52 protein-coding genes and 3 pseudogenes (1 of these 55 running past the window's edge) are annotated in these 56,501 nt (G+C 73.5%); 24 read left to right on the plus strand and 31 right to left on the minus strand.

Annotation, left to right across the window (positions count from 1 at the left end):
• Positions 1–130: 130 nt before the first annotated feature.
• The 4 genes and pseudogenes from WDV06_RS10560 to WDV06_RS10575 form a co-directional block, all read right to left on the minus strand.
• A pseudogene (locus WDV06_RS10560) lies at positions 131–997 on the minus strand (AraC family transcriptional regulator); the annotation flags it as partial.
• A gap of 85 nt (positions 998–1,082) precedes the next feature.
• Entirely contained in the window at positions 1,083–1,745 is a 663-nt protein-coding gene (locus tag WDV06_RS10565) for a hypothetical protein (protein ID WP_395509389.1), read from the minus strand.
• Between the two features lie 133 nt (positions 1,746–1,878).
• Positions 1,879–3,288, minus strand: coding sequence for a ParB/RepB/Spo0J family partition protein (locus WDV06_RS10570; RefSeq protein WP_395509390.1), 1,410 nt, complete (start codon positions 3,286–3,288; stop codon positions 1,879–1,881).
• Positions 3,285–4,445: a ParA family protein gene (locus WDV06_RS10575; protein ID WP_395509391.1), complete on the minus strand. Its 1,161-nt coding sequence runs from the start codon at positions 4,443–4,445 to the stop codon at positions 3,285–3,287. Before WDV06_RS10575 ends, WDV06_RS10570 begins: the two co-directional genes overlap by 4 nt.
• A 257-nt stretch (positions 4,446–4,702) precedes the next feature.
• Here WDV06_RS10575 and WDV06_RS10580 point away from each other — a divergent pair, with 257 nt between their 5' ends.
• The 3 genes from WDV06_RS10580 (at position 4,703) to WDV06_RS10590 (ending at position 7,612) form a co-directional block, all read left to right on the plus strand.
• A complete protein-coding gene (locus tag WDV06_RS10580) occupies positions 4,703–5,518 on the plus strand; it encodes an ASCH domain-containing protein (protein ID WP_395509392.1) in 816 nt (271 codons plus the stop codon).
• 900 nt (positions 5,519–6,418) lie between these two features.
• The gene (locus tag WDV06_RS10585) at positions 6,419–7,129 is read left to right on the plus strand and encodes a hypothetical protein (RefSeq protein ID WP_395509393.1); all 711 of its coding nucleotides are present in this window, start codon (positions 6,419–6,421) and stop codon (positions 7,127–7,129) included.
• Between the two features lie 63 nt (positions 7,130–7,192).
• Positions 7,193–7,612, plus strand: a complete 420-nt coding sequence (locus WDV06_RS10590; protein WP_395509394.1) for a hypothetical protein — start codon at positions 7,193–7,195, stop codon at positions 7,610–7,612.
• 134 nt (positions 7,613–7,746) lie between these two features.
• On the opposite strand, the gene WDV06_RS10595 is transcribed toward WDV06_RS10590, so the two are convergent.
• The gene (locus WDV06_RS10595; RefSeq protein WP_395509395.1) at positions 7,747–8,484 is read right to left on the minus strand and encodes a VOC family protein; all 738 of its coding nucleotides are present in this window, start codon (positions 8,482–8,484) and stop codon (positions 7,747–7,749) included.
• 874 nt (positions 8,485–9,358) lie between these two features.
• On the opposite strand from WDV06_RS10595, the gene WDV06_RS10600 reads away from it, so the two are divergent.
• The 3 genes from WDV06_RS10600 (at position 9,359) to WDV06_RS10610 (ending at position 12,685) form a co-directional block, all read left to right on the plus strand.
• Positions 9,359–10,450 carry a bifunctional DNA primase/polymerase gene (locus WDV06_RS10600; protein ID WP_395509466.1) on the plus strand — a complete coding sequence of 364 codons (1,092 nt, stop codon included), beginning with the start codon at positions 9,359–9,361 and terminating at the stop codon, positions 10,448–10,450.
• Positions 10,447–12,078 carry a DNA primase family protein gene (locus WDV06_RS10605; protein ID WP_395509396.1) on the plus strand — a complete coding sequence of 544 codons (1,632 nt, stop codon included), beginning with the start codon at positions 10,447–10,449 and terminating at the stop codon, positions 12,076–12,078. Before WDV06_RS10600 ends, WDV06_RS10605 begins: the two co-directional genes overlap by 4 nt.
• Positions 12,079–12,298: 220 nt before the next feature.
• Positions 12,299–12,685, plus strand: a complete 387-nt coding sequence (locus WDV06_RS10610; protein WP_395509397.1) for a DUF6009 family protein — start codon at positions 12,299–12,301, stop codon at positions 12,683–12,685.
• A gap of 101 nt (positions 12,686–12,786) precedes the next feature.
• Here the strand turns inward: WDV06_RS10610 and WDV06_RS10615 are convergent, their stop codons facing one another.
• Positions 12,787–13,188, minus strand: a complete 402-nt coding sequence (locus WDV06_RS10615; RefSeq protein ID WP_395509398.1) for a hypothetical protein — start codon at positions 13,186–13,188, stop codon at positions 12,787–12,789.
• Between the two features lie 92 nt (positions 13,189–13,280).
• Complete coding sequence (locus WDV06_RS10620) at positions 13,281–13,784, minus strand: hypothetical protein (protein ID WP_395509399.1); 504 nt, start codon at positions 13,782–13,784, stop codon at positions 13,281–13,283.
• A gap of 167 nt (positions 13,785–13,951) precedes the next feature.
• On the opposite strand from WDV06_RS10620, the gene WDV06_RS10625 reads away from it, so the two are divergent.
• Positions 13,952–14,662: a DUF4839 domain-containing protein gene (locus WDV06_RS10625; protein ID WP_395509400.1), complete on the plus strand. Its 711-nt coding sequence runs from the start codon at positions 13,952–13,954 to the stop codon at positions 14,660–14,662.
• 81 nt (positions 14,663–14,743) lie between these two features.
• On the opposite strand, the gene WDV06_RS10630 is transcribed toward WDV06_RS10625, so the two are convergent.
• From WDV06_RS10630 to WDV06_RS10645, 4 genes and pseudogenes are all read right to left on the minus strand, one after another.
• The gene (locus WDV06_RS10630; protein WP_395509467.1) at positions 14,744–15,379 is read right to left on the minus strand and encodes a nucleotidyltransferase domain-containing protein; all 636 of its coding nucleotides are present in this window, start codon (positions 15,377–15,379) and stop codon (positions 14,744–14,746) included.
• A gap of 165 nt (positions 15,380–15,544) precedes the next feature.
• A pseudogene (locus WDV06_RS10635) lies at positions 15,545–15,835 on the minus strand (AAA family ATPase); the annotation flags it as partial.
• A 57-nt stretch (positions 15,836–15,892) separates the two neighbouring features.
• A complete protein-coding gene (locus tag WDV06_RS10640; protein WP_395509401.1) occupies positions 15,893–17,320 on the minus strand; it encodes an MFS transporter in 1,428 nt (475 codons plus the stop codon).
• The gene (locus WDV06_RS10645; protein ID WP_395509402.1) at positions 17,317–17,973 is read right to left on the minus strand and encodes a TetR/AcrR family transcriptional regulator; all 657 of its coding nucleotides are present in this window, start codon (positions 17,971–17,973) and stop codon (positions 17,317–17,319) included. The genes WDV06_RS10640 and WDV06_RS10645 overlap by 4 nt, the downstream gene beginning before the upstream one ends.
• Positions 17,974–18,209: 236 nt before the next feature.
• On the opposite strand from WDV06_RS10645, the gene WDV06_RS10650 reads away from it, so the two are divergent.
• The gene (locus WDV06_RS10650) at positions 18,210–18,758 is read left to right on the plus strand and encodes a GNAT family N-acetyltransferase (protein WP_395509403.1); all 549 of its coding nucleotides are present in this window, start codon (positions 18,210–18,212) and stop codon (positions 18,756–18,758) included.
• Positions 18,759–18,766: 8 nt separating this feature from the next.
• Here WDV06_RS10650 and WDV06_RS10655 read toward each other — a convergent pair whose 3' ends face one another.
• The 5 genes from WDV06_RS10655 to WDV06_RS10675 form a co-directional block, all read right to left on the minus strand.
• Positions 18,767–19,057: a hypothetical protein gene (locus WDV06_RS10655; protein ID WP_395509404.1), complete on the minus strand. Its 291-nt coding sequence runs from the start codon at positions 19,055–19,057 to the stop codon at positions 18,767–18,769.
• Between the two features lie 128 nt (positions 19,058–19,185).
• On the minus strand, positions 19,186–20,613 hold the full coding sequence (locus tag WDV06_RS10660; protein WP_395509405.1) for an NAD(P)/FAD-dependent oxidoreductase: 1,428 nt from the start codon (positions 20,611–20,613) through the stop codon (positions 19,186–19,188).
• Positions 20,610–21,872 carry an MAB_1171c family putative transporter gene (locus WDV06_RS10665; RefSeq protein WP_395509406.1) on the minus strand — a complete coding sequence of 421 codons (1,263 nt, stop codon included), beginning with the start codon at positions 21,870–21,872 and terminating at the stop codon, positions 20,610–20,612. The genes WDV06_RS10660 and WDV06_RS10665 overlap by 4 nt, the downstream gene beginning before the upstream one ends.
• Positions 21,873–22,137: 265 nt before the next feature.
• Positions 22,138–22,854, minus strand: coding sequence for a helix-turn-helix domain-containing protein (locus WDV06_RS10670; protein WP_395509407.1), 717 nt, complete (start codon positions 22,852–22,854; stop codon positions 22,138–22,140).
• Between the two features lie 134 nt (positions 22,855–22,988).
• Positions 22,989–23,249: a DUF6225 family protein gene (locus WDV06_RS10675; protein WP_395509408.1), complete on the minus strand. Its 261-nt coding sequence runs from the start codon at positions 23,247–23,249 to the stop codon at positions 22,989–22,991.
• A gap of 134 nt (positions 23,250–23,383) precedes the next feature.
• On the opposite strand from WDV06_RS10675, the gene WDV06_RS10680 reads away from it, so the two are divergent.
• The 3 genes and pseudogenes from WDV06_RS10680 to WDV06_RS10690 all read left to right on the plus strand — a co-directional run bounded on the left by WDV06_RS10680 (position 23,384) and on the right by WDV06_RS10690 (position 25,472).
• On the plus strand, positions 23,384–24,067 hold the full coding sequence (locus tag WDV06_RS10680; protein ID WP_395509409.1) for a class I SAM-dependent methyltransferase: 684 nt from the start codon (positions 23,384–23,386) through the stop codon (positions 24,065–24,067).
• 85 nt (positions 24,068–24,152) lie between these two features.
• Positions 24,153–24,605, plus strand: a pseudogene (locus tag WDV06_RS10685) (phosphotransferase); the annotation flags it as partial.
• A 336-nt stretch (positions 24,606–24,941) separates the two neighbouring features.
• Entirely contained in the window at positions 24,942–25,472 is a 531-nt protein-coding gene (locus tag WDV06_RS10690) for a GNAT family N-acetyltransferase (protein ID WP_395509468.1), read from the plus strand.
• 244 nt (positions 25,473–25,716) lie between these two features.
• Here WDV06_RS10690 and WDV06_RS10695 read toward each other — a convergent pair whose 3' ends face one another.
• The 8 genes from WDV06_RS10695 to WDV06_RS10730 form a co-directional block, all read right to left on the minus strand.
• The gene (locus tag WDV06_RS10695) at positions 25,717–26,721 is read right to left on the minus strand and encodes a glutathione S-transferase family protein (RefSeq protein WP_395509410.1); all 1,005 of its coding nucleotides are present in this window, start codon (positions 26,719–26,721) and stop codon (positions 25,717–25,719) included.
• A 224-nt stretch (positions 26,722–26,945) separates the two neighbouring features.
• Positions 26,946–27,119 (minus strand): CsbD family protein, encoded by a 174-nt coding sequence (locus WDV06_RS10700; protein ID WP_395509411.1) that lies wholly within the window; start codon positions 27,117–27,119, stop codon positions 26,946–26,948.
• Between the two features lie 134 nt (positions 27,120–27,253).
• Positions 27,254–28,591, minus strand: a complete 1,338-nt coding sequence (locus tag WDV06_RS10705) for a tetratricopeptide repeat protein (RefSeq protein ID WP_395509412.1) — start codon at positions 28,589–28,591, stop codon at positions 27,254–27,256.
• A gap of 126 nt (positions 28,592–28,717) precedes the next feature.
• Positions 28,718–29,629, minus strand: a complete 912-nt coding sequence (locus tag WDV06_RS10710; protein ID WP_395509413.1) for an ADP-ribosylglycohydrolase family protein — start codon at positions 29,627–29,629, stop codon at positions 28,718–28,720.
• 93 nt (positions 29,630–29,722) lie between these two features.
• Positions 29,723–31,006: a vWA domain-containing protein gene (locus WDV06_RS10715; RefSeq protein ID WP_395509414.1), complete on the minus strand. Its 1,284-nt coding sequence runs from the start codon at positions 31,004–31,006 to the stop codon at positions 29,723–29,725.
• Between the two features lie 41 nt (positions 31,007–31,047).
• Positions 31,048–32,316, minus strand: coding sequence for an AAA family ATPase (locus WDV06_RS10720; protein WP_395509415.1), 1,269 nt, complete (start codon positions 32,314–32,316; stop codon positions 31,048–31,050).
• Between the two features lie 140 nt (positions 32,317–32,456).
• Entirely contained in the window at positions 32,457–33,875 is a 1,419-nt protein-coding gene (locus tag WDV06_RS10725) for a hypothetical protein (protein WP_395509416.1), read from the minus strand.
• A 184-nt stretch (positions 33,876–34,059) separates the two neighbouring features.
• Positions 34,060–34,962: a class I SAM-dependent methyltransferase gene (locus tag WDV06_RS10730; RefSeq protein ID WP_395509417.1), complete on the minus strand. Its 903-nt coding sequence runs from the start codon at positions 34,960–34,962 to the stop codon at positions 34,060–34,062.
• A gap of 112 nt (positions 34,963–35,074) precedes the next feature.
• On the opposite strand from WDV06_RS10730, the gene WDV06_RS10735 reads away from it, so the two are divergent.
• Entirely contained in the window at positions 35,075–35,680 is a 606-nt protein-coding gene (locus WDV06_RS10735; RefSeq protein WP_395509418.1) for a TetR/AcrR family transcriptional regulator, read from the plus strand.
• A 208-nt stretch (positions 35,681–35,888) separates the two neighbouring features.
• Positions 35,889–37,421, plus strand: coding sequence for an NCS1 family nucleobase:cation symporter-1 (locus WDV06_RS10740; protein WP_395509419.1), 1,533 nt, complete (start codon positions 35,889–35,891; stop codon positions 37,419–37,421).
• 26 nt (positions 37,422–37,447) lie between these two features.
• Here the strand turns inward: WDV06_RS10740 and WDV06_RS10745 are convergent, their stop codons facing one another.
• On the minus strand, positions 37,448–38,137 hold the full coding sequence (locus WDV06_RS10745) for an HD domain-containing protein (protein WP_395509420.1): 690 nt from the start codon (positions 38,135–38,137) through the stop codon (positions 37,448–37,450).
• Positions 38,138–38,263: 126 nt separating this feature from the next.
• On the opposite strand from WDV06_RS10745, the gene WDV06_RS10750 reads away from it, so the two are divergent.
• Positions 38,264–39,262 (plus strand): GlxA family transcriptional regulator, encoded by a 999-nt coding sequence (locus WDV06_RS10750; protein WP_395509421.1) that lies wholly within the window; start codon positions 38,264–38,266, stop codon positions 39,260–39,262.
• A 94-nt stretch (positions 39,263–39,356) separates the two neighbouring features.
• Here the strand turns inward: WDV06_RS10750 and WDV06_RS10755 are convergent, their stop codons facing one another.
• Entirely contained in the window at positions 39,357–39,971 is a 615-nt protein-coding gene (locus WDV06_RS10755) for a CGNR zinc finger domain-containing protein (RefSeq protein WP_395509422.1), read from the minus strand.
• Between the two features lie 103 nt (positions 39,972–40,074).
• On the opposite strand from WDV06_RS10755, the gene WDV06_RS10760 reads away from it, so the two are divergent.
• The 3 genes from WDV06_RS10760 to WDV06_RS10770 all read left to right on the plus strand — a co-directional run bounded on the left by WDV06_RS10760 (position 40,075) and on the right by WDV06_RS10770 (position 42,942).
• The gene (locus tag WDV06_RS10760) at positions 40,075–40,929 is read left to right on the plus strand and encodes an SDR family NAD(P)-dependent oxidoreductase (protein WP_395509423.1); all 855 of its coding nucleotides are present in this window, start codon (positions 40,075–40,077) and stop codon (positions 40,927–40,929) included.
• Between the two features lie 124 nt (positions 40,930–41,053).
• Positions 41,054–42,103, plus strand: coding sequence for a permease (locus tag WDV06_RS10765; protein WP_395509424.1), 1,050 nt, complete (start codon positions 41,054–41,056; stop codon positions 42,101–42,103).
• Positions 42,100–42,942, plus strand: a complete 843-nt coding sequence (locus WDV06_RS10770) for a TIGR03943 family putative permease subunit (RefSeq protein WP_395509425.1) — start codon at positions 42,100–42,102, stop codon at positions 42,940–42,942. The genes WDV06_RS10765 and WDV06_RS10770 overlap by 4 nt, the downstream gene beginning before the upstream one ends.
• A 24-nt stretch (positions 42,943–42,966) precedes the next feature.
• On the opposite strand, the gene WDV06_RS10775 is transcribed toward WDV06_RS10770, so the two are convergent.
• On the minus strand, positions 42,967–43,722 hold the full coding sequence (locus WDV06_RS10775; protein WP_395509426.1) for an ATP nucleotide 3'-pyrophosphokinase: 756 nt from the start codon (positions 43,720–43,722) through the stop codon (positions 42,967–42,969).
• A 232-nt stretch (positions 43,723–43,954) separates the two neighbouring features.
• On the opposite strand from WDV06_RS10775, the gene WDV06_RS10780 reads away from it, so the two are divergent.
• Positions 43,955–44,803: a PLL family lectin gene (locus tag WDV06_RS10780; protein ID WP_395509427.1), complete on the plus strand. Its 849-nt coding sequence runs from the start codon at positions 43,955–43,957 to the stop codon at positions 44,801–44,803.
• A gap of 75 nt (positions 44,804–44,878) precedes the next feature.
• On the opposite strand, the gene WDV06_RS10785 is transcribed toward WDV06_RS10780, so the two are convergent.
• Entirely contained in the window at positions 44,879–45,667 is a 789-nt protein-coding gene (locus WDV06_RS10785; RefSeq protein WP_395509428.1) for an amidohydrolase family protein, read from the minus strand.
• A gap of 95 nt (positions 45,668–45,762) precedes the next feature.
• On the opposite strand from WDV06_RS10785, the gene WDV06_RS10790 reads away from it, so the two are divergent.
• The 3 genes from WDV06_RS10790 (at position 45,763) to WDV06_RS10800 (ending at position 47,569) form a co-directional block, all read left to right on the plus strand.
• Positions 45,763–46,167 (plus strand): MerR family transcriptional regulator, encoded by a 405-nt coding sequence (locus WDV06_RS10790; RefSeq protein ID WP_395509429.1) that lies wholly within the window; start codon positions 45,763–45,765, stop codon positions 46,165–46,167.
• 147 nt (positions 46,168–46,314) lie between these two features.
• Positions 46,315–46,851 (plus strand): EF-hand domain-containing protein, encoded by a 537-nt coding sequence (locus WDV06_RS10795; protein ID WP_395509430.1) that lies wholly within the window; start codon positions 46,315–46,317, stop codon positions 46,849–46,851.
• 97 nt (positions 46,852–46,948) lie between these two features.
• Positions 46,949–47,569: a nucleoside/nucleotide kinase family protein gene (locus WDV06_RS10800; protein WP_395509431.1), complete on the plus strand. Its 621-nt coding sequence runs from the start codon at positions 46,949–46,951 to the stop codon at positions 47,567–47,569.
• 26 nt (positions 47,570–47,595) lie between these two features.
• On the opposite strand, the gene WDV06_RS10805 is transcribed toward WDV06_RS10800, so the two are convergent.
• Together WDV06_RS10805 and WDV06_RS10810 are read right to left on the minus strand one after the other, a co-directional pair.
• Positions 47,596–48,303, minus strand: a complete 708-nt coding sequence (locus WDV06_RS10805) for an alpha/beta hydrolase (RefSeq protein WP_395509432.1) — start codon at positions 48,301–48,303, stop codon at positions 47,596–47,598.
• 127 nt (positions 48,304–48,430) lie between these two features.
• On the minus strand, positions 48,431–48,967 hold the full coding sequence (locus tag WDV06_RS10810) for a hypothetical protein (RefSeq protein ID WP_395509433.1): 537 nt from the start codon (positions 48,965–48,967) through the stop codon (positions 48,431–48,433).
• A 206-nt stretch (positions 48,968–49,173) separates the two neighbouring features.
• Between WDV06_RS10810 and lanKC the strand changes: the two genes are divergently transcribed.
• The 3 genes from lanKC to WDV06_RS10825 all read left to right on the plus strand — a co-directional run bounded on the left by lanKC (position 49,174) and on the right by WDV06_RS10825 (position 55,318).
• Positions 49,174–51,756, plus strand: a complete 2,583-nt coding sequence (lanKC, locus tag WDV06_RS10815) for a class III lanthionine synthetase LanKC (protein WP_395509434.1) — start codon at positions 49,174–49,176, stop codon at positions 51,754–51,756.
• Between the two features lie 460 nt (positions 51,757–52,216).
• Complete coding sequence (locus WDV06_RS10820; RefSeq protein ID WP_395509435.1) at positions 52,217–54,442, plus strand: helix-turn-helix domain-containing protein; 2,226 nt, start codon at positions 52,217–52,219, stop codon at positions 54,440–54,442.
• A gap of 33 nt (positions 54,443–54,475) precedes the next feature.
• Complete coding sequence (locus WDV06_RS10825) at positions 54,476–55,318, plus strand: hypothetical protein (RefSeq protein WP_395509436.1); 843 nt, start codon at positions 54,476–54,478, stop codon at positions 55,316–55,318.
• Between the two features lie 98 nt (positions 55,319–55,416).
• On the opposite strand, the gene WDV06_RS10830 is transcribed toward WDV06_RS10825, so the two are convergent.
• Positions 55,417–56,501 carry the 3' portion of an ATP-binding cassette domain-containing protein gene (locus tag WDV06_RS10830; RefSeq protein WP_395509437.1) on the minus strand. 859 nt of this gene lie beyond the right edge of the window, so only the last 1,085 of its 1,944 coding nucleotides appear in the window; its start codon lies off the right edge, out of view — the gene reads right to left on this strand; its stop codon occupies positions 55,417–55,419.

A 56,501-nucleotide genomic window follows, 5' to 3' on the forward strand; every position in this document is an offset into this window, starting at 1 on the left:
CCCCCCCCCCCCCCCGCCCCCCCCCCCCCCCCCCCCCCCCCCCCCCCCCCCCCCCCCCCCCCCCCCCCCCCCCCCCGCGCCGGGCCCCCCCCCCCCCCCCGCCCCCCCCCCCCCCCCCCCCCCCGCCGCCGGTGCGGCTCACCGGGATCCACAGCTGGGCCTCGGAGTGGGCCGGGTCGTCCTGGGACGGGCGGGTGCGGAGGATCTCCGGGCCCGGACGGTACTCGTACGGGTTGGAGGGGATCCACTGGGCCGCCACGTCGCCCCACATCCGCTGGAGCGCCTCCGGGAACGGCCCGGTGTTCTCGAACACGGCCCAGGTGCCTGCCGGGCAGTCCAGTACGTCGAGGTCGTCGGGGAGTTCGACTCCGGCGGTGGTGACCACCGCGTGGTAGTAGTCGAGTTCGCTCCCCTCCTCGAAGCCGTCCGACAGGCGCACCGTCGCCGACACCACGCCCTCCGGGTCCTGGTCCGAGAGGCCGACGATCCGCAGCATCGTTTCCGCGGGAATGCTCCGGATGTGCTCGGCGATGCGGGGGTTGACCCCCTGGTAGATCAGCGGGACGCGGGCCTTCTTGCCCACGACCCGGAATGCTTCCTTCTCCACGATGCGGTACCGCATGGTGCTGTTCCCTTCGACGGTGAGGCGAAAGGAAAGCCGGGGCTGTGCGTGCAGAGCGGCACCGGTACGCCTGGCCTCGCCGGGACCGACCCCGTGCACGGCGCGGAAGGCGCGGGCGAAGGCCTCCCCGGAGGTGTAGCGGTAGCGGACCGCGATCTCCAGCAGGGTCGGCTCCCCGGCCAGCACGTCGGCGGCGGCGACGGTGAGCCGCCTGCGTCGGACGTACTCCGACAGCGGCATCCCCGCCAGCGACGAGAACAGCCGCCGGAAGTGGTACTCCGACGTGACCGTGATCCGGGCGAGCTCCGACACCTCGATGTGGTCTTCGAGATGTCCCTCGATGTAGTCCATGGCCTGGTTCAGCCGATCCAGCAACCCCGGCCTCCTTCCCTTTCGATCACCACGTTAGGAAGGAGCAAGCCTGCACCACCCGACATCCTGTGCCCGCTCCGGTCGGGTGTCAGCTGGTCCCGGGGCCGGGGGTGTGGCCGACGCGGTAGATCCGTTCGCGGAGTTCCGTCTCGGCCCAGTCCAGGTCGGCCCGCAGGTCGAGCCAGACCCTGTCCTTGCGGTGGCCGGGCTGGTCGAGCCCGACGGCGACCCGGGTGAACACGCCCTGGAGAGTCTCCCGGGGGTGCCCGGGGCTGGTCACGGAGAGCGCGAAGGAGACCGCGAGGCCGGCTCGTGTGACGGTCATGCGGTCCGGATCGGCCGGGTGCGGGCGGCCTCCGGTGAGGTAGCGCGGATCGTCAAGGATCTTGATCCACTCCACGACCGCGCCCGCGACCTGCTCGTCCAGGATTCCCGCGATGGAGTCGCGTACGGCGGCGGCGGGCTGGTCGGCGAGCCAGCCCAGCCAGTGCCCGGATCCCGTGAGCTTGGCGAAGTCGTCCTTGGGCGGTCCGTAGTTCGGGTTCTCGACGAACTCGCCGGTCAGCTTTCCGTCCTCGCCGACCACCCAGACCCCCTGCACGGCTTCCCCCGGAACGTAGCCGTTCGGGTCCCCGATGAAGGCCGGGTCGATGACCGCGACGGACCCTCCCGGGTTCGCCGCCGCCTCGGCGACGAGCTCGGGCGGAGGCGACTGCAGGATGCGTCGCCGCTCGGCTGATATGTCCCCCATGTGAGCAACCCTTCTGCGGATCTTCGTCGTTCCGATGGGTGCATCGTTCCATGAACGCCGCCTACGGGAACGGCCCGACTTTTGTCCGCGGACAAAAGTCGGGCCGTCGTGGGGAGGGGGGATCGATGGGCGGTCAGCGGTTGCCGGTGGTCCTGCCGTTGCTGTCGATCAGGAGCATGGTCAGTTCCGCGCGCTGCTTGGGCGGCATGTTCTGGCGGATCGCCTCGAAGACCGCCTGGGGGTCGTCCCATGACACCGCACCCGTCTCCGGGCTCGTCGCCTGTTCCGGGATGACCGTCTCCGGCTCCGGGGCGGGGGCCGCTCCGGCCCCGGTCGGCGCGGGTTCCGCTGCGTCGGAGGCCGGGGATGTGGCCGTGGCCGCGGACGGCTCGGCGGGCGGGAGGGTGGGGTCCGGGACGGCCGTCGCAGGGGCTGCCGGGGGAACGGCTGGGGGTGCCGCAGGGGCCGGACTTTTGTCCGCGGACAAAAGTCGGGGCTCCCCGCCCGCCGGTTCCGGGCCGGCTGCGGCCGGGATCGGCTCCGCCGCAACCGGCACGGGGGACGGTTCCGCACCCGGGTCCGGCGCCCGCACCGGCACCGGCGCCGTCGCCGGTTCCTGCACCGTGACCGGCGCCGCGACAGGGGCCGCGACAGGGGCCGCGACAGGGGCCGCGACTGGCGCCGCGACAGGGGCCGCGACAGGGGCCGCGACAGGGGCGGCAACCGGGGCCGGCGTCGTGACCGGCTCGCGGGCCTCGCGCAGGATCTCCCGCTGCGCCGCCTTCGCCCGCGCCTCCTGCGCCTTGTTCTCCTGGAGGAGGTCCAGCAGCGCGGCCGCGTCCACGCCCGGCCGCTCCTTCGCCGCCCGGGCGAGGAGGCGTCCGTCGCGCTCCGGCATGTCACCGGAGCTCAGCATCCTCTGGATCTCCTCCGGGAGTTCCAGCAGCACCAGCTGGTTCGTCACCCAGGACGGCGACTTGCCCAGCCGTTCCGCAGCCCGGGACTTCGCCCCGTGTTCCCGTCCCTGCTCCGCGCAGGAGTCGACCAGCTGCTGCACGCCCCGGGCGCGCTCGATGACGTCGAAGTCCTCGCGTTCGAGGTTCTCCGCCAGCAGGTGGTCGATGAAGTCGGTACGGGAGGCCGCCAGGTCGTCACGTACGACGAAGTCCAGCGCCTCCAGCCCCACGTGCACCGCGCTGCGGAAACGCCGCTCGCCGTTGATGAGGACGTACGCGGCCGCGCCGATCCGGCCCTCGTGGTCCGGATAGAGCGACAGGTACGCGCCCCGGCTGACCGCGACGCACGCCGAGAGCTGGGCCTGGCGGAGCTCCTCGCCGAAGCGGGTCTTCTCCTCGTCCGTGCCGAAGTTCCGGCGGGGGTTGAGGGGAGTGGGGGAGACCTGGTCGAGGGGGACGCGGATCAGCTCGTACGCCGGTACGTCGCCCTGCGCGAGGGCCTTGGCACGGCCCCGCTCGCTGCGGCCGGCGGTGCGGCGCGCGTTGCTGAAGGCGGCGCCGGTACCGAGGAGGTCGCTCTTGCTCATGCCGCGATCCTCCGGGCGATCTCGCGCATCGCCTCGGACTGCTCGCAGTCGGGCGCGTAGTGCAGCAGCGGCAGCTTCACGCGGACCGCCTCGCGCTGCTCCTTCAGATCCGCGATGACGGTGATGACCGGCGGGTCGCCGAACTCCTTCCAGCTGTTGAGGGAGGAAGTGACCACGTAGCCCTTGCGGCTGTCGTAGAGGTTGACCACGAAACCGAGCTGGGTGATCTCGATGCCGAGGTCGTCGACGAGGTCCTCAAGCTGCTCGCTGAGCATGTCGTACGCGTCGGCCGAGGTGTCCTCCGCCTGCACGGGGATGATCACGCCCGAGGTCTTGGGCGACTCGCCCTCGCGGGTGCGGGCGTAGTAGAGCGCGGTGTCCATGGTGTAGCCGAGGCTGGGCGGGCAGTCGACGACGATGTAGTCGAACTCCTTCTCCAGCTCTTCGAGCGCCTTCTCCAGCGCCGTCTCCTTGGTGCGGACGTGGCGGGTGGTGGCCAGCCGGGCGTCGAGGAGGAACGCGTCCTTGCAGGAGGGGAGGAGGAAGAGGCGGCCGGCGAACACACCGTGCTCGATGGGCACGAGGAGGTCGCGGACGCGGCCGTCGATCTCGCCGAGCATGTACTTGGCGAGGCTGGGCTCCTTGATGCTGAGCATCTCGGCCCCGAGGTGGCGGGTGAGGTGGCCCTGGGGATCGAAGTCGATGACGCAGACGCGGGCACCGGTCTCGGCCAGGGCCTGGGAGACGCCGTTGCTGATGGCGCTCTTGCCGACGCCCCCCTTCTGGTTGCAGACCACGATCCTGCGCGCACCCTCGTTCGCGGGGCGACGGCGGCCGGTGGGGGAGGGGTGGGTGTCGAGCCAGAGCCGGATCGACTGGGCGAGGCCCTGGTTGTACGGGACTTCCCGTACCCGGCAGTCCTCCTTGAACTCCCCGTACAGGCCGGTGGGGAGGTACGTCGAGAAGGAGGAGGCCCCCGAGGTGTCGACGGCCGTCGCCGCGGACGCGTCGGCACGCCAGGCGTGGACGCCTTCGGTGACGGCGTCCTGGATGTCCACGCCCAACTGGGCTGCGCGGACCTTGAGTTCCTGCCGCAGGGAGGCAGGCAGCTTCGCGACTACCTTTTCCCTGACTTCCGGATCGTATGGAGCGGTCATGCGGGTACCTTACTAACCTTCCGGCTGGAAGGCGAAGAGGCACACCGAAGTATGTTGCCCTGGTAACGGGCGGGTTGACCGGAATGATCACCGGTTACCTTGGCCCGGGAGCCGCCATCAGCGGAACCGGACGCTCCGGCCGTCGGCATCGACGGGCCCCACGGGGTCCGGTCGAGGCGAGCCGAAATGCCGTGGAGCCCTCATGCGCGGCCTGGAATGCTTCGGTGACCGCTGACCGAAGAGAAGGCTGAAACAACGTGTACGTACCGCCGTCCGCACGGGCTCTCGATGACGACGAGCGTGAGCTCGTGGAGCTGGCCCGCCGCACCATCGACGCGCATACCGACGCCGGGCCCGACGAAGACGGGATCCACACCATGGGCGCCGCGGTCATGGCCGCCGACTACCGGATGTTCGCCGGCGTGAACCTGTACCACTTCACCGGCGGCCCCTGCGCCGAACTCGTTGCTCTGGGAGCCGCGCGAGCCCAGGGCGCCCGCCAGATGCGCTGCATAGTCGCCGTGGGAAACCACGGACGGGGAATCATCGGCCCGTGCGGACGCGACCGGCAGGTCTTCGTGGACTACTACCCCACCATGCGCGTCATCGTTCCCACGCCCGACGGGCCCAGATCCGTCCTCGCCGCCGACCTGATGCCGCTGACCCAGCGATGGACACCGGAGGGCATGAACGGTCTCGACCCGTCGCTCTACCAGGACCCCGAGACGGCCGGCCCCCCGATCATCCGGTTCAACCCCCGCTACCTCGAAGCCGTCCGCTCCGGAGCCAAGACCAAGACCACCCGCTTCCGGGACCCTGCCCGGCTCGGACCGGCACGGCTGGTCTTCGAGTGTGACCCCGAAGTCGTCCTGCCGGCAGACGTGACCGGGATCAGGCAGTGCCGGGTCGGCGACCTCACCGACCAGGACGCCCAGGCGGAGGGGCTGGCGACCGCGACCGAACTCCGTGACGTTCTCAGGCGCCACTACCCGGATCTGGTGGAAGCCGACGAGGTCGACGTCATCAGCTTCCGGATCGACGACAAGACGGGCCCCGTTGCTCCGTCAAGGTGACGGTTCGGAGCTCCAGGGCGTCTTCACCCTCCACAAAAGGCGCTGTACGCCCCGCTGACGGCCTGCGACCACCCGGAAGGTCGCGGCATACCGGGGCGCTGGAGTTCGGCGCTCTGAGGGCCCGTTCTGGCGGTCACTTTTCGCCCCTTGCGCCGGAAATCCAGCCGGCCGCCCCGCTCCACCGGTGGTAGCGCGCCGCACTCGGCGGACGCCCGGGGTCGGTAGCTCCTCAGCCCTGGCGGGCTTGCGGTGCCCCGCCGGGGCGGCTGGGCACCGCGGGCGGCCGCGCGCCCGAGGGGGGTGGGAAGACGGGAACGTGGCTGGGGCCGGGGGTGGTGCGGGTGACCACTGGCCGTGCCCGTTCGACGCACCCCGCGTCGGGGCTCGCGTGCGGTGGTGCGGGTTCGGGCGGGTCGGCAGCGGTACGGGTGTCGTGTAAGAGGCGTACCGGGGTTGCTCTTTTAGTAAGAGGGCGCCGCGTTCACAGGGCTCTGACCTGCGGTTTTGTCCGACCCTATGTGTCGCCCAGGACACATTCGCGGCGCTGGAGTGTATACCTGGCGGACACATATCCCGGAAAACTCAAGCAGGCGTGGACTTTTGGCCGACACCGAGCCGCGTTGCCGCGCCGCAGGTCAGCGCGGTGCGGGGGAGCGGCCGGAGCGCCGCCGAGAACGCGTGGCCGCTACACGAACGTGTCGTCATTGCGACAACCCAAATCAAGCAGGCGTGGAGTTTCGGCGCTCTCCGGCGTCAGAAGTACATGCTGCGTGTACTTTTGGCGCCGCGTTCGAACGGGGCACTGCGCGGAAGGCACCCTCGGCGCGTCGCCGCGTCAAAAGACAAGCTGTGGTTGATTTTTTGGATAGCCTCGGACCGCCTGAGTAACAAGGAGGTCTCGTGACATCTGATCCGCCCGCCCGTCGTCGGCGCGGGCCCCGACCCGTGCCCGCCCCCACCTCCGGGGGCAGCGAAGCCGAGTACGGGGACATCCTGGCGGTCCTCGGCCAGCAGCTCGGGGAGAAGGTCGCCGAAGTCGCCGAAGCCGCGGACCCCGCAGGCCGTCGCCGGCTCAAGGGCGTCCACTTCGAGTACGCCGCCGACCCGAAGGCCGTCCACGACATGGCCGGGGGCTCCGGCTACAGCCTGGCCAGCAACTGGTTCACGCAGCTGCTCGCCCAACTGGCCGTCGCGAACAGCATCACCAAGTCACAGCTGTGCGTCTTCCTCTTCGTGGCCGGCGGACAGGTGCCGGGGACCGGCGTCACCCCGTACACGCAGCAGGAGATCACCGATGGGCTGAACAAGATCGCCGCTCAGAAGGGCGGCAAGATGATCACGCGTTCCACGGTCAACCGTGCGGTGCAGGCGCTGTGCGGCTACAACTGGGTGGAGAAGGCGGGCAGGGGCCGGATCCAGCTCAACGTACGCCTGTGGTTCCACGGAAACAGCAGCGCCCAGCACGACGTACTCGCCGAGATCGCCGACCGGCACGAGCACGACGTCGCGGCCTTCCCCTACGCTGTGGGCCCGCAGGGTGCCCATCAGGAGGAACTCGACCTCGATTTCGGGGCGGCGGCCGACTATCGCGGAAGGAAACGTACCGGGTGATAGTGCTGCCAGGCCCGTCCTCCATCACGGACCACCGCCACCGCTCACGAGGAAGGCCGTCCCATGGCTAACGTCATGTCTCCGATCGTCGCGGAGCGCATCTGGGCCCTGCCCCTGTCCGGGTCCGCCGTCAAGTTCCTCCAGTACCTGGTCGCCCGGAGCGACTTCGGAGGGGCGCTGACGGTCCGGCAGAAGGACATGGCGGTGGAGTACGGGGTCACGCCGCAGGCCGTCAGCGGGCTGATGGCGCCGCTGTGCGAGCTGAACATCGTGCTCAGGCCGCGCAGCGAGGAGCGTACGGGCAACTCCTACCGGCTCCACCCGCTCGCGGCGAAGTACGAGAGCCCCGAGAGCATGGAGGCGGCGTTCCGGGCGGCCCTCGTCCGCATCCAGGCCGGCGACCTGCCCAACCTGAAACTGCCGACCTACCACCAGGCGCCGCCCACGCCGACGACGGGCCGGCCGAAGCTCCAGGTGGCCTGAGCGGAAGCGGGCAAGACGAAGGGCCCTCCACTGGGTGGAGGGCCCTTCGCGCCTGAGTAACTTTCGGCCCACTATATCCGCCGCACCCGGGTTGGGACAGCTGAACCCATGAGGCTCGTCGGGGTCAGGCGGGATCAGCGGGGGGAGAGGAGGCAGAACTCGTTGCCTTCGGGGTCGGCCAGGATCGTCCAGGAGATGGCGGCCCGGTCGAAATCGGGGTCGGTGGCTCCCAGGGCCCGCAGTCGGGCCGCTTCTGCTGCCGGGTCGTCACCCCGGTAGGGGCCGACGTCGAGGTGGACGCGGTTCCAGCCGGTCTTGGGGTCGGGGTTGCGGACGAATTCCAGGTAGGGGCCGACGCCCTTGGCGGAGCGCAGGGTCGCCTGGTCGTCGGTGACCTCGTGGAGCGTCCAGTCCATGGCACCGCTCCAGAACCGGGCCATCTCCCTCGGGTCCGCGCAGTCGACGACCACCGCGGCGATCGGTCCGGTGTCCCGGTAGCGGGGACGGGGCTCCAGGACGCAGAACTCGTTGCCCTCGGGGTCGGCGAGGACCGTCCAGGGGACGTCTCCCTGGCCCACGTCGGCCGGGGTCGCGCCGAGGTCCTTCAGGCGTGCGACGAGTTCCGCCTGGTGGGCGGTCGAGGTGGTGGCCAGGTCGACGTGGACCCGGTTCTTGACCGTCTTGGGTTCCGGGCGGGCGATGATGTCGATGCAGACGGCTTCGGGGCCGGGGTAGCTGAAGCCCACGGGTTCGAGGTTGGTCACCCCGGGTCCCTCGCTGTCGATGCCCCAGCCGAGGGCCTCCGCCCAGAACCTGCCGAGCGCGGAGTCGTCATGGGCCTTCATGTTGATCTGCACGAGTCGCGTTGCCATACCGGAGATCCTAAAGGCGCCTCCGGCCCAAGAACACCCTGATCGGAGGCGGTTGGACGGCTCCGGTCCGGCCTCACGGGCTGCCTCCCTTCCTCCCTTCTGCAGTCCTCGGTCCCTCGCGGTGGTGCCAGGGACTGAAAGCCGTCTCCTCTCCTGGGGTCGTCGCGGGCGCCCTTGTGCAGCGACCTGGTCGCTTCGCATTCGGTCCCTTGGTCCCTCAGTCCCTCAGTCCCTGAGCGTTTCCGCAGGTCAGAGCGGGTTCAAGGGAAAGAGCAGGGACTGAAGGGACTGAGAATCCACTCTTCCAGCCTTTACGTGCGTGCGTGTATGCGCGGGCGTAAGGAGTACTGGTGTCATATTGGCGTCATAACTAGAAAACTCAGTCCCTTCAGTCCCTTCGATTCGGGCAGCAACCGGCTGACCTGCAGGTTTGTCAGTGACCGAAGGGACCAGGGACTGAACAGGGTCTGACGGGGGTTCCGTCCCTGTTCCAGGGGGGACGGGGACCCGGGGGAGGGGGCCTTGAGAGCCGCCGACGCCTTCAGTCCCTGGCCCGAACCCGGGACAACCCGGCATTCGGGACGGATCCCCTCGCCGGGCGCTCCGTCGGGGGCCACCATCCGGAGGGACTCAAGGGACTGAAGAATCAAAACAGTCGCAGCAGCCTGCATCGCCTCGGCGTGTCGCTGCGCTAGGCTCCGGCATTGTGAAAGTTTGGTCCCTTCAGTCCCTGCCCGGGACGGGGCCAACACCCCCACCAGCCCACACAGCCGAACCCAGCCCCGCCGCACCGCCGAGGAAGACACACGTGCCAGCCCCCAGCGCAACGCCGCCACCAGCGGCAGCAGTCGGCACCGGGCACGGCGGCTTGGACGTGGCGCTCTGGCTGGCCTCCAAGGGCATGCCCGTCCACCCCCTCGCCCCAGGGACCAAAACACCCCCCGCGAACTGCGCCCGCTGCCGGGAGCAGCACCACGCCCCGCCCAGCTGCCCCTGCCCGGCGGAGGGACGCTGGTGCCACGGCTTCCACGCCGCCACCACGGCCGCCGACGTCATCAGGGACTGGTGGTGCCAGGAGCCGCGGTTCGGCGTGGGTGTCTCGTGCGGCCCGGCCGGGCTCGTCGTCATCGACGTCGACACCCACCCGGCCCCGCTGCCGGACCGTCAGCGCCTGCTGCCCGGCATCCGCATCGACGACCGGGTGGACCTGACCGGGCTCAGCTCCGGCTACGACACCCTCGCGCTCCTGGCCGCCCTCCGCCGACAGCCCGATCCCGCCCGGGACGAAGGCACCCTGCGCGTCCGCACCCCCAGCGGTGGCCTGCACATCTGGTACCGCGCGCCCCTGGGGAGCCCGGCCATCCGCTCCTCCAGCGGCAGCGGCACCCGTACCGCCCTCGCCTGGCAGGTCGACGTACGGGCCACCGGCGGCTACATCGTCGCGCCCGGCACGCGTACGGCGCAGGGAGCGTACGAGGCCCTGCCAGGCTCCCGTACGCCCGCACCCCTGCCGCTGTGGCTGCACGCCGAACTCGCCCGCACCGGCCACCACCCCGCCCCCCAGGGGCCGGAGGGCGCTGCCGCGCCCGCGGGCGGCAGCACCGGCCCGGCGCGCCCGGCACCGGCAACGGCAACGGCACGGAAGGCGACGGCGAGGGCGAAGGCCGCGGCGACCGCGACCGGGAACGACGACGCCCACCGCATCCTCGCCCCCCTCCTCGCCGAAGTCCGGGACTGCGCCCAGGCCCCCTCCGGCACCGCGTTCAGCGAGAAGCTCAACCGTGCGGCCTTCACCGCCGGAGGCCTCGCGGCCGCCGGCCACATCCCGCTGCCCGAATGCGCCGGTCTCCTCACCGATGCCGCGAACGCGGCCCGCCCGGACCAGCAGCGCCGCAACCGACTCGTCATCGACTCCGCGCTCCGTGCCGGCAGCCACCGCCCTATCCACCCCAAGGGACGCTCATGAGCAGCGCAGGAAGCACCGGCTTCGACGCGCACGCCGCCGCGGAGCAGCTCGCGGTGTTCTCCGCCGAAACCGCCCCCACCGCCGACACCGCGGGAACCGCCGGACCCACCGGCAGGACCGGTGCCGCCGGTACCGCCGCAGCCGCCGACGGCCCCGCCTCGACCGCCCAGCTGCCCGCCCAGCAGGTGGCCACCCTCGTGACGGCGTCCCGCCCCGGTGACTTCGTCCAGTCCGGCCTGCTCGTCAACCTCACCGACCGCGGCAACGCCAAACTCTTCGCCCACCTCCACAACCACCGCTTCCGCCACGTCGAGGGCCTCGGCTGGTACGTGTGGGACGAGTACCGGTGGAAGCGCACCGGCGGCGAGAAGGCGGCCATCTGGGCCGCCGGCGACATGGCCGAGGAGATGCCCCTGCACGACCCCCGGGGCCACTTCACCGACCGCGAGCTCGCCCAGCACCGCAAGCGCGCCATGTCGACCTCCGGCGTCAAGGCCATGCTGTCCCAGGCCAAGGCGTCTCCCGAGCTCGCCCTCGACCCCGACACCCTCGACGGCGACAAGTTCGCCCTGTGCACCCCTGCCGGCGTCGTCGACCTGCGCACCGGCGAGCTCCGCAAGCCCGACCCGCTGCGGGACCTGCACTCGCGCGCGACCTTCCTGGCCCCCGAGGCCAGCCCCACCCCGCGCTTCGCCCGCTTCCTGACGGAGACGTTCGGCGACGACGACAAGGGCAGGGAGATGATCACCTTCGTCCATCTCCTGCTCGGCTACTCCATCACCGGCGACGTCGGCGGCCAGGTCCTGCCGTTCCTCTACGGCATCGGCGCCAACGGCAAGTCCGCCCTCATGGACATCGTCATCAAGATCCTCGGCGACTACGCGGACGTGGCACCGCCCGGCTTCCTGATGGAGCGCGGCAAGTTCAACGAGCACTCCACCGAGCTCACCGAACTGCACGGCCGTCGCCTGTTCGTGTGCAGTGAGCTCAAGCCCCACGACAAGTTCGACGAGGCCCGCGTCAAGCTCCTCACCGGCGGCGACCGGCTCAAGGCCCGCCGCATGCGGCAGGACTACTTCAGCTTCGAGCCCACCCACAAGCTGTGGCTGCTCGGCAACCACCGCCCCGAGGTCGGCACCGGCGGCCACGCCTTCTGGCGCCGCATCCGCCTCATCCCGTTCGACAAGGTCGTCCCCGACCACCGCAAGATCGACAACCTGGCGGAGGAACTCGTCAACCACGAGGGCCCCGGCATCCTCCACTGGATGATCCAGGGCGCCATGGCCTACCTGAAGACCAAGCCGTCCCTCACCGGCCCCACCGTCGTGCGCACCGCCACCCAGGCGTACGCCACCACCGAGGACCACATCGGCCGCTTCCTCGCCGAATGCTGCACCACCGGGGACGGGTCCGACGAGCCGCGGGACTTCAAGGTCGAGCAGGGCGCCCTGTACCGGGCGTACAGCACCTGGTGCCAGGAGGGCGAGGGCCTGCGCCCCGCCACCACCCGCGCGTTCGCCACCCGTATCCGCGCCGAGGTCGGCATCTCCTCACCCGGCGAGATGCTCCGCTCCAACGGCCAGAAGTTCTACCCGGGCCTCGCCCTGCTCGCCGACGAGGCGGGGTGAGGGCGCACCGGGCCGACCGTCGAACGGGGCGGCGCCGGGGCGAACCGCCCGGGCCTACTGTCCGCCACCGCATCCAGCCGCCTACCATGGACACGCAACGAATGAACCAGCCACAGGCCGCCGCCGTCCGGGACACCGGCATAGCCCATGCCCGGCGCCCGGTAGCGTGGCCAGTCCAGCCCGTGCAGCAGCTACGTCAGACCGAGAAGGGACCACGGCCATGAGCTCGCTACTCCAAGCAAGCGATCTCACCCACGAGGACAAGGTGGTGTGGCTGGAAGACCCCGCACAGCTCGACTACGTACGCCAGGCCCTCGACAAGACCCCGCGCCGGCGCGGCAAGCCCCGTTACTACCGGGACGGCCGCATGGTCGGCTTCGCCGAGCTCTGCGACAGCGCGGAGGCCGACCCGGACAGCGGGCTGCAGAAGCGCCGCGTCTTCTACCTCCTCCCGCACGACCGCGATGCGGAACCGGACGGCCTCTACCGCGCCGGAGCCCCCGGCGAGGCGGTGGACCCGCGCACGGTGGAGCCCCGGCGCGTGGGCATGAAGACGGAACGCTCCCAGCGGGGCGTCGCGGGAACGGGCACGCGCACGGTCGCCTGAGGTCGCGCACCCATTCCGGAAACCCGGTCCCTTCAGTCCCTGAGCCGTCCCTGCCGGCGCTGTGACCTGCGATGACCATCAGGGGCCGAGGGTCCGGCCGGTCACGCACCCGGGGACCGGCCTCGCAGACCGCCGGGTTCAGGCCACGGGGGCGCGGCCGTCGCCAGCTCGGGGAACGCTTCCTCCCAGACCTGCCGGACGTGCCGGCTGACCAGCGTGCGCAGCACGGGCCACTGGGCCAGGAGCAGGTCCCGGTTGAGGAGCGTGACGAGTTCCTCGTGCCGCCCCTCGGCCAGGACGACGCGGTACAGGCCCATGCGCAGGCGCGGCCGGTCCAGGTCATAGGAACGCAGCCCGGACCAGGCGACGTGCAGGGGCAGCTCGACGACGCCGCGCGCGGGCCCGGCGAGCGCGTCGAGCGTCCCGGGCAGCCGCCCCGCGTACCGCTCACGCAGCACCTCACCCGCCGACGGTCCGGGCGCGGGGAAGCAGGGCGTGTCCATACCCCGAAGTATCCCCTGCCCCGCCCCGGGGCGTGGTGACCGTCCAGAGCGGCGAAGACCGGCAAGCCCATGGACCAGCGAAGCGGAGCTGCCTACGTGCCTCCCACGCCGAGGTCTCGACGCATGGCCTCCCTCATGGTCATCAGTGGCGGCCACAAGTCCTTCAACAAGTACTTGGCCCGTTCAACCGTGTCGTCCGGCTGGGGAACGCCGCAATCGATACGCCGCAGTAGCCCGTAGAGGACGCTGAGCAGGCCGTTCACGCGACGGACCTCGTCAAGTACTGCGTCCGAGACGAGCATCTGCGCTTCGTCGTACTGGACCCGGTGGGCACTCATTGCCGTGGCGGCAGCCTGGCGAATCTCGTCGGTCAAGGTAGTGGTCGCCATGGCCTGGACATAGTCGGCAAGCGCGTAGCGGCAGGTGCGGGCGACGCTGTTGACCCCGATGTAGCAATTGCGGAGGTCGTCGAGGCGCTGGCGCTCGTTCTCCCGCCTCAGCGTTCGAAGGGATGCGCGTTGAGCCAGATAGCCTGACGTCAGGGTGCCGGCGACACCTGCGATACCGACCAGCAAAGTCGCCAGAGCTGCGTCCACCGGGTCAGTACAGCACTCCAGGCTCACGTTCCGGATCCCCGGCGCGCGACCCTCCCCACGATTCACACGGTGTGCGTGGTGGTGAGCTCTTCAACCCTGCGGGACGTGGAGTCCCCTATGCTCCCGGAGCAGTTGGGGTGAACGGATCGTTCAGGGGGCGGAGCCGCATGGCCGACGGGATCAAGTACGAGTACAAGACCGTGCAGACACTTCGCGGCACCGACGGCTTGGTGATCTCGAAGATGCAGAAGGACGGCTGGGAGCTCGTGGGACAGGGCCAGGGCAGGCTGCGCTCCACGCTCGACTTCCGCCGCCCGAAGAAGCCGCTGCCGCGGCTGTTGATCGGCGCCGCGGTCGGCGGCCTCGTGATCCTGGCCGCCGTCATCGGCGTAGGCGCGGCACTGGAGGGCGGAGGCGGCAAGAAGGACGAGTCGAACAAGTCGACGGCGGCCACTGCGAGCGCAGGGCCCTCCGCCGCGTCGCCTGTGGCCGCTGCCGTGATCACGCCTCAGAACAACCCGGAGTTCGCGGCGCTGCTGAAGCGGGATTCGTGCGACGACGCGAACCGCGACTTCGCGACCAAGCACCCGGGCAAGACGGTGGCGTTCGACGGCTCGATCGTGCACATGGCGCCCCACGGGAACGACGACACCCGTTACGACTTCCTCCTGGGCCCGGGCGACGAGGGGCCGAAGACGGGGATCGGCCCGGCCTTCAAGTACCAGGACGCCAACATCCCCGACCTGAAGCTGACCGGCCGGAACACCCCCGCCACCGTCCGCGCGGGCGACAGGTTCCGCTTCGTTGCCGAGGTGGGCGAATACGACGCGAAGCAGTGCGTCTTCTTCCTCCACCCGGTCTCGACGGACATCCGGTAGTCAGGACGGGCACCCGGCCGCGCCGGCCCTCCCTCGGCCGAGCCGGTTCCACGGCGGTCCGACGGCGGGACCGCGGCCCGGTCAGCGCAGGCGGCCGGGCCAGGGGTGGGGGCCGAGGGTGCGGGTGATCGCGTCCGCGAGCCAGGCGCGCCGGCCCGGGTCGAGGAGCGGGAGGACGGCGTCGAAGTCCTGTTCGTCCTTCGGGCGGGGCTCCTTTGCCTTGTAGTACAGCTGGACCTCGGGCCTCAGGTAGGGGATGCCGTCCGGGCTGACGGCTCCGATCTCGGCCACCGGCAGGCGCACCCCGTCATCGCGCCGCGACACCCACTGCCCGTCCCGCCCTTCGTCCAGCATCACCTGGATCCGCCAGGACCCGCCCGGCGCGGGCCGGCACCAGACGTCGTGGACGCCCGGACGCAGATACTCTCCCGCGCGCCACGGACGCAGGCTGCCGGGCGGGTCCGCGGCCCACCACTCCCATCCGGCGAGGACCTCCTGCACGACGTGCTGGTCGTCCCGCAGGAGCAGGACGTCGATGTCGTCGTGGGGCCGCCATGCGCGGCCGGCGGCCAGCTCGACGGCATGGCCCCCGGCGATCCACCACGGGCACCCGGCACGGCCGAACAGGCCGACGACCTCGCGCAGGGGTGCGGGATCCCAGCGGGCGACGGGCCCGGAGCGCGCCCCGGCCGCCGCGAGGAGGCGGGGGACGGACACCGGGTCGCCGTCGTACGGGACGGGGTCCTCGTCGGGGCCGGGCGGCTCGTACCGGTCGCGGAAGCGGCGCAGGTCGTGCGACCCGTGGACGTGGCGGTGCCGGTGCCCGGCGTCGAGCACCACCAGGACCGGGACCCCGCCCGCCGCGGTGACGGTCCGCCGCCAGTCGTCGCGTTCGGCCCGTGTCCACAGGCCGGGATCGAGGAAGACGGACCGTCCGTCCGCGAGGAGTTGACGGAGCCGGACCTCCAGGTCGGCAAGGAACGGGCGCTCGCGCGCGCCGGACGTACCGCGCGGGGAGTCGGCGCCGCACGCGCCGTACCGCCGGTACAGCCGGGTCACACCGTGCGCTTCCAGGGCGTCGGCCAGGCGGGACTTCCCGGCCCCTGGCGGACCGACCAGCAGTAGGCAGCGCGGCCCGTCGGGCCCTTCGGGCGCAGGGAGGTTCTCGGGCACCCGGCCACGCTACCGCCGCGCGCCCCCACCGCGGCGGCGGGATTCCGGCAAGACCAGTCAACTGGTGGTGTGTCGGGCGGGTGCTGCCTGCGTTCCTGGCGCTTGCGCCAGCCGGGAGGCGGTCGTGTCGTCTCCTTCCCGGTGGGCCGGGCGCCGGGGCAGCCGCGACGCGGGAAGCAGGCCGAGAGCGGCGAGCGCGGCCAGAATCAGCAGAGTAGAGCTCGTTGTTGAAACGGCCGAGCCGGTCGCGCTCGCCGCGACGGCGATGCCGAAGGTCGGCCCGATGTTCATGGCGGTCTGTTTGAGCCCGCTGACGACTCCGGCGTACCCGGGCGGTGCGTCACCGACGACGGTTCCGGTGGCGGTGACCATCACGGTGGCGAACCCGGCACCGACGGCGGCGAAGGCCGCAGTCATGGCCATCCAGGTGCCGGCGGGACCGCACTGGGACAGGCCCGCGATGCCGGCCACGACGAGGACCGTACCGGCGATCGCGGTGCGGCGCGCACCGTACCGGCGCAGTGCGGCGATCGCGGCAGGTGAGCCGAGGACCATGAGCACGGTCAGCGGGAGCACGCGAAGACCGCTGGCGAGCGGATCGAGCCGAAGTACGTCCTGGAGGTAGAAGGTGGCTTTGAACAGCGCGCCGAACAGGCCCGCGGAGGTGACCAGCAGGATCGTCATCGACGCCGTCACCGGTACGGACCGCGCTACGGCCGGCGGGACGATCGGGTGCGTGGTGCGGCGTTCTTGGCAGGCGAGCACCGTTGCGACACCGATGACGACGAAGAATTCGAGCAGCGTCGGTGCGGCGGTCCACCCCCGCGCCGGTACGTCGGCCAAGGCGTGGACCAGGATTGCGAGCGCGACGGCCAGCAGGCCCGCGCTGGTGAGGTTGAGCCGTGGACCGTCGGCCCGTGGAGGTGCCGGCGTCCGTACGGCGAGGGCGAGGACGGCGATGACGAACGCGAGGGGCACGTTGACCCAGAAGACGGCGCGCCATCCCAGATGAGCCACGAGAACACCGCCCAGGAGCGGACCGGACCCTGCGGCCACCGCGATCGCACTGGTGCGGAGGGCGATCGGCTTGCCCAGCCGGTCCGCGGGATACGCCAGCCGTAGCAGCGCGAGCGTCGCAGGCTGCAGGAACGCGGCGAACCCGCCCTGCACCGCGCGCAGGACGATCACCCAGCCGACGGTCGGCGCGAGCGCGATCCCGGCCGAGGCAGCCCCGAAACCGAGGACGCCGACGAGCAGCAGGCGCGGGTGCCCGTACCGGTCCCCGAGGCGTCCGGCGATCACGAGTAACGCGGCCACGGCGACCAGGTAGCCGGTGCTCGTCCACTGGACCTGCGCCACGCTCGCGCCGAGTTCACGCTGCATGCCGGGCTGCGCCATGAGCAGGATGGTTCCGTCCAGTGCGACGATCACCGCACCGACCACGCTGACCAGAAGTGCGATGTGCCGCTGTGCGGGTGCGGTCATGAGGTCACCGGGCCGAGGTGGGCGTCCAGGACTGCCGCGATGAGCCGGTCGCGTTGGGTGGCGTCGGGGGCGCCGTCCAGCGGTGGGGCGCCGAGGGCGAGTTGCAGGCTGCCCCAGGCCCACAGCTGGGCCATGCCGTGCAGGTTCGACCACAGGGCGGCGGCGGTCACCGCGGGCGGAGGTCCGGCCTCGTTCGGCCCGTCGGCGTGCCGCGTGGCATCCCGCTCCGACCGGCAGCGGGCGACGAGTCCGGTGAAGTGCCCGAACAGCGGGAGGGTCGACTCGCGCAGCCTCGGTTGGTCCGATGCCTGTGCCGCGCCGTCGAGCAGGTCGTGCCGCCACATGAGCTCGAACATGCCGCGGCGTTCCAGCGCGTACCCGACGTACGCGCGCGCGAGGGCCTCCAACTGGCCGCGCGCCGTGGGCACACCGGTGACCGCGGCCTCGAACATGGCCGCCAGGTCCTCGAAGCCGCGACGGCCGACAGCCGAGAGCAGCGCGTGGTGGGTGGGGAAGTACCGGCGCGGAGCCCCGTGCGACACCCCCGCTCGCCGGGCTATATCCCGCAGGCCCACGGACGCGGAGCCCTCGGTCAGCACGAGCTCGACCCCGACATCGATCAACCGCTCCCGAAGGGAACTCTCCTCAGTCATAGACAGTGTCTACCAGGCGTCGTAGACGCTGTCTACTCGTCCACTCGCTTGGGTGGCTGATCACGATCCTCAGCGGGTGGCGGAGCCGCCTCGGCCCGCCGGCCGAGGTCGGCCTGGCCTGGCGGCCGTCCGCACGGCGGAGGAGGGGGCCGGCCCGCGCGGCCGAAAATCCGTGTGCGCCGGGACCGTTGCCGGTTATCTTGCCTCGTCATGAACAGGCCAGGGAGGTCCACCGCATGAGCAGCAGCACCACGCCGTCGTCCTTGCCCGAGAGGATCGAGCTGTCGGGGGAGGGGCTCGTCCTGCGCGACTGGACGGAGGAGGACCTGGCCGCGATGCCGGCGCTGTTCGACCACCCCGACGTCGCGTACTGGACGCCGATCGTGTCGCCCTTCGACGACGCGGCCGCCCGCGCCCGGCTGGTCCGGGACCGGCAGCTGCGGCGGGAGGGCACGACCATCCTGCTCGCCATCACCGTCGACGGCGGCGCACCGCTCGGCGAGATCATGCTGCGGCGCGCGCCCGAGGGGGTGGAGATCGGCTACGCGGTCGGTCCGGCGCACCGGGGTCAGGGGCTGGCGGCGCGGGCGGTGCGGGTGATGGCCGCGTACGCCTTCGAGCAGTGGGGCGCGGAACGGGTGATCCTGGAGCTGGAGGCCGAGAACGCCGCCAGCGTGGCGGTGGCCGGCAAGGCGGGCTTCAGGCTGCTCGACGTACCGCTGATCACGGGCGAGGAGAAGGGGCGGCCGTTCGTCCTCCAGACATGGGGACTGGACCGGCCCTGACCACCCTCCTAGTCGAAGGGGTGCAGGCCCGCGATGGCGATGAGTTGGACGTCCATCTCGTCGGCCTGGGCGCGCAGGATGCTCGCGACCGCGCGCATCGTCTCCCCGTCCAGCGGGGCCGAGGGTGCCTGGCCCTCCCCAGCGGGGGCGGGTTCGTCGGCCCCGCTGGGGAGGTCGAACGTGCGCGCGAGGTCGCGGAGCAGTTCGGTGACGTCCTGGGCGGCGACGTAGAACTGCCCGTCGGCGCCGCGTCGTACGGGGGTCTCCGCGTCCCTGTGCCGCCAGACCATCTTCCTCACCCCACTGAGATCACGCCCCACCAGGTGGTGCGTCTCCGCCCGGTCCCATCTTGCTCCCAACGGGTGCCGCCCGCGAAGGGATTCGGGGCAGTCGGCGCGTCGGAGCCCCGATGTCCACCCTTCCGTGGTCAACCCGCCGACGCCCGTCCCCCCACGAGGGCCAGTTCCCGCGGTGTCAGCGGCGGCCCGTCCAGCGGCGGGTACTGGGGTCCCCGTACGGCACCGAGCAGGACGCGCGGCCTGGCCAGCGAGGTCAGCGGAGCCTGCAGCGAGGTGACGTGCGTGAGGTCCTCCACCATGCTGAACCGGCCGCAGCTCGTCCTCACCAGCCGGTCCACGTAACGGGAGAGGATCCGGTCCCGCAGACCCGGAGCACCGCCCCGGACCTCCGGATAGAACACGTCCTGCCCCATGGCCAGCTCCCAGGCCGCGCCGACCGGCTTCGCCATGGCCCTCTGCGCGCGCCGCGCGAGCCGCGGTGCCTCCACACCGCGGGCCTCCACCTCCTCGCGCAGGACGGCCGCCGTCTGCGCGGCGACCGACATGCCGTGCCCGTACAGGGGGTTGAACGCCGCGAGCGCGTCACCGAGGACGACGAACCGCTCGGGCCAGTCCCGCACCCGCTCGAAGTACCGCCGCGTATTGCGGGTGCTCCTGCTCACCGACACACCGGTGAGGGGTTCGAGGCGGGAGATGATCTCCCCGACCACGGGGTGACGGAGCCCGCGAGGGAACGCCGCGAAGTCCTCGGCGTCCCCCGTCGGCTCGCCCGCCCTGGTCCCCGTCTCCGTGACGATCCACCGGCCGTCCTCCACCGGCAGGATGCTCGCGCTCTGCCCCGGGCGGCCGCTGCGGGGATCCGACTGCACGCTGACGAGCGGGAACCCCTCGGCCCCCGCCGGGGCGCGGAAGACCCGCGTCGCGTAGACCAGGCCGAGGTCCAGGGAGCGCTCGGGCGCCGGGGGCACCCCCAGCTCCGCCAGGTGGCGGGGGGCCCGCGAGGCGCGCCCGCTCGCGTCGACGACGAAGTCGGCCTCCAGGACCCGTCCCGGGCCGTCCAGCCCGCGTACCCGCACCCCGGTGACACGGGACGCGGTGCCGGTGAGGCCTTCGACCCGGGTGCGGGGGAGGACCGTGACCCCCGGTCCGGACAGCACGTGGTCGCGCACGACGGAGTCCAGGAGGTCGCGGCTGCACCCCAGGACGAAGTGGGTCTCGCGGTCCCAGCGCCTCAGCCAGCCCTGGGCGGTGAGCGCGACCATGCCCGTCGGGGTCGGGATGCGGTTCGCGCCGGCGGCCAGCCAGCGGTCGGTGATCCCGGGCAGGACCGATTCGGCAGCCCGGACGCCGCCGCTCCAGAGCATGTGCGCGTGGCGCGCCTGGGGGAGGCCCTGGCGGGGGAGCGGCCCGTCCGGCAGCTCGTCGCTCTCGACGACGAGGACCTCGTCGACCGCGCCGCGCAGTGCGGCGGCGGCCAGCATCCCGGCGAGTCCTCCTCCGATGACGAGCGCGCGCCGGCGGACCGTCCGGGGGCCGGCGGTGCGGGGAGCGTTCACGACGCCGCCTTCCGCGCGGCCGTCGACGGGCCGTGCCCGTTCCTGCCGGTTCCGGAGGCCACCGGGGTCGTACGGGGCGTCGTGCCCCCGGGCAGCGTCATGTCCCGTACCGCGTCCGAGAGGCGCAGGAGACCGTCGTCACTGTCGATCAGGCAGGAGATCCGGCTCCTGTCGCCGGGTGCACGGCTGTCCCCCTCACGGTCGTCGCCGTCGCCGGCGTGGCCTTCGCCCGGCCCGGGACGGGGGCGCAGGGAGTCGAACGCGGCGACGACCAGGGCCGCGTGGGCCGCCGCCTCCGGCCTGAGGGCGCCGGGGCCGTCCATGAGCTCCCGTACGTCCGTGCCCGGCCCCCGTTCCAGGTAGGGGGTGAGGAGGCGGAGGCCGTCCCGGATGTCGCACGTCCGCCGCAGATGGCGCCGGCTCAGGGAGGCCCACGGCGGGATCCGTACCACCTCGTACGGGATGACCACCCGCATGACCTCCCACAGCGGCCCGAGCCGGCGGTACCGCGTGCGGCGCAGCCACTGCTTGCGCAGCTTCTGACCGAGGGCGGGAAGGGCGAACCCGATGCACTGGAGCAGTGAGGAGAGGGCGGCCAACGAAGGGGCCACCGTGGTGCTGATGCCGTCCCAGTCGTGGCCGGTCCAACGCGCGCCGACGGCGAGGAGCTTGCCCGCGGTGTACCCGAGCCCCAGCACCCCTCCGGCCACGATGAGGGCGAGTCCGGCGCGCAGCAGGCCGGCCACCTCCCGGGCCCAGCGCCAGCACAGGACCGACAGGACGGCCGTGGCCACCGCGTGGGCCACGAGGTAGAGGACGATCATCTCGCGGAGGTACGGGGTGGTGGAGTAGTACGTGTCGAAGTCACGGAGGCGTTCGTCAGGGGCGTCGCCCAGCGCGAACAGGCCCAGGAGCGCCACGATGACGGCCGCGTACACCCCGGCGCACCAGAGGGTGGCCGCACGGCGGCGGTCCTCCGGGCCGCCCTGCCACGTCAGCATCAGGTTGATGACGCCGGCGCTCCCGGCCGTGACGACGGCGTAGACCAGCGGGGCCGAGAAGTTGGCGACGCCGGTCAGCGCGTTCACTTCCGACACCGTCGGGGGCGCCGCGAAGAAGAAGACCACGGCACCCAGGGGGATCACCACGCCCACCGAGCGGACCAGCGGATCACGCCAGTGCCGCACGAGCCCGGGCAGGCGCACCACGAAGGACACGAGCAGGAGGAGGGCCGGGAGGTAGTAGTAGACGCTGCTCAACGGGCCGCCCCCTCGGCCGCCGCGACCGCCCGCGAAATGCGGACGACGCCGCGGTCCTCGCCCGCCGGAGCCCGGAGGGCACGCGAGGAGGCGATCACCCGCCGTTCCCGCTGCCTGAACACGTATCTCCCCAATGCCCCTCTTCCCGAGGGCCGGAACCCTTGCCCCGGCGGATTCCGCGCGACCGGTCCGCACCGCCTCGCACGGCGTCGACCGCTTGACCACTTCCCCGCACGGCGACGGCCGGCGGAGTGCCCCGACGTGCTCAGGGGCGCCCGCCGCCCGGCTCGCCGCCGTGTCCGTGTGCGGCCGCGTTCTCGGCCAGGTGGGTGTCGAGCCAGGCGAGCAACTTGGTGCGCTCGCGGTGGGGCAGCAGCGCGGCGCGCAGCGCGATGCCGTCGACACCGTGCCGCTCGTAGAGGCTCGGCCGGCCGGCCCCGGCCGACGCGGCCGCGAGGGCGCTGCGCTCGCCGTGCCCCTGGAGTTCCTGAAGTTCCTGGAGCTGTTGAAGCTCTTGGAGCAGCGTCTTCTCGATGGCGGCCAGGGCGCAGCCCAGTGCTTCGGAGTCCTCCGACTGCAGGAACCCGGCGGGCCGGCGGAAGAACCTCTCCAGCCGTGCGCAGTGGTCCATCGTCGGCCGGCGGTCCCCGCAGAGCAGCGCCTGCACCTGCTGCCGGGAGATACCGCTCTCCCGGGCGATCTCCCCGTGCGAGAACTTCCGGCCGTTGGCCTTGCGGTGGGTCTCGTGGAGCAGGTCGAGCCGCTGCCGGAAGCGCTCGTGGATGTCGGGTTCACCCGCGGGCCGCCCTTCCATCAGCGCCCGGACGACGCCGAGGGGTACCCCGCAGGAGCGGTGGAGCGTCTCGGGGTCCAGGACCTCTTCGCGACTCCGGCCGAGCTTGGCCCCCAGCCCGACGACCCGTTCGACGGCAGCGGTCAGCTGGGCGCAGGGCGCGGGCGGCGCGGAGAAGGCTTCGGTCACGCCGCCGATCCTGCCACGGTCGTGGCAGGTGGGCCATGGATGTTCGGCCAAACCGCCACAGTGGTGGCAGGAACGTGACGGTTTTTCGGTGGCGGCCTGCCCCTGAGGGGATACGGGCCGCCACCGGGCCGGGGTCAGTCGACGTCGAGGTGGTAGGCGCCCGCCCGGGCGTCCGCGAACAGGGTGAACTGGACGTGCGGCGGGCCGTCGGCGCCGTCGGGGTCCAGCTCGACGGGCTCGGCGTCCACCAGGACGTACTCGCCGTACCCGTCGAAGTCGCCGGGCCCGTCCGCGACCCCGACGTGGATCGGGGTCTCGTCCGGCAGGTCCGCGAGAGCTTCACGCAGCCGCGCAGCGGTCCATACCTGCGGGGCGTGCTCGAACATGTCAGCCATGTACAGAAGTTAGGACCAGCGCCGCCGAACCGGGGTGCGCCGCGCCGTCGGCCCCTGCACTCGGAGCGGATCCGGCCGAACCCGGCGGCCCCGCCCGGCCGGTGCGACCGGCGGCCCTGTTAGCTTCTTACCCCGTGCCGCACCACCACGACCGCACCAGGGCCGCCTACGACGGGGTCGTCGAGCTCTACGCGTCGCTGTTCGCCGACCGCCGCCTGGAGGCGCAGCCCTTCGCCCGGGCCATGATCGCCACCTTCGCCGAGCTGGTGCGCGGTACGGGGAACCCGCGGGCGGCCGACGTCGGATGCGGACCCGGACACCTCACGGCCCTGCTGCACGACCTGGACGTGGACGCCTTCGGCCTCGACCTCTCCCCGGCCATGGTCGCCCACGCCCGGCGGGCCCATCCACAACTGCGGTTCGAGGAAGCCCGGATGGAGGACCTCCCCGTGGAGGACGGCTCGCTGGGCGGCGTACTGGCCCACTACTCGATGATCCACACCCCTCCGGCGGAACTGCCCGCCCTCCTCGCCGAGCAGGCGCGGGTCCTGGCACCCGGAGGCCTGCTCCTGGTGTCGTTCTTCGGCACCGACGCCCCGGACCCGGTCCGCTTCGACCACAAGGTGACCCCCGCCTACAGCTGGCCGGCGGACCGCCTGGCCGGCCTCCTTTCCGCGGCCGGCCTCACCCCCTTCGCCCGACTCCTCCACGACCCGGGCTCCGAACGCGGCTTCCTCGACGCCCACCTCCTGGCCCGCCGTGCTGCGACCGAGCCGGTGGCGGGCGAGCGGACCCGGCCGCCTACCATCACCAAATGACCGACTTCCAGCGCGGCTCCGCGGACACGCCCAAGCCGGCCCCGTGATCGAGGACGGCGCCACCGACCAGGGCAGCGTGACAACCGTGCGGCGGGTCGGCGAAACGATCCGCCGCCCCGCGGGCGAGTGGACCCCGGCCGTCCACGCCCTGTTGGCCCACCTGGAGGCGGCGGGCTTCACCCGCGCCCCGCGCGCCCTCGCCACCGACGGCGCCGAGGAGGTCGTCTCCCTGCTGCACGGCGAACCGGCGTACTCCCCCTGGCCGCCCGCCCTGCGATCGACGACCGGCGTCGGGCAACTGGGCGCCTGGCTGCGCGACTACCACGAAGCGGTCCGCGACTTCCGGCCCCCGGCCGACGCCCGCTGGCGGGGCCGGGAGCACGACTGGCGGCCCGGCCTGATCATCCGGCACGGCGACCTCGGCCCCTGGAACTCCATCTGGAACGGCGACCGGCTGACCGGCTTCATCGACTGGGACTTCGCCGCCCCCGGCCACGCCCTCGACGACCTCGCCCAACTCGCCTGGTACGCCGTCCCCCTGCGCCCCGCCGACAAACAGCGCAGGGAATCCCTCACCGAAGACCACATCCTCCGGATCCGGCTCGACGCCCTCTGCACCGCCTACGGCGCACGCCCGGCGGCGGTCCTGGACGCCCTGGACTCCCTCCAGTCCCGCGAGGCGGCCCGCATCGAGCGGCTCGGCGGCCAGGGCCAGGAGCCGTGGGCGGCGTTCCTGGCCCGCGGGGACGCGGCCGAGATGCGAGCCGAACGCACCTGGCTCCACGCGCACCGCGCCCTCCTCGTGGGCACCCCGCCCCCGCCCCGCCGCCCGTTCCCGTGCGAGCCGCCCACCCCGCGTGATACTCCTCGCTGCATGGGGGAACTTCAGACAGCGCGGCTCGTCCTGCATCCGATGACCACCGGCGAGGCCGAACGCGTCGTGGCGGGCGCGCCGGACGGCGAGGCCCGCTGGGCGACCGGATACCCGACCGAAGGCGACGTACTCGCCGCCCGGCGCTTCCTGCGGACCTGCGCCGACACGGGCGACCCCGGTCCCTTCGGCAACTACGAGATCCGTCTGCGCGAGGACGGCACGGCGATCGGCGGCGTCGGCTTCCACGGCCCCGCGGACGAGACCGGCACCGTCACCATCGGCTACGGCCTCATCCCGTCGGCCCGCGGCAGCGGATACGCCTCCGAGGCCCTCCGCGCGCTCCTGCGGCTCGCCCGGGCACGGGGCGCCACCCGCGTGCGGGGCGACGCCGACCACGACAACACCGCGTCCCACCACGTCATGACGGCGGCCGGGATGCGGCCGGCCGGACAGGACGAACGCGTCAGGTACTTCGAGACCACCTGGACCGGAACACCCGACGCCCCTGACGACCGGGAGGCGGCACCCTAGCCCAGCCGGCGCGGGGGCGGGGGCGGTCACCGCCCGCATGCCGTCAGGCGGATCGGGCGGGCGGGCACTCCGGCCGACATCGGGGTGCGCCCGGCGCCTGTGGTCCGGCGCGTGGCCGATTCCGGACGGGAAGCCGTCGCCCGCCGACGCGGCCCCGCCCCGGCAGACGGGGAGCGGGACCGACCCACCCGGCCCCCCGGCCCCCGCCTGCCGGGCCGCCCGCATCGGTCAGGCGACGGAGGCGCTACGACGGAACGCGCTGCGAAGGAACGGTCTCCGCCGCCGAAGGCGGCTCCGGCGGGGTGCCGTCCCCGAACGGGCGTCCGCCCAGCGCCTCCCGGCCGTGCGGTTCGAGCCAGCCCGACGGGTCGGGGCCGGCGGGAACGATCCCCGTCGGGTTGATGTGGCTGTGCACGACGTAGAAGTGCTTCTTGATGTGGTCGAAGTCGACCGTGTCCCCGAATCCCGGCGTCTGGTACAGGTCCCGCGCGTACGCCCACAGCACCGGCATCTCGGTCAGCTTCTGCCGGTTGCACTTGAAGTGGCCGTGGTAGACGGCGTCGAAGCGCACCAGCGAGGTGAACAGCCGGATGTCCGCCTCGGTGATCGTGTCGCCGACGAGGTAGCGCGAGTCCTCCAGCCGCTCCGAGAGCCGGTCGAGGCGGGCGAAGAGACGCTCGTACGCCTCCTCGTACGCCTCCTGCGACTTGGCGAACCCGGTGCGGTAGACGCCGTCGTTCACGTCCCGGTAGATCTCCTCCCCGACCGCGTCGATCTCCGGCCGCAGCGCCGCCGGGTACAGCTCGGGCGCGCCGTCACGGTGGTATGCCGCCCACTCCAGCGACATGTCGAGGGTGATCTGCGCGTAGTCGTTGGTGACCACGGCTCCGCTCGGCACGTCCACGATGGCGGGCACGGTGATGCCCCGGTCGTAGTCGGGGTCGCGGGCGAGGAACGCCTCCTGGAGGCGCTCGATCCCCAGCACCGGGTCACGGCCGCCCGGGTCGAGGTCGAAGGTCCAGCTGCGCTTGTCGTGCGTCGGCCCGGCCACGGCCATGGGCAGGGCCTTCTCCAGCCCGAGGAGCCGCCGCGTGATCACCGCGCGGTGCGCCCAGGGGCAGGCACGGCTCACCACGAGCCGGTAGCGGCCGGGCTCCACCGGGAAGCCGTCGCGCCCGTCGGCGGTGATCCGGGTGGTGATGTACCGGCTGTCACGGGAATACCCCTTGCCGGGGTTCACAATGCTCATCCCCGCCCCCTACCCAGGAACCGCACCGCCCATCGACCGCTCCACCGGGACTCCGCCGTCCCTCGTCCCCGGGACGGCGGTTGCTGCGGCGTGGGCCGACCGTCTCTGACGGCAGCCGGCCCGACCGCGGCACCCACCGCGGCACCGGCACCACGAGGCCGGGCCCCGGCCGAGGGGGAGTCGGCCGGGACCCGGCGGCCCCGCGGAGCGTGCGTCGCGCGGGGCTAGCGACGGAAGGCGTCCTTGACGTCCTCCTTGGCGTGCCGCGCGGCACCCTTGGCCTGCTCGCCCCGGCCCTCGGCGGTCATCCGCTCGTTGCCGGTCGCGCGTCCCAGCACCTCCTTGGCCTTGCCCTTGGCCTGCTCGGCACGGGCCTTGCCCTTCTCCGTACCCGACATCGGAACCTCCTCGTGGTCTACGGAATCGGCTGTCGTGACCGCTCTCCTGTTCCCGATCGCCGCCGTGAAACCCCCGACTTCGCGCGAGAAGCGACGGCGCCCGCCGCACTGCCGTCCCCGGGGTAGAGGCGCCGTCAGGCGAACCGGCCGCTGGCCACCGGCCCCGCGGAGCGGATCCGGGCCCGGGGGCCGTCCGCCCACAGCCCCGCCGCGCGAGCGGCGAACGCGGCCAGTACGGGATCCGGGTCGTCCGGCGTCTGCCCGTCACCCTCCGCCGGAGTGGGATCCGCGGCCAGGATCGCCTCGGCCAGCTCCTCGGCCGACCGGTCGTCGGGCTCGGCCTGTTCCGCCCGCCCGTCCTCGGAGAGCCGCAGGCGGGGCTCCCAGGGAGCGGTCACGGTCTGCACCAGCAGGGTGCAGACGTCGGCCGACGCGCCGGGCGTCTCGGTCCAGCAGGTGGCGTGCTCGAAGAGCAGCTCACCCTCGGCCCGTTCGGTCAGCGCGTGCACCGTCTCGGGGTCGCAGGCGGTCAGGTCGTACGCCACCACCAGCACGTCCGGGGTGCCCGGCCGGTAGGGGGAGGCGGGGACGCCGAGCAGACGGGCCGCCGCCAGGCCGAGTGCCCGGCTGCCGCGGTCCGGCAGCAGGCCGACGGACGCCGGCCGGCGCCCCGTGGCGTCCAGGACCGTCCGCAGCCGCTCCAGGCCGTGCCGGCAGGAGTCGAAGTCGTCCTGGAGGTAGGCCCAGCGGCCGGTCATGCCCTGGTCGAAACCGTGCGGGGAGAGGGTCAGGAGCAGCCCGCCGGTCAGCACGCAGTGCCAGCCGCGCAGGTCCCGCGAGCCCGTCGGCGGCAGGGCCGCGGCACGGTCGAGCATCCGCCCGACCCGTCGGCCCGGTTCCACCCAGACGCCCTCGGGCTCCGAAAGGCCGTCGAAGACCTGCCGGGCCGTGTCGATCCGGCCGGCCATCAGGGCGTTGTAGACCGTCAGGTAGCGGTCCGGCCAGTCGGCCATGAGGGAGTCGTGTGCGCGCAGCAGGGCCAGTGCGTCGGCGTGCCGCTCGACCTGTTCCAGCGAGGTCACCAGTTCCAGGAGCACCCGCCGGGGCGTGAGCCGCGACTCGGGCCGCGGCGTGGACCTGCGGCGGAACAGCCCCGTGCGTTCGGGCGTGCTCGGCGGCGCCAGGGTCAGGCGCAGGGCCGCGCGCAGCGCGGGGACCGCCAGGGCGGGGATGCCGCGCTCGACGCAGGCGTAGCCGAACACGTACAGCCGCTCGGCGTTCGCGGGCCGTGCCGCCAGTGCTGTCGAGGCCTCGGCGAGGTCCGTGAAGCCGGCGCCCGCGGCCAACTCGGCCACGAGCGGGGCGATCTCTTCGGACGCGAGCTCTTCGGCGGCGCGCCGCAGGGTGTGCATCGACTCCTGGGGGTCGCCTGCTTCGAAGAGTTCCCAGGCCTTGGACAGTTCGGGGGTCATGTGTCTCCGGTGGTCGAGGTCGAATCCTCAGGATGATCGCTGGCGCCGGGACGTACGGGCAACGGGATTTGACCCGCGGCCGCCTGCGTCCCGGACGGCCGGACGCCTCCGCTGCCCGCGAGCCTCCTACCGCACCCCTACCGGCGGCAGCGGTTCACACGCCGCGTGCCAGGCGGCGGGCAATGCGGCGACGCCCGTGCGGGCGGCGATCACCCCGCCCGCGATGGCGCAGGTGGTGTCGATGTCCCCGCGCCCGCCGACCGTGCACCACAGGCCCTCGTGCAGGTCGTCGAGGTGTCCCGCCGCACACCACAGGGCGTACGGGACCGTGTCCGGCCCCGACATGCGGTAGCCGGAGCCCAGAACCTCCGCGGCGTGCCGCACCGAGGTGCCCTCCGGCATCCGGGACGCGATCCGCACTCCCGACCGGACGTCGCCGTCGGGGAGCCGTTCGGCGACCGTCCGCAGGAAGTCCGCCCTGGCCGGGGCGGCCCCGCCCCGGCTGCGGGTGGCCAGCGCCGCGGCGAGGGCGACGGCCACCGCCGCGGCGACCGCCTCCGGGTGGTGGTGCGAGACCGCACCCTGGCGGGCGGCCTCCTCGGCGGCCGCGTCGAGGTCGGCGGCGTGCCAGGCCCCGAGCGGGGCGGCGCGCATGGCCGCCCCGTTGCCCCAGGAGCCCTGCCCGCCGAACTGCCCGGCGACCACCGCCCGCCACGGCTCGCCCGCACCGATCCGGCGGAGCACGTCGTGCATCGAGGCCCCGTACCCGCGGTGCGTGTCGTCGGCGTAGGCCGCCGCGAAGCCCAGGGCCAGGCGGTCCTGGTCGACGGCGCCGCCGCCCTCGGCGAGTTCCCGGACGAGAACGACCGCCTGGGCGGTGTCGTCGCTCCACCGCCACAGCGGCTCCGGGGGCGGCGTCCGCGCGGCCAACGCGGCGTCACCGTCCCGGCGCAGGATGCCGAACCAGCGGTCACCGAAGGCGTCGCCGAACGCGAGCCCGTACAGCGAATCCAGTACAGCCGGAGGCACAGTGATCATCGGGCCAGTCTCGCGGCGCGCCGGCGCCCCCCGCACCCCGTTTTCGGACCGGACGGCGGCGGAAACACTGCCGTCCCGCGAAGAGCCGGCCCGTCAACCCAGGCGGACCACCCGGGCCCAGGCGGGCGGGTCCGTGGGAACGTACTCCGGGTCCTCCTCGTCCGCAGCATGGTCGGACCGGGGGAAGAGGCCGACGATCGTACGGCAGGACGGCTGCGCGGAGGGCCACGGCGTCTGTCCGTCCGTCAGGACGACGATCACGTCCGGGCGGGGCCGGCAGCGCAGCGCCCGGGCGAAGCCCGACCTGAGGTCCGTACCGCCCCCGCCGATCAGCTCCAGGTTCTCGGCACGGCACAGCGGTACGGCCACCCCCGCCGCGGCGTCGCACGAGATCACCGAGACCAGGTCGCGGCGGCCGCCCACCGCCCGTGAGATCGCCGCGACCTCCAGCAGCGCGGTGCCCAGTTCGGCGTCGCTGACCGAGCCGGAGGTGTCGATCACGACGCAGACCCGGGTCGGCATCCGCCGCAGGCTGGGCAGCACGACCCCGGGAACCCCGGCCGAGCGCCGCGACGGGCGCCGGTAGCTGTGGTCCTCGCCCGCCCCCGCCCCGCCCACGGCCGACCGGACGGCCGCGCCGAGCAGTTGCCGCCACGGCTGAGGGGGATGGAAGGCCTCGTCGGCCCACCGCCGCCACCCCTCCGGCGCGTCCCCGGGCCGGCCGGTGATCGCCTCGGCCACCCGGAAACGGACCGCGTCCCGCTGCTGCCGGCTCAGCCCGTGCGCGCCCTCCGGACCCAGCTCCCAGGGCCGCGCCCGGCCGTCGGCGCCGCTGCCGCAGTCCAGCCAGGCCAGCTGCGGGGTGTGGCCGGCCATCGAGAACCGGCGCAGGTACTCCTCCATCAACAGCCCGTCGGGCAGGCCCGCCATGGCCGGCCGCACGGCCCCGGCGGGCCTCGGCAGGCCGTCGCCGTAGATGTCGTCGTTGATCTCGAAGTCGGCGGCGATGTTCTGCCGCAGCCGCTGCCCCGGACCGCTCTCCCCGTACTCCCGCGCATACCGCTCGCCGCGCTCGTGGTGGTCCCGCAGCAGGTGGGAGACCTCGTGCACCCACACGCCCGCCAGCTCCTCCAGCGGGGTGCGCGCCACGAAGGACGGGGAGACGTAGCAGCGCCAGTGGGCGTCCACCGCCATGGTGGGCACCGACCGGTCCTCCACCACGTGCAGCGCGAACAGCGCGCCGGCGAGGTACGGGCGGACGGACGCCGCGTGCAGCCGGGCGGCCAGCAGCTTCTCCGTGTCCAGCGGGACGGCCGGGCCGGGCCGCTCGCCGGGGACCGCCGCCCGTACGGGCCTCGGCGGCGGGGGAGGGGCCATGGGACGCGGACGGGGACGGGGGCGCGGTCGCGCGGGGGTGCTCATCGGCGTCCACCCGCGCCGACGCGGCCGGCGGCCTTCGCGGTACGGGCCACCGAGTTCTCCGCCCGCCGGGCCAGACCGACCACCGGGGCGAGCCGCTCCATCGCCTCGGGGATCTCCCAGCCGTCACGGCGGAGGGCGGCCAGCGCCTTCGCCGGGCCGACCAGCAGATCCGGCGCCCCCGTCTCCAGCGCTCTGACGAGGACCGCCCAGCCCGCCTCCCACCGCTCCCGTTCCGGGCGCGCCCCGACGGCGGCGACCACCGCTTCGAGCGCCGCCTGGCGCAGGTCGCCCCGTTCCGGCAGCTCGGCGGTGGCCGGATCGGCCAGCAGGGAGTCCGGGTCGGGCAGCTCCATCCGGTCGACGTGGGCGAGCAGTTCGAGGCCGGGACCGTCGCCGACCGCGCCCCTGACCAGCAGCGCCAGCACGTCGCGGGAGACGGACGCGGCCGTGCCGAAGGCCAGCAGCGTCATCGCGGCCTCCCAGCTGCGGGGCGACGGCCACGCGCCGCCGCGCCGGGTCTCGGTGGTCGGCAGCCGGTGGATCAGCGTGGGCCTGGCCTGCAGGAAGCCGCACACCGCGAGGCGGGCGAACGCCACCGCCCCGGTCAGCGCCGCCGGGTCCAGCCGGGGCAGCTCGGCGCGCGGCCAGACCCCGCCGAGGCCGCGCACCACCACCTCCCGGTCGTGCACCCAGTACAGGTGCACGAACCGGTTGGCCAGGGGCGGGCTCAGTTCCCAGCCGTCCGCGGCCGAGGCCCGAGGATTGGCCGCGGCCACGATCCTTACGCCGGGCGGCAGGTGCAGGGCGCCGACCCGCCGCTCCAGGACCACGCGCAGCAGCGCGGCCTGGACGGCGGGCGTGGCGGTGGACAGTTCGTCGAGGAAGAGCAGCCCCCGCCCGGCACGCACCAGTTCCACGGCCCACTGCGGCGGAGCCATGGGCACCCCGTTCTCGGCCGGGTCCTCGCCCAGGACGGGCAGGCCGGAGAAGTCGGTCGGCTCGTGGACGCTGGCGATCACGGTCGTCAGGGGCAGGTCCAGGGAGGCGGCGAGCTGGGTCAGCGCCGCCGTCTTGCCGATGCCGGGCTCGCCCCAGAGCAGGACGGGCAGGTCCGCGGCCACGGCCAGGGCCAGCGCCTCCAGCTGCTCGTCGGGGCGCGGCTCGGTGGTGGTGGTCCGCAGGAGCGCCAGGAGGTCGCCGGCGAGGGAGAGCTGGGGCCGGTCGCCGGGTGCTGGAAGGGCGGGCAGGAGAGTGCTGGAGGACATGGTGGTCACCTGTGTGGGTTTCGGGGACGGGTGTTCCGTCCGGATGCCGTCGGCGGCGAGGACACGCAGGCGGACGCGAGGACGCGTACGCGAACGCCCGACGTGCGGGGAAGGGGAAGGCAGGGGGCGAGCCCGGGCGGTCAGCCGGGCAAGCCGGTGCGGGGGCGGGTACGCGCGCCCCGCTTGCGGCGCAGATCCCAGGGCAGACGGCGGTCGAGCCGCGGCCGGTGGCCGGGCCCGCCCGTCACGAGCGACGCGGGGTGCACGGGTACCAGCCCCGCGCGGAAGAGCCCGTGGTCGATGCGGCCCTCCACCGCCTCCTCCAGGGCGTCCCGCAGGGCCCCTTCGCGCAGCACCGCGCCCGGGCCGAGGAGCCCCTCGACCACCGCCAGCGCGCCGGTCACGTCGCCGTGGCCGAGCCGCTCGCGGACCGCGGGCAGCGCCTCGGGGCTGAGGTGGACGGTGTCGATCGCCCGCAGGCAGGGCAGGCCCGGGCCGCCGAGCGCCATGAGCAGTTCCTCACGCGCCAGTTGGGCCGGTTCGTGGTCGACGGCCGTCAGTACCCCGTCCCGCAGCGCGATCCGGTGGACCTCCCCGAGGCATTCCACCCGGTGCGGGTCGGTGCCGCCCGCGGAGGCATCCAGGCCGGGCTCCGGCGCCGGCCCGCCCGCGGGAGGCCGTACGGGAACCGGCGCCGACAGCGCGGCGGCGACCAGCGGGTGCAGCCGTTCGGCCCGGACCAGGCCGGCCCGGAGCAGCTCAAGGTCCGGCAACGGCCGCGCCGCGGCCTCGGGCAGCACGGGCAGCGCCGCCACCGCCTGCGCCGGCAGCGCCTCCCGTACCGGACGCAGCACCGGGGCGTGGCTGTCGTCGGGGGCGACGAGCTCGAAGACGCCGCGGCCGCCCGCGCCCAACCGTACGGTCAGCGGTCCGCGAGGGCCGAGGCCGTCGGCCCGCAGCAGCAGTTCGGCCTCGGCTGCCCACTGTTGCGGCGGCCGCGACGGCCAGGGGTCCCACCCCGCACCGCACCTCCCCGCGAGCTCGGCACTGCGCGTGCCGTCCCAGAGGTGGCGGTGCAGGTCGAGCCGGAAGCGCCGGTCGGGGTGGGGATGGGGGTGGTGCGCGGGCGCCCCGTCGCGGGATTCCTCCCACAGCGCCAGCGACATCCGCTGGCCCGCGTCCGCCCAGGCGGGCGGCGTCCGCACCACGAGCCGGGGCGTGGCCCGGCCGGGGGCCCCGTAGCGGGCCAGACAGAGGGTGAGGCCGGGCCGCAGGCGCCCGTCCGGTGCGGTCCGGGGCATGTGCCAGCGCAACAGATCGGGCGACAGACGGCGCAGATCGGCCCGTAGACGGGAGGCGAGGTCGGTGCCGTGGCGGTGGCGCACGGCGCGCAGATCGAGGTCGACGTCGATCCGGGCGGCGGCGCAGGCACCCGCCCAGTCCCCGACGGCTCGGCGGGCCGTCGCGTTCTCGATCATGGACGGTGGCACGGCGTACTCGCGTACGCGTTGCCACATGAGCAGGCGGGCGGGAACCGGTTCCGCGAAGTGAGATGCCATCAGCACTCACCTTGCGCGGACGATTCCCCCGTTCCGGTAGAGGAGTAGGTCTTCATCGGCGGCATCGTAGGCAGACCCCGGAGGACCTGTCACCCGACCTTCGACGAAGGCCCCGGCTCCGGCTCCGGGCCGCCACCGCCGACCCACCGGCCGGACGCCCGCCGACGGACCCCGCCGACGGGCTTCAGGCCCGGTCCGCCGTGACGAGCCAGGCCGTGCCGAGCAGGCGGACCGCGCCGTCGCGTTCGTACGGGCGCAGGTGGTCGGCCAGGACCCGCCGGGCCTCGGCGCGCGCCTCCGGGCCGACCTGGGCGAGCAGGTGGTGGCCGGGACCGGAACCGAGCAGGAAGTCGGCCGCGTCCTCGGCGTCCCCGCCCCACACCCCGTACGCCCGGGTCCGTTCGGCCGTGACGGCGGTGAAGCCGGCCGCGCCGAGCAGCGCCCGCGTGCGGGCGGGGTCGGCGAGGGAGAACATGCCCGGGGTGCCGGGGGCCGTGGCGAAGCCGCCCACGGGCAGGACGCCGTCCAGGGCCCGGAAGGCCTGCATCCATTCGCTGGCCTCCGCTTCGGCCGCGGCGATGAACGCGAGGCGGCCGCCGGGGCGCAGGGCCCGGCCGATGTTGGCGAAGGCGGCTTCGGGGTCGGCGAAGAACATCACGCCGAAGCGGCTGATGGCACGGGTGAAGGAGCCCGGCGCGAAGGGGTGCACCTGGGCGTCCCCCTGGGTGAAGGCCACGTTGCCGAGGCCCTCCGCCTCGGCGGAGGCGCGGGCGCGCGCCAGCAGCGGCGCGGAGAGGTCCAGCCCCTCCGCGGAGCCGCCCCCGCCCTTGCCCTCGCCCTCCGCGGAGCCGCCTGCGCCGGCGGCGCGCCGGGCCGCGAGCCGGGTCGTCCGGCCCGCCCCGCAGCCGATGTCGAGGACGCGGTCGCCGGGGCCGATTCCCGCGGCGCCGAGCAGGGGCTCGTTGAACCCGTCGTTCACCGCGTCCCACCGCTCCTGGTGGGCGGCCCAATAGGTGCCGTCGTATCCGTTCCAGGCCTCCGCCTGCGCGGTGTTGACGATTCCGCCGCCGCCCTGCGTGTCGCTCATTGCCGTTCTCCTCCGGTCCGCGGGCCGAGAATGGGCATCTGCCCAAACCCCAGGCGCTAGGGTATGGGCACACGCCCATACCCGCAATCACCCCAGGAACCGGAGCGCCCCGATGTCACCCCGTGGAGTAGCCATCCCGGATCTGCGCGAACGCCTGTTCGCGGCCGCCGAACGCGTGGTGGCCCGCGACGGCGCCGCCGCCCTGACCAGCAGGGCGGTCACCGCCGAGGCCGACTGCGCCAAGGGAGTCCTGCACACGCACTTCGCCGGGCTGGACGAGTTCGTGGCCGAGCTGGTCCTGGACCGGTTCGCGCGCGCGGCGCGGCTGGCGCAGGCGCTGCCGGCCCGGGCGGGAGAGGGCGACGTGGCCGACAACCTCGCCGAGGTGGCGCTCGCGCTGCTCGACTCCCTCGACCCGGGCGTCGTCGGCCTCGCCCTCACCCGCCCCGCGTCCGCCCTCCACACGCGCGAGGCGCTGCGGTCGGGCTCGCCGGGGTTCACGACGATCGAGGAAGCGCTCCGGGCCTACCTGGAAGCGGAACGTGCGCGGGGCCGCGTACCGGCCGCACTCGACTCCGGCGCGGTGGCACTGGCCCTCGTCGGTACGGTCCACCACCTGCTGATGACCCGCGGGCCCGACGGCCCGGCCCCCCGCGAGACCACGGCCCGCCTGGTCGCCGCCCTGCTCCCCGCCCCCGCGGCACCCCGGCCGGCCTGATCCTCCCGCCCCACCCTTCCGGCCCGCCGGTCGGTCCGCCAGGCCGGAGTCCGACGTTCCCACGCCCGCCCCGTCACGAAGGAGGCGGTGTCCCTCTGGCTGCCGACGCTCCGGGGCGACACGATGGAGCGGCTCCGGGACGCGGGACCGCAGACGAGGTCACCCGTCCCGGCCGAGATCTCCACCCGACCCGAAGGGGTGTGCGCCCATGCCCGACCGCCCGAGCGCCGAGACCGGGGACCGCGTCGAACTCGCCCCCGGCGAGGTTCCGTCCGACAGCCGCTTCGCCAATCCCGACCTCCTCCCCGTCCCGGTCGAAGCCCGCCGCTGGACGACGTACAACTTCACCGCCCTGTGGGTGGGCATGGCGCACAACATCCCCTCCTGGCTGCTCGCCTCCGGGCTGGTGGCCCTGGGGATGGACTGGAAGCAGGCCGTTTTCACCATCGCGCTCGCCAACCTCATCGTCCTCGTGCCGATGCTCCTCACCGGGCACGCCGGCCCCAAGTACGGGATCCCGTTCCCGGTACTGGCCCGGGCCTCGTTCGGGGTCCGCGGAGCCAACATGGCCGCGCTCATCCGGGCCGCCGTGGCCTGCTGCTGGTTCGGGATCCAGACCTGGATCGGCGGGTCCGGGATCTTCGTCCTGCTCGGCAAGGTCTTCGGCGGCTGGGCGGGGGCCGCCGAGATCGGCGGCGAGCCCTGGACGCTGTGGCTGTGCTTCATCCTCTTCTGGGCCCTGGAGCTCGCCATCATCCACCGGGGGATGGAGGCCCTGAGACGCTTCGAGAACTGGGCCGCGCCCTTCGTCATCGCCGGCGCGCTGGCCCTGCTGGTGTGGATCGGGGTGAAGGCGGGCGGCTTCGGCGAACTGCTCGACCAGCCGTCCCGGCTCGGCTGGGGCGCGGACTTCTGGCCGGTCTTCTTCCCGGCACTCATGGGGATGATCGCCTTCTGGTCCACGCTCTCCCTCAACATCCCCGACTTCACCCGCTTCGGCGCGGGCCAGCGTTCCCAGATCCTCGGCCAGACCCTCGGGCTGCCCACGACGATGACCCTCTTCGCGCTGCTGTCGGTGATCGTCACCTCCGGCTCGGAGGCGGTGTACGGAGCCCCGGTCTGGGACCCGGTGGAGCTCGCCGCCAAGGCCGACAGCGTCTTCGGGCTGCTGTTCGCCCTGGTCACCGTGCTGGTCGCGACGATCTCGGTGAACATCGCGGCCAACGTCGTCTCCCCGGCCTACGACCTGGCCCACCTGGCCCCCCGCCGGATCGACTTCCGCCGGGGCGCGCTGATCACCGGCGTGGTCGGCGTGCTGATCATGCCGTGGAAGCTGACGTCCACCCCCGAGCTGTACATCTTCACCTGGCTGGGCCTGGTCGGCGGACTGCTCGGCACCGTGGCCGGCATCCTCATCGCGGACTACTGGCTCGTACGCCGCACCCGGCTCTCGCTGCCGGACCTCTACCGGGAGGGCGGCCCGTACTGGTACGCGGCGGGCTGGAACCTCCGGGCCCTCGCCGCCTTCGTGGTCGGAGGGGTCCTGGCCGTCGGCGGCTCCCACTCCGCCCCCGGCAAGGGCCCGTTCCCCCAGGGCGGCCTGATCCCCTTCCTGAAGCCGCTGGCCGACTACGGCTGGGCAGTGGGCCTGGCCACGTCCTTCCTCCTCTACACGGCGCTCATGAGCGGGGCGCGCCCCCGTCCACCGGCAGCGGACCGGGCGCACGGCCGTCCGGCCTGACGGCGAGGTCCCCCGTCCCCGTACCCCTACCCGTTCCCGTCCCGCGCCGGCCGGTCTCCCCATCCCGCGTCCGCGATGAGGTCGTACCAGTCGGGCAGGGCCCCCTGCGGCAGGTGGCGGCGTACGAGCTGGCCCGGGAAGGAGAGCGGCCCGGCCTTGCGCGGATTGTCCAGGGCCTGGGCGACGATCGCGTCGGTCAGCACGTACGCCAGGTCCTCGCGCGGCAGCTCCGCGTGCACCCGATCGGCGAAGCCGGCGGGGAGCAGCTCCCGGCCCCGGCCCAGGATGTCGGCGGTGATGCCGGCGTGGCAGAGCATGACCTCCGGACCCTTGCGGGCCCCGATCCCCTCGAAGGTGTGCAGGGCGATGGCGTCCCAGGCGACCGCCGCCCGGTCCTGCGACAGGCCGTGTTCGCGCAGGAACCCGACCGCCAGGTCCGCCCCGTCGACCTCGAAGCGCTCGTCGCCGTTGCCCGCGTCGCTGACGCCGATGTCGTGGAGCACGCTCGCCACGAACATCAGCTCGTCGTCGTAGTCGGCGCCCGCCCGGAGCGCCCGCGTCTCGCCGATCGCCCGGCCGAACAGATAGCCGCGCAGGCTGTGGCGGAAGACGACGGGATCCGTGAGTTCCGCGGCGTAGCGCAGCGCGGAGACGGCCAGTTCGGAGCGCGGAAGTTCCACACCGGCGTACGAGAGGGGCGGAGAGGAGGGCCGCACAGCGAGGTGTCCTTACGATGACGTGCCCCGGGCGAGACCGGGGCGGAGGGGATGACAGGACGATCCTGCGGTGGCGGGGGCCGCCCTGACAGTGGCACGAATGACACCATCCGCTACGTTCTGGCCATGGCTGTTGTGGCGATCCTCGCGCTCGACGGGGTCCTCCCGTTCGAACTGTCCGTGCCGGGGCAGATCTTCGGCAAGGCGAACGAAGTGGCGGGGCGGGACCACTACGAGCTCCGCGTCTGCGCGGCGGGCCGCAGAGCGGTCACGGCGGCCGGATACGGCGGACTCGCCCTGAGCACCCCCTGGGACCTCGACGGCCTCACGGACGCCGACACCGTCGTGATCCCCGGTCATGCGGCGTTCCTGGACGAGCCCCCCGCTCCCGTGCTCGGGGCGCTCCGCGCGGCGGCCGGCAACGGGGCCCGGCTCGCCTCCATCTGCGTGGGCGCCTTCACCCTCGCCGCCACCGGCCTGCTGGACGGGCACCGGGCCACCACCCACTGGCACCACGCGGCCGAACTCGCCCGCCGCCACCCCGCCGTCGACGTCGACCCCGCCGCCCTCTTCGTCGACAACGGCACCCTGATCACATCGGCGGGCATCGCGGCCGCCCTCGACCTCTGCCTCCACCTGCTGCGCCGCGACCTGGGCGCCGCGATCGCCGCCGGCACGGCACGCCACACCGTCATGCCCCTGCAACGCGACGGCGGCCAGAGCCAGTACGTCGAACACCCCGCCCCCGACGACCCCGGCAACACCCTCCAACCCACCCTGCACTGGCTGGAAAGCCGCCTCCGCGACCCCTTGACCCTCGACGACATCGCCCGTCAGGCCGCGATGAGCGTCCGCAGCCTCAACCGCCACTTCCGGGCCCAGACCGGGACCACCCCGCTCCAGTGGCTGCTCCGGGCCCGGGTCCGACGGGCCCGCGAACTCCTGGAGACCACCGCCATCCCCGTGGAACGCATCGCGGCGGAAACCGGCTTCGGCTCCTCCGCCGCCTTCCGCCGCCACTTCTCCCGCCACGCCGGGGTCTCCCCCCAGACCTACCGCTCCGCCTTCGGCGCCCCGGACGTCACCGAGGACGCGGGACACCCCCGTCCCACGACACGTCCCTGACGGCCTCACGAACCCGGGGCTCACCGAGGAACCGGCATCCGCCGCGGGCCATCTCCGGGCCCCCGCCACGGCGGGACGCGGAACGAACGGGCGCTCAGGCCTCGGACGGCGGCGCGTCGCCGGCCTGGCGCTGCCGCCGGCGGTGTTTGCGCATGGACACCTGGGAGCCGCAGCCGGTACTGCAGTACAGCCCCGCCCCGTTGCGCGTGCGGTCCAGGAAACCGAAATGGCACGGGGGGTTCCGGCAGGCCTTGATGCGTCCCCAGTCGCCGGTCTGCGCGAACGTCGTCACCGCGGCCAGTACGGTTCCGAACACCCGGGGCACCCCCGTCTGCGGCGAGGCCAGCTCCACACCGTCGGCCGTGACCACCGTCGCCAGCGGGTAGAGCGACCCCACGCGTCGCAGGTGGCGCTCGGCGCGCAGCAGCGGCTCGCCCAGACTCTCCTCGTCCCCCGAGTGCGCGAGCAGCACGGTCACCAGGGCGTCGCGCAGTTCCCGCGCGACGGCGGCGTCGGCGTCGGTCACCACGGTTTCGCCGCCGAACTCCCCGTGCTCCGCCAGCCATGCCGCGAACGACTCCCCGTCCCCGAGCAACTCCCGGCGGCCCGATCCGTCCGCGCGCGTGTTCACGAACGCGAGAACCGTCTCCACCGTCGGCGGGACGGTGCGCGCGGTGGGCTGGGGGGATCCGGACGCCGCAGTGATCATCACCCCACTCTACATCAGGGTGACCGGCGCTAATTCGGCTAGTGGGCAACCAACGAGTCGATCTAGGTTGACGTGTTGCGAGCTAACGGCTTACGGTCGCAACATGAACAAGGAATTCAACCCCCAGGCCCCCTCCCACCGCACCTGGCTGATCACCGGCGCCACGTCCGGCATCGGCCGCGAACTGACGCTCCAGGCCCTGGAGAACGGCGACACGGTCTCGGCCCTCGCCCGCGACACCTCCTCCCTGGACGAACTGGCCGCGGCGCACGGCGAGCGCCTGCTCCTCCTCCAGGCGGACGTGCGCGACGAGTCCGCCGTCCGGGACGCGGTGGCCGGCACGGTCGCCCGGTTCGGCCGTATCGACGTCGTGGCCAACAACGCGGGATACGGACTGTTCGGAGCCGTTGAGGAGGCATCCGACGAACAGGCCCGTGCCGTGTTCGACACCAATGTCTTCGGAGTGCTCAACGTGCTCCGCGCGACGCTGCCGGTCCTCCGGGCCCAGCGGTCCGGGCACATCCTCCAGGGCTCCTCGGTCTACGGGCAGTCCGCCCATCCGGGCGTGGGCCTGCTGGCCGCCACGAAGTACGCGGTCGAGGGCCTGTCGGACGCGCTCGCGGCCGAGGTCGCACCGCTCGGCATCAAGGTCACGATCATCCAGCCCGGCATGACCGCGACCCCCTTCCTCGCCAACCTCGACGTCGCGTCCGGCCTGGGCGACTACGACCAGACCGTCCGCGCGGTCCAGAAGGGCATCGGAGAGCTGCCGGCCTCCGCGTTCTCCGCCGCGGCGCGGGTCGCGGCGGGCATCCGGACCGCGGTCGCCAGCCCCAACCCTCCCCTCCGCCTGGCCCTCGGCACCTCCAGCCCCACCGCCATGCGTCCCGCCCTGGAGGCGCGGATCGCGGACCTGGACGGCTGGCAGCACGTCACCGACGCCGTCGACAGGCCGTAGGGCCACCCGTTCCAGTAGATGAATATGATTGTCGTCGGCTAGGGTGTGCCCGCTCGCCGGGCCACCCCGGGCGGGCCGGGCACGTTCCGCCGTGCCGCGGTGGAGGAAGAGCGAGGGGCACAGCGTGGTTGAGGGCTCGGCGAGCACGACGACGAAACCCCCGCCACCACGCCCCTCCGGCCCGCAGGGCGGCAACGCCGACACGGAGCGGCGCCGGGCGAGGAGCGCCGCGGTCGGTGCGGTCCTGGTCGGGACCGCCGTCCTCGCGGTGCTCGCCGGACCCTGGCTGGAGGTGCGCTTCGGGCTCGCGGCGCTGGGGGCGTGGCGCACGCTGCTGGTCGCCATCGTCATGCAGGGCGTGCCGTTCCTGGTCCTCGGCACGATCGTCTCGGCGGCCATCGGGGCGTTCGTCCCCGACCGGGTCTTCTCCACGATCCTGCCCCGCAACCCCGTCCTCGCCGTTCCGGTGGCCGGTGCCGCCGGAGTGGTGCTGCCCGGCTGTGAGTGCGCCTCGGTGCCGGTCGCGGGCAGCCTCATGCGCCGGGGCGTGGCCCCCGCGGCCGCCCTGACGTTCCTGCTCGCCGCGCCCGCCGTCAACCCGGTGGTGCTCGTCGCCACCGCGATCGCGTTCCCCGGAAAGCCGGAGATGGTGGCCGCCCGGTTCGCCGCCTCGCTGGTCACCTCCGTCGTCATGGGCTGGCTGTGGATCCGGTGGGGACGCGAGGAATGGCTGCGCCTGCCGACCGGGCACACCGGGCACGCGCCCGGGGCGGGCCGGCTGGAGGCCTTCCGGCGGGGGATGCAGCACGACTTCCTCCAGGCGGGCGGCTTCCTGGTGGTCGGCGCGATGGCCGCGGCGACGTTCGACGTCCTCGTACCGCCGACCGTCCTGGAGGCCTTCTCCGGCTCTCCGTGGCTGGGCGTCCTCGTGGCGGCGGCGCTCGCGGTGCTCCTGTCGGTGTGCTCCGAGGCGGACGCGTTCGTCGCGTCCTCGTTCACCGGTTTCTCGCCCACCGCCCGCCTGGCCTTCATGGTGGTCGGCCCGATGGTCGACATGAAGCTGATCGCCCTGCAGTCGGGGGCCTTCGGACGGGCCTTCGCGCTGCGGTTCTGCACGGCCACCTTCGTCGTGGCGATCCTGTGCGCCGTCCTCGTCGCAGGAGTGCTGCTGTGACCGGACGGCCCCCCGCCCGTGCGGAGCACGCCCGCCTGCTGAGCGGCCTCGGCGCGCCGCTCCTGCTGGCGCTGACCGGCACGGGCCTGCTCCACACCACCGTGCGCAGCGACGTGTACCTCCGGTACGTGAAGGAAGGGCTGCGCCCGTACCTCGTCGCGTCCGGACTCCTCCTGCTCGCCCTGGGTTTCGCGGGCCTGGGAGTCGAGCTGGTGCACCGCCTGCGGGAGCCGGCCGGCGACGACACGGACGAGCACGACGCTCCCGTCCACGCCGGTGACGGCCGCGCCCACGGCGATGACGACGACCACGGCCACGGCCACGTCCACGGACAGGGCGCCGGCAGGCACATCGCCTGGCTCCTTGCCGCACCCGCCCTCACCCTGATGTTCGTCGCCCCGCCTGCGCTCGGCTCGTACACCGCTTCGCGGGACGGCTCCGCCTCCGGCGGCGAGCAGAGCGCCTACGGGGACCTGGGCGACGCGGCGACCACCCCCATGGCCCTGGAGGAGTTCATCGGACGCGCCGTGCACGCGCCGAAGACCCTGGACGGCCGCGAGGTCCGGCTGCTCGGATTCGTCTCCGCCGGCAAGAGCCCGGACACCTGGTACCTCAACCGCCTCAAGCTCAGCTGCTGCGCCGCCGACGCCCGGACCCTGCACGTGGAGGTGCACGGCGCGAAGGCACCCGGCAACGACACCTGGGTCGAGGTCACGGGCGTCTGGCGGGCCGGACACGTCACCGTCGAGAACCCCGTTCCGGCCCTGGCGGTCGAAGTCCTCAAACCGGTCCCCCCGCCCCGCAACCCCTACCTCGACGCCCCGCCCACGGACGGCTGAGCCGCCGCCCGGGACGGCCCGGGCTCAGGGGATGGCCGGTGCCGGGACCGTGGTGCGCTCGGGTGCGGTGAGCCGGTCGGCACCGTCGGGGACGGGGACGGCGTTGAAGAGGGCGTCCTGCCGGGCCTGGAGTTCCTTCTTCCGCCCGGGGCTGGTGGAGGGCAGGCGCTGCTCCTCGTAGAGCAGGTGGGTGGCTTCCTGGGCGTGCTTGCTGGCGGGGGTGTGGAACTGGATCTCGTAGAGCTGGCCCGAGCGGGTGGCGCGCCAGCCGGTGTTGAGGCCCTTGTAGCCGCTGGTGCGGCCCCAGGTGTTGGACCACTTGGTGTTGTCGTTGCCCCACGCCGCCAGGACGGCGGAGGCCTGGGTGACGCCGGTGGTGTAGCGCCCGTCCGGCCACTGCAGGGTGTAGCGGACGGCGTCGGTGAGCCTGCCGAGGACGGTGTCCACGTCCTGGGCCGGGTTGTCCTTGAGGGAGGTGGCGACCTTCCGCTTCAGCGAGTCCGGGGACTTCAGCCGCTGGTCGAAGCCGATGAGCTCGGCCCCCGTGATCTGGGCGGCGGCCCGCACGTCGGTGCTGATCGACTTCTCGGCCTGGCGGGCCCGGTCGAGGTAGGCGTCCACCGTGGCGTTGTCGGCGCTGCTGAGCGTGAGGCCGCCGGCTCCCTTCCAGTCGTCGTCGCCGGCGGCGGAGGCCGGGCCGGCGGCGGAGGCGACGGCCATGGTGAGTGCTGCCGCGAGCACGGCCTTGACGACGGGGGAGCGGCCGGTGGTGGGGGTCATGCGGTGTCCGCCTTCACGCTGGTCGGGGTGTGTGCCAGGCACAACCACCCCGGCGGGCAACGGGTTACTGCGCAGGACGAGGCGTACGTCGCCGCCACCTGCCGGGCCGGGCACGCTGACGAAGTGGCTGGAATCGTGGGCTGGCGCGACCCGCCGTGCCTCAGGAGGATTCTCTGCGGCCACACGGGCCGGTCTGGAGGGCGGCGAACTCATGAGGACACTCCGCAGAGGTGTGGGGGACAGGTGGATCGGTGCCTGCGCGCGCGGGGCCGTCTCGATGGCGCTGACGTGCGCCGGGATCGCGATGGCCCCCACCGCGGCGGCGCAGACCACGGCCGGATGCTCGACGGACACCGGGGCGAAGGGCCTGGCGAGCTCGCCGGTGGCGGGCAGCCTGGTGTCCGTGGAACGGGCGGATGGCCGGATCGCACAGCTCCAGCTCTTCTACGACGCGACCGCGACCGCGGGCCTGCCCTTCGTCTGGCACCGCGAACAGAACGGACCCGGCGGCGCGTACGGCGGGTGGCGACGGGTGAGCGCGGCGACCGTGGGCCCCAAGAGCTACGCCACGACGGCGATCGAGAACTCGGCGGGCAGGATGGAACTGCTCTTCTCCACCTACGGTTCCTTCTGCCACACGGTGGAGGACGACGCCGGTCCGGGCGGCTGGAGCACAGCGGACGATTTCGGCCTCGCGCCGACGCCGTACCACGGCGGAGTCGTGCTGTTCAAGGAGCGGGACGGCAGCATCGACGCCTTCGCCTCCGGGGCGTACGGCGCCGGCTCGATGGAGCTGCGCCATCAGCAGAACGCGGCCGCCGGCTGGGGCCCGAGGCAGTCCATGGGCCAGGTGCCGGAGGCCGGCGTGGGCCTGAGCCAGCCGAGCAGCGTGGAGCAACTGCCCGACGGCAGGCTCCACGTGGCGGCGCGCGAGTGGAACAGGGACCGCACGTGGGAGATCTGGCAATCGGTGCCGGGCGGTGGCTGGGGACCCTGGCAGCCGGCGGCCCCGACCACCGCACCACTCCCGGGGACCACCGCCAGGACGCCGACTCCGCCGGCCTCCCCCGGACGCCCGTAGACGCCCGGTCCCCGCGAGGTGGACACCCGGCCGGCCCCCGGGTTCTTCGAGCGGCACGGCCCTGAAGCCGGTGGGTCAGCCGAGACCGGCCAGTTCGGCAAGCGTCCCGCCGAGGACCCGGTCGCGCACCCCGCCCGGACCGGTGACCCGCTCCACCAGGGTCCGGGCGAGGACGGGGTCGCCGTAGGGCGCGTCCGAGCCGAACAGGGTCCGGTCCGGGAGTTCCTCGATGGCCAGCCGGACGGCGAAGACGACGGGGGCCGTGGAAAGCTCCAGATACATGTTCGGGGTGTCCCGCACCAGTTCGACGGCCTGCATCCAGTGCTGCCCTCCCAGCTGGCTCACCACCAGCGGAACGTCGCGGTACCGGGCGGCCAGCGCGGCCAGCGCCGCCAGGTCCTCCGCCGTGGTCGGCGCGGAACCGTGCACGACCACCGGCAGCCGTCCGTGGTCCGCCGCGGCCTGGAGCACGGGTTCGATCTGCCCCGCCCCACCCGGTGCCGGCGTCAACTCGCCGATCCCGTGCAGTCCGCGCCCGACCACCTCCCGTTCCACGAGCGCGGCTGTCTCCTCCGTCCCCAGACCCAGCGGTACCGACAGGAAGCCGATGAACCGGTCCGGCCGCGCGGCCAGCGCGGCGTCCAGCTCCCGCCACGCCCCCCGGTACGCCTCGACCGTGCCGGCCCGGCCGCCGAGCGCCTCGTCCAGGACGGCCATCTCCCGGCGCAGCGCGGCGAGGTCGCCGGCACGCTCCGGGTGGGGCCGGGTGGCGAAGAGGACGGCGCGGTCGACTCCGGCCTCGTCCAACAGCCCCACGTGTGCCTCGACGGGGTCGTGGACGTGGCTGTGCGCATCGATGATCACTGGTTCGTTCCCTCCCACTGGACCGGTCCGGAATCGGTCCGGTCGGAGAACTGTTGCTCCCTGACACCGTTGGAAGGTCAAGTCGAAAGGACGCCGTGGTGCTGATCGGGGAGCTGTCACGCCGTACGGGAGTCAGCGAGCGGCTGCTGCGCTACTACGAGCGAACGGACCTGATCCAGGCCGAACGCCGCGCCAACGGCTACCGCGAGTACGACGACCAGGCCGTGGAGACGGTGCGCCGCGTCCGCGCCCTGCTCGCCACCGGCCTGCCCACCCGCGTCATCCGCCAGGTCCTCCCCTGCACCCATGACACGGCGACGCTGCGTCCCTGTCCCGGCGTCCTGGCCAGGCTGCGCGACCAACTGGACGTCCTCGACCGGCGCGCCGCCGAACTGGAGACCGCCCGCCGCCTGCTGCGCCGGACGATCGCCGCCACCGAGAACGCGGCGCACGCGGCGGACGCGGTGTCCCGCCCGGCCGCCGAGCCACGTCGGCGGTAGCCGGGTGTACGGCAAACGGGTGACGTGCGGGCGGGGGAGGGGAAGGAGACCCAGCGTATCGATTCGCCTGGGTGCGCCCCCTCCTAGGCTCGCTCGCAGTACCGCAGAGCGAGCGACGCCGTGCGTCGAAGGCAGCCGGGAGGCCCCGTGTCCCAGTCCGTGTCCGATTCTCCGCAGCACCGCATCTTCGCCATGCTGGACGTGGACGGTGACGGGGTGGTCACCCGTGCCGAGTACCTGGGGCGGGTGGAGCGGGTGGCGTCCGCCATGGGCCGCGACGCCTCGCACCCCGTGGTCGTCGCCTCGCGGGCGGCGCACGAGGCGGTCTTCGCGGACATGGACGCCGACCACGACGGCCGGGTGACGTTCGAGGAGTACCGCTCGTGGGTGGGTCATGACGCGTTCGAGCGGTCCTGCCGGCCCGCCCTGGGCTCCCTGTTCGACATCGCGGACGCCGACGGTGACGGGCGACTGGCCCGCGGGGAGTTCACCCGCATGCGCACGGCGGCGGGAAACGCCGAGGCCGACGCCGCGGCGGCCTTCGACGACCTGGACGCCGACCGCGACGGGCTGGTCGACCGCGACGCGTACCTGGCCGGAATCAGGGACTTCGTCACCACCGGCACCTCGCCCATGGCCGCCTCGTACGGCACCGGCCGTCCGCTGCTCGACACCGCTCGCTGAAGCCCGCCGCTGGACCGCGACCGGTTCCCCGCCGGCCCGCGCGCCGACGTCCCGGTCCGGCCGGCCGTGGTCCTCGTCCCTCGGGCAGGATGGACGGATGCGGACGACGGAACCGGTATCGAGGGCGGAGGCGCTGGCCGCCACGGGCGAGCGGCGCCTCCTGGGCATCGCCGGACCCCCAGGGGCGGGAAAGTCGACTCTGGCCGCCCGGATCGCGGAGGCGCTGGGGCCGGAGCGGGCCGTGGTGGTTCCGATGGACGGCTTCCACCTCGCGCAGACCGTACTGGAGCGCACGGGCCGCGCCGACCGCAAGGGGGCCCCGGACACGTTCGACGCCGCCGGCTACGTGGCCCTGCTGCGCAGGCTGCGCGCACCGCAGCAGGGGTCCACGGTGTACGCGCCCGCCTTCGACCGCCGCCTGGAGGAGCCGATCGCGGGCAGCATCCCCGTCGCCCCGCACGTACCGCTGGTGATCACGGAGGGGAACTACCTGCTGCACGACGCGGGGGAGTGGGCCGCGGTACGGCCGCTCCTGGACGAGGCCTGGTACCTCGACCCGGCCGACACCCTGCGCGTGGACCGGCTGATCGCCCGTCACGTGAGGCACGGCAAGGATCCCGCCCACGCGCGTGCCTGGGTGGCCCGGTCCGACGAGGCCAACGCCCGCCTCGTCGCCCTGGGCCGCCCCCGCGCCGACCTCGTCATCGACACCGGCTGACGAGCTCGGCCCCGGCGCCACGGTCGTCAGCGGCGCCGCGCGGACCGGGAAGGCAGCGGTGTCCCCAGGCCGCCGCCGGTGGCCGCCGTGGCCGGTGACGGCCCCTCGCCGTGGGCGGCCAGGACGAAGTCCGTGGTGAGGGCGTTGATGTCGGCGGTCCGCTTGACCAGGAAGTGGCTGCCGCCGGGGACCTCGTACCGGACCAGCTCGGGTACCACCTCGCGGGCCCGCCGGGCGTAGGCCAGCGACCGGGCGGCACTCGCCGTACTGCGGTCCCGGTCGCCGTGGATGATCAGCACCCTGCGGCCCGCCAGCTGCTCCACCGGATCGCTCTCAGGAAGCCATGGGGCGATCCCGGCCACGCCGACCACAGCGGAATGGCCCGCGCTCCAGAAGGCCGCGCGGCCGCCAAGCGAGTTGCCGACCAGCACCACGGAAACGTCGCCGTACCGGCGGCCGAGCTCGGCCAGCGCCCAGTCGGTGTCGACGGCCGTATCGGCGGCAGCGCCGTTCCAGCCGCCGAAGCGGTAGCACAGCATGTGCACGGCGATGCCCGCCGCCCGCCCGCGCTCCGTGAGCTCGCCCGCCAGGTCCCGAAGCCCCAGCTGGGCGATCTTCGAGGGCCCCCGCCTACTGCGCTCGAAGCCCCCGGGAAGCAACAGGGCGACCCCCTTGACCGCCCCCTCGCCCTGCCACTGCGTCAGCTCGGCAACGCGCTCGCGCGGTGTGAACACACCTACCCCCCAAGGATGCTGATCACATCACCCTACCGGCCGCCCCCGACGGGCAGCCCTTCGACGCCGCGCCACCGCCCGACCGCCACGCGCGACCACGATCGCGCCGGAACCCGGGCGGGGCCGGTCAGTCCCTCAGGGCCGCCTGCACCACCGCCGCCGGCTGACGGCCGACCGGCCAGGACGTCACGCGCTCCAGGCGTCCCACCGCCCAGCCCAGCCACTCCGCGTCACCGAGCCGGTGAGCGTCGCCTGCGGCGACCGTCTGCGTCATCAGCTCGGCCAAGAGCAGGACATGCGCCGGCTTGTACCACTCGGCGTGCCGGTCGAAGGCCAGCCTCACGTCCTCGTACGGGTGGCGCAGGGTCATGCCGAGGTAACCGCCCCCACGTCCCCTGAAGGGTCCGGGGAGGCCGCCGATCAGGCCCGTCAGCCCCAGTGAACCCTGGTAGCGCGACCCCTTCGTCCCCTGCCCGATCTGGATCCGGATGCCCAGCAGCACCCTGGACCAGGGGATCGGCTCGTCCGCCGTGCCGCCGGCGTGCCGGACCATCCCCTCTGGCCGGAACTCCACCCAGCAACCGTCCGGCCGGTGGGAGTCGCCCACCACCCAACGCCCTTCGAGGAGTTCCAGCGGGCCGTACGTCCTGCGGTCGTCCCCCATGGGCCCATTGGACCACGAGGCCGCCCCCGCACCCCCGGGGCCACCGGCAAAACTGGCGATGACGGTACTTCTGCCAGTGGAATTTCCTGGGCGGGGCAGACCGCGAATGATCTTCTGAAGGCACGAGCGGAGCGCATGCGGGCCCCAACCGGGACCGCCCGCTCGACCGACCACCGCACGCCAGCCATGCAGAAGATGAGGAACTCGTGGAGAAAGCGAACCACCTGGCCTACTGTCGGGCCGGCGTGCCGTTCTACGACCACCCGCCCGCCTCCCGGGCCGGCGCGCCCTTCCCGGCCACCGAGCGCCCCGCGCCCACCGGTTGGCGTCGGGCCCAGGCCGCCAACTGGGTGTACCTGAGCCCCGAAGACGCCCACCTCCCCGACCAGGGCTGGAAGATCCACGTCTCCGCCACCCCCACCGACGCGGCCGAGGTCGTCGACAAGGTGTGGGACTACTGCCTCTCCCGCTCCGTGGCGTTCAAGTTCCTGCCGAGTCCACGCGTCCACCAGTCCACCAACGGCAAGTACGCGCCCCGCGGCAGCAGCGGCAAACTCGTCACGATCTACCCGGTCGACGCCGACGCCCTCAGGACCGTCCTCGACGAACTGGATCCCGTCCTCGGCGCACACCGCGGCCCGCACATCCTCAGCGACCTGCGGTGGCGGCAAGGCCCGCTCTACCTGCGGTACGGAGGCTTCACCCGCCGGGAGTGCCTGGCCGAGAACGGTGAACGCACCCCGGCCGTCGCCCGCCCCGACGGGACGCTCGTCCCCGACGAGCGCACGCCGGTCTTCACGGTCCCCGCCTGGGCCCCGGTGCCCGACTTCGTCGCCGCGCAGATCGAGGCCGGCCGTGCCACCGGGGACGAGCCCGCCTTCCCCTACGGCATCGAGAAGGCCCTGCACTACTCCAACGGCGGCGGCATCTACCTCGCCACCGACAACGCCACGGGACGCCGCGTCGTCCTGCGGGAGGCGCGGCCCATGGCGGGCCTGGACGGGGCGGGCGACGACGCGGTGGTCCGGCTGCACCGGGAGGCGGCGACACTGCGCCGTCTCGCCCATCTGGACTGCGTTCCCGCGCTGTTGGGCACGTTCACCGCCTGGGAGCACCATTTCCTGGTCCAGGAGTACATCGAGGGGCAGACGCTCCAGCAGTTCATGGCCACCGCCAACCCGCTGATCACGCAGGGCCGCGACGCGGAGCAGCGGCGAAAGTACGCGGACACCGTTCTGGACGTCCTGGACCGGCTCGAAGCCGTCCTTGAAAGCGTCCACGCCACGGGTACGGTCTTCGGCGACCTGAGCCCCAGCAACGTGATGCTCCGGCCCGACGGCCGTGTCGCGCTCATCGACTTCGAGATAGCCTTCCGGCCCGGGACCGAGGACCCGGAGCCCAGCATCGCCACCCCCGGCTTCGTCGCCGCGCACGCCACCGGCTTCGACCGTGACCGCTACGCACTGGACAGCCTGCGCCTGGCCCTGCTGCTGCCGCTCACCACGATGCTGGACCTCGACCCGGCGCGCGCCGGACAGCTCGTCGAGGCGGCGGCGGGACTCTTCCCCCTTCCGGCCGCGTGGACCGACCGCGTACGCCGCTCCCTGACCCCTCCGGGGGTCACGGCCCGCCGCGACCGGCAGGAGGCGGCCCTGTTCGCCGCAGCCGCGGACGACCCCGGCTCGCCGTCCGCCCGCGAGCTGACGCGAGCCCTGGTCACCGCCATCCACGCCGGCGCCACCCCCCAGCGCCTCGACCGGCTCTTCCCCGGCGAGCCCACCGCCCTGCACGACGGCGGCTACACCCTCGCACACGGTGCCTCGGGCGTCCTCTACGCCTTGGCCGCCACCGGACACGAGACCGATCCCGAACACCACGAGTGGCTCTGGCAGGCCACCCACCGTGACGTGCAGCACCGACCGGGCCTGTACGACGGCCTGCACGGAGCCGCCCACACCCTCAGCCTCCTGGGCCGCCAGGACCAGGCCGTCGACCTGCTCGACCGTGCCGCCGCCCTCACCACCGACGCGACCCCGTCCGGACTGTACGACGGGCTGGCCGGCATCGGACTCAACCTCCGCCACCTCGCGCGGACCCTGGACGCGCCGAGCCTGCGGACCCGGGCCCTGGAGACGGGCGAACGGCTCGCCACACGGCTCGCCGCAGCCGGACGAGCACCCTCCGCCCGCTCCGGACTCATGCGCGGCTGGAGCGGACCGGCCCTGCTCTTCCTCGGCCTCCACGAGGACACGGGGGAGAGCCGGTACCTGGACCTGGCGCACCGGGCCGTCCACCTCGACCTGCGCCGGTTCCGTGACACCGCCGCGACCGCCGCGGGGGACGACACGGCCGCCGGACCGCTGCCCACCCTCGGGACGGGAAGCGCGGGCATGGCCGTCGCCTTGGCCGCCTACCTCCGCCACCGCCCCGAGGACGAGATCCTCACCGACACCCTCGACGTCCTGCACGGCACCCTGGACCTCGACTTCACCACGTACGGCGGCCTCGTCGCCGGGCGGGCGGGCCTCGCCGCCACCCTCGCCCACAACGGCGTCACCGACCGCCATCCGCATCTGGCGGGCGCCCTGGCCGCCCACATCCGCGACCTCGCCTGGCACGCGGTGCCCTACGAAGGCGGCATCGCCACCTTCGGCGCCCAGAACATGCGCCTGTCCATGGACCTGGCCACCGGTACGGCGGGCGTCCTCCACGCCTTGCACACGGTCGCCGGCCGCCTGCCCGTACTGCCCCTGATCCCACGCCCCCGCGAACGAGAGGAACGAGCGTGAGAGGAAGCCCCCCGCCGGGACGCGCCCACGACGAGACGGGCCTGCGAAAACCAGGCACCACGGCCCGGGGCAAGTGGCCATAGGGCTCACCGCACTCCGGGTTTCCGTTACCACATCACACGCAAGGAGCATTTCATGAACGCGATCCTCGACCTCCAGGTTCTGACCCCGCAGGCCGACTCGGAGGAGCTGGACGGCGCCATCGGCCAGAGCAGCACCATCTGGTTCTGCCACACCGACGTCAACTGAACGGCGGCTTCCCCGGCGGGTTCCCGGAGTCGACGGGACCCCTCTGACCGCTGAACAGCAGCCCGGCCCGGACATCCGTCGTGGAGGTCCGGGCCGGTCCGTCTCCGCCCGCGGGCAGGGGGCGGCCGCCTGCAAAAGATGTGTCATGCATACTCTCCTGGGAACGGTACGGCGGTCGGGACGGGCCGCACTGACCAGGGGACATCCGGACATGGACACCGGTACGCCGGACACCGGCGCGTTCGGCGCGCTTCTGCACTCCCTGCGGACCAGGGCCGGGCTGAGCCAGGAGGAGCTGGCGCACGCTTCCGGGGTGAGCGTGCGGGCCCTGTCGTACATGGAGCGCGGACACTCCCGGGGGCCGCAGCGCCGTACCGTGCAGGCGCTGGCGAAGGCCCTCGGCCTGGACGAGGCCGGAGCCCGCGAGTTGGAGCACACCGCCAGCCTGGGCCGCCCCCGTCCGGCCCGTACGAGGGACGTCGTCCCGCCACCCGCCGCCCTACCGGACGCCGACGCGCACACCGGCGCGCCCGATCTGCTGCCGCGCGCGCCGCGCGGCTTCCACGGACGGGCGGCGGAGCTCGCCGCTCTGTCCCGGGCCGCCGCCGACGAGGCGGCCGTCTGCCTCGTCATCGGACCCGCCGGGGTCGGGAAGACCGCCCTCGTGCTGCACTGGGCCCACCAGGGCCGGGCCGGATTTCCCGACGGGTGCCTCTACGCCGACCTGCGCGGCTTCGGCGACACGGGCGAGCCCGCCCTCATGGAGGTGCTGCGCGAGTTCCTGCCGGCGCTCGGCGTGCCGCACGGCCGGATACCGGAGTCGGCGAACGGCGCGGCCGCCCTGTTCCGCTCGCTCGCCGCCGACCGCCGCCTCCTCGTGATCCTCGACAACGCCCGGGACTCCGAGCAGGTCAGGCCGCTCCTGCCGGGCGGTCGCCGCTGCGTCACCGTCGTCACCAGCAGACACCGGCTGCCGGGGCTGATCGTCACCGACACCGCCCATCCGATCGCCGTGGACGTGCTCGCCCCGGAGGACGGCACGATGCTCCTCGCCGGTGTGCTCGGCACGGAACGGGTCCACGCGGAACCGGCGGCCGCGCGACGGCTGGCCGAACTGTGCGGCGGCCTGCCCCTCGCGCTGCGGGTGGCGGCAGCCCGGCTCGCGCAACGGCCCGGCTGGTCCCTGGGCGAAATGGCCGCCGAACTGTCCGACGAGACCCGCCGGCTGGGTCTGCTGGACGTGGAGGACACCGGCGTGCGGGCGGCGCTGCGCGTGACGCTGCAACAGCTCCCGCGCCACGTCGCCGATCAGTTCGCGCATCTCGGCCGCCACCCGGGTACGCACGTCGACCGGTACGCGGCCGCGGCCCTGGCGGGCACGGACCCGGCGACCGCCGAGGACCGCCTGGAGCGGCTGGCCGTCGCACACCTCGTCACGGAGACCGGGCCCGGCCGATGGACGATGCACGATCTCGTGCGGCTCTACGCCCGGAGCATGGACGCCGGGCCCGAGGCGCTCACGCGCGTGCTCGACCACTACACGGCCACGGCCCTCGCGGCCGTGGCGGCGGCCGAGCCCGGAAACGAGGAGTGTTTCCCGCTTCCGGCGGACCACCTGCCACCCGCCGCCGTACGGGAGTTCGGCGACCGGTCCGCCGCCGTGGCCTGGTACGCGGCCGAGAGGGACGACCTCACCCGCGCGGTGGCCGCGGCGCACGCCGCCGGACTGCACGGCAGGACCTGGCGGATCGTGCTGGCGCTGTGGCCGCTGATCGTGTGGCGCGTCCGGGACGGCTGGGCCCCGCTCCTGGAGACCGCGCTGGAGGCGGCACGGGCCGACGGCGACCAGCACGGCGAGGCACGGGTGCTGAACGTGCTGGGCTGGGTCCTGACCGAGGAGGGGCGCATCGCGGAGGCGCTGACCCACCTGGGGGCCGCCTCCGCGCTCGCCTCCAGGGCGGGTGACGCGGTGGCCGAGGCCAACGCCCTGATCGTCCTGGCCGTGGCACAAGCGGCCCTCGGCAGCCTGGACGAGGCCGCGGAGGGCTGTGAGCGGGCGGTCGAGCTGGCCCGCCGGGCCGGCGACCGGACCATCGAGAGACTGGCCATGCAGCACCTCGCCCGCCACTGGGCCGACGCCGGGAAATGGCGCCGGGCCCTCGACACGGCGACCGAGGCCCTGGCCTTCGAGGACCGGCCGGGCACGGCCGACGTACCCCGCGTCCTGCTGCTCATGGTGCGCGGAGAGGCGCTCCTGGGGCTCGGGAACGAGGCCGAGGGCATCGGCCAGCTCGACCTGGCGGCCCGGGAGGCCGAGTCGTCCGGCTACGAGGACGGGGCGGTACGGGCACTCGGCGTGCTGCTGCGGGTATCGGCCGACGCGGGACTCCGCGCACGGTACGACGCCGCGGTCGCCCGCCTCACGACCCGGACGTGACCCGGGTGCCCCACGCACCAGTACGGTCGGCCCGTGAGCACGGCCGACGATTCCCGCACCGCCCTCGACCTCCTCGACGCCCACCTGGAAGACCTGTGGCGGGCAGCCGACGCACTCCGGCGCGGAAACCCCGCCCCCGTCCCCGCGGCTCCGCCCGAGCCGGCCGACGCCACCGCCGACGCCGCGGCCACGGAACTCCTGCGATGGGGGTACGCGGAGGTGAACGGCATCCCGCGCGCGCCGGCCGACGCGTTCGCCCGAGCCGTCGGCGAAACGCTCATGGAGCTGCGGCGGCGCCGCAGCCCCTGGAACGCGGCGGCCCTGCGCCTGCTGGAGGACCCGTACGTCTTCCTCGCCACGGGCCCGCGCCGGCACGAGGACTGGGCCGAGGACGTCCTCGCCCTGATGCACCGGAAGGTCCCGGACCCGCGCGGCTGGCTGCGGATCGACCACGACCGCACCAACGAGGCCCGCCACGCCGTGCCGGCGTACCCCTTCGACCCGCCGCCCGCCGCCGGGTTCCGGGACCGCCTGCACGAGCTGGAGCCGGCGGGCGCCGTCACCGCGCTGACCGTCATGGCGGAGGAGTGGAACGACGACCGGCCCGTGCGGGACCGGCCGGAGCGTGCCGCCCTGAGGGCCGACGCACGGCTCCTGCTGGAGCGGTACGGCCCGGCCGCCCGGTTCTGGACGAACGCCCGGGACGCGGCCTCGGATCCCGCCCGCGACTTCGTCCGGGCCGGCCTCAAGGGCACGAGGGCCCACCGCTTCGCCACCGACGAGTACGTCAACGGCCTCGACCTCCACGAAGAGCTGGGCCTCGTCGCCGTGTCCGGCGACGAGGTCGGCGTCTTCTGGTCCTTCGGCGCGCACTGACACCGGCTCCCCGCACCAGCCGAACGGCACGAACGGCTCGCGCAGCACGGCCGCGTCGGCTGCGCGGTCCCGCGTGGAACGCCGCTGGGGGCCGCGGGTCAGCGGTCCTGGGCGAGGGCGTACAGCTCGCCGAGCAAACTCCCCTCGGTCGCGACGAGTTCGTCGAAGGAGCCCTGCTCCCGGACGGTCCCCTGATCGAGGACGATCACCCGGTCGGCCATCCGCACGTTGTCGAGCCGGTGGGTGACCACCACCGTGATCCGGTCCGAGGCCATGGCCCGCAGCTCCCGGAAGATCTGGTGCTCTCCTCGGGCGTCCATCTCACTGGTCGGCTCGTCCAGGACGAGTACGGCCGGCTCCCTGTACATCGCCCGCGCGCAGGCCAGCCGCTGCCACTGCCCTCCTGACAGCTCGTGGCCGCCCCACACCGACCGGGCGAGCAGCGTCTCCAGTTCCTTGGGGAGAGCACGCAGGGTCTTGGTCATGCCGACGCGTTCGGCCGCGTCCCAGATCCGCTCGTCGCCGTGCTCGCGGGGCTGGCCCAGGGTGATGTTCTCCCGGGCGGCGAGCGGCCAGTGCCCGTTCTTCTGCGGCACCAGGCCCACCTGCCGCCGCACCGACTCCGCGTCGGCGCCGGCCAGGTCGGTGCTGTCCCAGAGGACCTTCCCGTCGGTCGGGACCGTCAGGCCGGTGAGCATGCGGATCAGCGTGGACTTGCCGGCGCCGTTCTCCCCGACGAGGGCGACGACTTCGCCGCGGTTCAGGGTGAGGGTGATCGGCCGGACGGCCGCGGCCTCCTTGCCCGGGTAGGTGTAGGAGGCGCCTTCCAGGCGGATCTGCCGCGGCGGCTCGGCCCGTGCGGTGCCGCGGGCCGTGGTCATGGCACGGACCTCGTCGATGAACCCGTAGTAGTCGGAGAGGTAGAGCCCGTGGTGGAACATGACCGTCGAGTAGCGGATGATCGAGTTCAGCGCGCGGCCGGCGGTCTGCGAGGCGACGACCGCGGTGCCCGCGACCGCGGTGGTCATGGACCCGGCGAGGACCAGGCCGGCGAGCGAGGCCCACATGCCGAGGGTGAACAGGCCGCCGAGCGAGGCGGCCAGCAGCGTGATCCGCAGATACGGGCGCGCCCCGGCGACCTCCCGCCTCTCGACCCGGTCGCACATGGACCGGTACCAAAAGT

The organism is Streptomyces racemochromogenes (genome assembly GCF_044129415.1).
In the GTDB taxonomy this organism is placed as follows: Bacteria; Actinomycetota; Actinomycetes; order Streptomycetales; family Streptomycetaceae; genus Streptomyces; species Streptomyces racemochromogenes_A.

Bases quoted from the DNA above. Each gene is read 5' to 3' on its own strand.
- WDV06_RS10565 (WP_395509389.1), bottom strand. From the start codon at position 1,745: ATGGGGGACATATCAGCCGAGCGGCGACGCATCCTGCAGTCGCCTCCG.
- WDV06_RS10570 (WP_395509390.1), bottom strand. From the start codon at position 3,288: ATGAGCAAGAGCGACCTCCTCGGTACCGGCGCCGCCTTCAGCAACGCG.
- WDV06_RS10575 (WP_395509391.1), bottom strand. From the start codon at position 4,445: ATGACCGCTCCATACGATCCGGAAGTCAGGGAAAAGGTAGTCGCGAAG.
- WDV06_RS10590 (WP_395509394.1), top strand. From the start codon at position 7,193: ATGGCTAACGTCATGTCTCCGATCGTCGCGGAGCGCATCTGGGCCCTG.
- WDV06_RS10595 (WP_395509395.1), bottom strand. From the start codon at position 8,484: ATGGCAACGCGACTCGTGCAGATCAACATGAAGGCCCATGACGACTCC.
- WDV06_RS10605 (WP_395509396.1), top strand. From the start codon at position 10,447: ATGAGCAGCGCAGGAAGCACCGGCTTCGACGCGCACGCCGCCGCGGAG.
- WDV06_RS10610 (WP_395509397.1), top strand. From the start codon at position 12,299: ATGAGCTCGCTACTCCAAGCAAGCGATCTCACCCACGAGGACAAGGTG.
- WDV06_RS10615 (WP_395509398.1), bottom strand. From the start codon at position 13,188: ATGGACACGCCCTGCTTCCCCGCGCCCGGACCGTCGGCGGGTGAGGTG.
- WDV06_RS10625 (WP_395509400.1), top strand. From the start codon at position 13,952: ATGGCCGACGGGATCAAGTACGAGTACAAGACCGTGCAGACACTTCGC.
- WDV06_RS10640 (WP_395509401.1), bottom strand. From the start codon at position 17,320: ATGACCGCACCCGCACAGCGGCACATCGCACTTCTGGTCAGCGTGGTC.
- WDV06_RS10645 (WP_395509402.1), bottom strand. From the start codon at position 17,973: ATGACTGAGGAGAGTTCCCTTCGGGAGCGGTTGATCGATGTCGGGGTC.
- WDV06_RS10650 (WP_395509403.1), top strand. From the start codon at position 18,210: ATGAGCAGCAGCACCACGCCGTCGTCCTTGCCCGAGAGGATCGAGCTG.
- WDV06_RS10675 (WP_395509408.1), bottom strand. From the start codon at position 23,249: ATGGCTGACATGTTCGAGCACGCCCCGCAGGTATGGACCGCTGCGCGG.
- WDV06_RS10690 (WP_395509468.1), top strand. From the start codon at position 24,942: ATGGGGGAACTTCAGACAGCGCGGCTCGTCCTGCATCCGATGACCACC.
- WDV06_RS10695 (WP_395509410.1), bottom strand. From the start codon at position 26,721: ATGAGCATTGTGAACCCCGGCAAGGGGTATTCCCGTGACAGCCGGTAC.
- WDV06_RS10700 (WP_395509411.1), bottom strand. From the start codon at position 27,119: ATGTCGGGTACGGAGAAGGGCAAGGCCCGTGCCGAGCAGGCCAAGGGC.
- WDV06_RS10705 (WP_395509412.1), bottom strand. From the start codon at position 28,591: ATGACCCCCGAACTGTCCAAGGCCTGGGAACTCTTCGAAGCAGGCGAC.
- WDV06_RS10710 (WP_395509413.1), bottom strand. From the start codon at position 29,629: ATGATCACTGTGCCTCCGGCTGTACTGGATTCGCTGTACGGGCTCGCG.
- WDV06_RS10715 (WP_395509414.1), bottom strand. From the start codon at position 31,006: ATGGCCCCTCCCCCGCCGCCGAGGCCCGTACGGGCGGCGGTCCCCGGC.
- WDV06_RS10720 (WP_395509415.1), bottom strand. From the start codon at position 32,316: ATGTCCTCCAGCACTCTCCTGCCCGCCCTTCCAGCACCCGGCGACCGG.
- WDV06_RS10725 (WP_395509416.1), bottom strand. From the start codon at position 33,875: ATGGCATCTCACTTCGCGGAACCGGTTCCCGCCCGCCTGCTCATGTGG.
- WDV06_RS10730 (WP_395509417.1), bottom strand. From the start codon at position 34,962: ATGAGCGACACGCAGGGCGGCGGCGGAATCGTCAACACCGCGCAGGCG.
- WDV06_RS10735 (WP_395509418.1), top strand. From the start codon at position 35,075: ATGTCACCCCGTGGAGTAGCCATCCCGGATCTGCGCGAACGCCTGTTC.
- WDV06_RS10740 (WP_395509419.1), top strand. From the start codon at position 35,889: ATGCCCGACCGCCCGAGCGCCGAGACCGGGGACCGCGTCGAACTCGCC.
- WDV06_RS10750 (WP_395509421.1), top strand. From the start codon at position 38,264: ATGGCTGTTGTGGCGATCCTCGCGCTCGACGGGGTCCTCCCGTTCGAA.
- WDV06_RS10755 (WP_395509422.1), bottom strand. From the start codon at position 39,971: ATGATCACTGCGGCGTCCGGATCCCCCCAGCCCACCGCGCGCACCGTC.
- WDV06_RS10760 (WP_395509423.1), top strand. From the start codon at position 40,075: ATGAACAAGGAATTCAACCCCCAGGCCCCCTCCCACCGCACCTGGCTG.
- WDV06_RS10775 (WP_395509426.1), bottom strand. From the start codon at position 43,722: ATGACCCCCACCACCGGCCGCTCCCCCGTCGTCAAGGCCGTGCTCGCG.
- WDV06_RS10800 (WP_395509431.1), top strand. From the start codon at position 46,949: ATGCGGACGACGGAACCGGTATCGAGGGCGGAGGCGCTGGCCGCCACG.
- WDV06_RS10810 (WP_395509433.1), bottom strand. From the start codon at position 48,967: ATGGGGGACGACCGCAGGACGTACGGCCCGCTGGAACTCCTCGAAGGG.
- WDV06_RS10820 (WP_395509435.1), top strand. From the start codon at position 52,217: ATGGACACCGGTACGCCGGACACCGGCGCGTTCGGCGCGCTTCTGCAC.